This is a genomic window from Paraflavitalea sp. (assembly GCF_059502485.1).
The window spans coordinates 2710561-2768231 of record NZ_JCACET010000008.1 but is presented as its reverse complement, the minus strand read 5'-3'; the positions used below and the strand labels follow the sequence as shown (position 1 = coordinate 2768231).

The 57671-nt window shown below is 47.3% G+C and carries 49 protein-coding genes (2 of these 49 only partly in view); 15 read left to right on the top strand and 34 right to left on the bottom strand.

The window, feature by feature from the left end; translation table 11 throughout:
- From AC5JBY_RS13805 to AC5JBY_RS13785, 5 genes are all read right to left on the bottom strand, one after another.
- Positions 1-1324, bottom strand: the 5' portion of a protein-coding gene (locus tag AC5JBY_RS13805) for a RagB/SusD family nutrient uptake outer membrane protein (RefSeq protein ID WP_495905187.1). Its footprint begins 458 nt before the window's first position; only the first 1324 of its 1782 coding nucleotides appear in the window; its start codon is at positions 1322-1324; its stop codon lies beyond the left edge, outside the window.
- A 10-nt stretch (positions 1325-1334) separates the two neighbouring features.
- On the bottom strand, positions 1335-4478 hold the full coding sequence (locus AC5JBY_RS13800; RefSeq protein ID WP_495905186.1) for a SusC/RagA family TonB-linked outer membrane protein: 3144 nt from the start codon (positions 4476-4478) through the stop codon (positions 1335-1337).
- A gap of 29 nt (positions 4479-4507) precedes the next feature.
- A complete protein-coding gene (locus AC5JBY_RS13795; RefSeq protein WP_495905185.1) occupies positions 4508-6250 on the bottom strand; it encodes a RagB/SusD family nutrient uptake outer membrane protein in 1743 nt (580 codons plus the stop codon).
- Between the two features lie 6 nt (positions 6251-6256).
- Complete coding sequence (locus AC5JBY_RS13790; protein ID WP_495905184.1) at positions 6257-9040, bottom strand: SusC/RagA family TonB-linked outer membrane protein; 2784 nt, start codon at positions 9038-9040, stop codon at positions 6257-6259.
- A gap of 120 nt (positions 9041-9160) precedes the next feature.
- Positions 9161-11203 (bottom strand): beta-L-arabinofuranosidase domain-containing protein, encoded by a 2043-nt coding sequence (locus tag AC5JBY_RS13785; protein WP_495905183.1) that lies wholly within the window; start codon positions 11201-11203, stop codon positions 9161-9163.
- A 241-nt stretch (positions 11204-11444) separates the two neighbouring features.
- Between AC5JBY_RS13785 and AC5JBY_RS13780 the strand changes: the two genes are divergently transcribed.
- From AC5JBY_RS13780 to AC5JBY_RS13770, 3 genes are read left to right on the top strand one after another with little or no spacing between them, the layout of a single operon-like run.
- Positions 11445-14543: a ligand-binding sensor domain-containing protein gene (locus tag AC5JBY_RS13780; RefSeq protein WP_495905182.1), complete on the top strand. Its 3099-nt coding sequence runs from the start codon at positions 11445-11447 to the stop codon at positions 14541-14543.
- Entirely contained in the window at positions 14540-15319 is a 780-nt protein-coding gene (locus tag AC5JBY_RS13775; protein ID WP_495905181.1) for a response regulator transcription factor, read from the top strand. Before AC5JBY_RS13780 ends, AC5JBY_RS13775 begins: the two co-directional genes overlap by 4 nt.
- A gap of 56 nt (positions 15320-15375) precedes the next feature.
- Positions 15376-17511 carry a type IA DNA topoisomerase gene (locus AC5JBY_RS13770; RefSeq protein WP_495905180.1) on the top strand — a complete coding sequence of 712 codons (2136 nt, stop codon included), beginning with the start codon at positions 15376-15378 and terminating at the stop codon, positions 17509-17511.
- A gap of 98 nt (positions 17512-17609) precedes the next feature.
- Here the strand turns inward: AC5JBY_RS13770 and rseP are convergent, their stop codons facing one another.
- The 3 genes from rseP to AC5JBY_RS13755 all read right to left on the bottom strand — a co-directional run bounded on the left by rseP (position 17610) and on the right by AC5JBY_RS13755 (position 21912).
- Positions 17610-18968: an RIP metalloprotease RseP gene (gene rseP, locus AC5JBY_RS13765; protein ID WP_495905179.1), complete on the bottom strand. Its 1359-nt coding sequence runs from the start codon at positions 18966-18968 to the stop codon at positions 17610-17612.
- A 243-nt stretch (positions 18969-19211) separates the two neighbouring features.
- Positions 19212-20381 (bottom strand): 1-deoxy-D-xylulose-5-phosphate reductoisomerase, encoded by a 1170-nt coding sequence (locus AC5JBY_RS13760; RefSeq protein ID WP_495905178.1) that lies wholly within the window; start codon positions 20379-20381, stop codon positions 19212-19214.
- A gap of 34 nt (positions 20382-20415) precedes the next feature.
- Positions 20416-21912: a GH3 auxin-responsive promoter family protein gene (locus AC5JBY_RS13755; protein ID WP_495905177.1), complete on the bottom strand. Its 1497-nt coding sequence runs from the start codon at positions 21910-21912 to the stop codon at positions 20416-20418.
- Positions 21913-22520: 608 nt separating this feature from the next.
- Between AC5JBY_RS13755 and rplU the strand changes: the two genes are divergently transcribed.
- The 3 genes from rplU to AC5JBY_RS13740 all read left to right on the top strand — a co-directional run bounded on the left by rplU (position 22521) and on the right by AC5JBY_RS13740 (position 25318).
- Positions 22521-22823, top strand: a complete 303-nt coding sequence (gene rplU / locus AC5JBY_RS13750; RefSeq protein ID WP_495905176.1) for a 50S ribosomal protein L21 — start codon at positions 22521-22523, stop codon at positions 22821-22823.
- 89 nt (positions 22824-22912) lie between these two features.
- A complete protein-coding gene (rpmA, locus tag AC5JBY_RS13745; RefSeq protein WP_495905175.1) occupies positions 22913-23170 on the top strand; it encodes a 50S ribosomal protein L27 in 258 nt (85 codons plus the stop codon).
- 465 nt (positions 23171-23635) lie between these two features.
- The gene (locus AC5JBY_RS13740; RefSeq protein ID WP_495905174.1) at positions 23636-25318 is read left to right on the top strand and encodes a DNA polymerase/3'-5' exonuclease PolX; all 1683 of its coding nucleotides are present in this window, start codon (positions 23636-23638) and stop codon (positions 25316-25318) included.
- A 4-nt stretch (positions 25319-25322) separates the two neighbouring features.
- Here the strand turns inward: AC5JBY_RS13740 and AC5JBY_RS13735 are convergent, their stop codons facing one another.
- The 4 genes from AC5JBY_RS13735 to AC5JBY_RS13720 all read right to left on the bottom strand — a co-directional run bounded on the left by AC5JBY_RS13735 (position 25323) and on the right by AC5JBY_RS13720 (position 28535).
- Positions 25323-26867 (bottom strand): FAD-dependent oxidoreductase, encoded by a 1545-nt coding sequence (locus AC5JBY_RS13735; protein ID WP_495905173.1) that lies wholly within the window; start codon positions 26865-26867, stop codon positions 25323-25325.
- Between the two features lie 87 nt (positions 26868-26954).
- Positions 26955-27551: a DUF4142 domain-containing protein gene (locus AC5JBY_RS13730; protein ID WP_495905172.1), complete on the bottom strand. Its 597-nt coding sequence runs from the start codon at positions 27549-27551 to the stop codon at positions 26955-26957.
- 20 nt (positions 27552-27571) lie between these two features.
- Entirely contained in the window at positions 27572-28048 is a 477-nt protein-coding gene (locus AC5JBY_RS13725) for a hypothetical protein (protein WP_495905171.1), read from the bottom strand.
- Positions 28049-28076: 28 nt separating this feature from the next.
- Positions 28077-28535, bottom strand: a complete 459-nt coding sequence (locus AC5JBY_RS13720; RefSeq protein WP_495905170.1) for an Hsp20/alpha crystallin family protein — start codon at positions 28533-28535, stop codon at positions 28077-28079.
- 208 nt (positions 28536-28743) lie between these two features.
- On the opposite strand from AC5JBY_RS13720, the gene AC5JBY_RS13715 reads away from it, so the two are divergent.
- Complete coding sequence (locus AC5JBY_RS13715; protein WP_495905169.1) at positions 28744-29214, top strand: ferritin-like domain-containing protein; 471 nt, start codon at positions 28744-28746, stop codon at positions 29212-29214.
- A 231-nt stretch (positions 29215-29445) separates the two neighbouring features.
- Here AC5JBY_RS13715 and AC5JBY_RS13710 read toward each other — a convergent pair whose 3' ends face one another.
- Complete coding sequence (locus tag AC5JBY_RS13710; RefSeq protein WP_495905168.1) at positions 29446-29592, bottom strand: lmo0937 family membrane protein; 147 nt, start codon at positions 29590-29592, stop codon at positions 29446-29448.
- Between the two features lie 165 nt (positions 29593-29757).
- Between AC5JBY_RS13710 and AC5JBY_RS13705 the strand changes: the two genes are divergently transcribed.
- Together AC5JBY_RS13705 and AC5JBY_RS13700 are read left to right on the top strand one after the other, a co-directional pair.
- On the top strand, positions 29758-30681 hold the full coding sequence (locus tag AC5JBY_RS13705) for a YihY/virulence factor BrkB family protein (RefSeq protein WP_495905167.1): 924 nt from the start codon (positions 29758-29760) through the stop codon (positions 30679-30681).
- A 13-nt stretch (positions 30682-30694) separates the two neighbouring features.
- The gene (locus AC5JBY_RS13700; RefSeq protein ID WP_495905166.1) at positions 30695-31915 is read left to right on the top strand and encodes an NAD(P)/FAD-dependent oxidoreductase; all 1221 of its coding nucleotides are present in this window, start codon (positions 30695-30697) and stop codon (positions 31913-31915) included.
- Positions 31916-31944: 29 nt separating this feature from the next.
- On the opposite strand, the gene ligD is transcribed toward AC5JBY_RS13700, so the two are convergent.
- On the bottom strand, positions 31945-32883 hold the full coding sequence (ligD, locus tag AC5JBY_RS13695; protein ID WP_495905165.1) for a non-homologous end-joining DNA ligase: 939 nt from the start codon (positions 32881-32883) through the stop codon (positions 31945-31947).
- 22 nt (positions 32884-32905) lie between these two features.
- A complete protein-coding gene (gene ku / locus AC5JBY_RS13690) occupies positions 32906-33679 on the bottom strand; it encodes a non-homologous end joining protein Ku (protein WP_495905164.1) in 774 nt (257 codons plus the stop codon).
- A gap of 230 nt (positions 33680-33909) precedes the next feature.
- Here ku and AC5JBY_RS13685 point away from each other — a divergent pair, with 230 nt between their 5' ends.
- Positions 33910-34575 (top strand): porin family protein, encoded by a 666-nt coding sequence (locus tag AC5JBY_RS13685; protein ID WP_495905163.1) that lies wholly within the window; start codon positions 33910-33912, stop codon positions 34573-34575.
- A gap of 108 nt (positions 34576-34683) precedes the next feature.
- Here the strand turns inward: AC5JBY_RS13685 and AC5JBY_RS13680 are convergent, their stop codons facing one another.
- The 4 genes from AC5JBY_RS13680 to rpoN are packed head-to-tail and all read right to left on the bottom strand — an operon-like array spanning position 34684 to position 40679.
- Positions 34684-36129 (bottom strand): two-component system sensor histidine kinase NtrB, encoded by a 1446-nt coding sequence (locus AC5JBY_RS13680; RefSeq protein ID WP_495905162.1) that lies wholly within the window; start codon positions 36127-36129, stop codon positions 34684-34686.
- A gap of 9 nt (positions 36130-36138) precedes the next feature.
- On the bottom strand, positions 36139-37692 hold the full coding sequence (locus AC5JBY_RS13675) for a sensor histidine kinase (RefSeq protein ID WP_495905161.1): 1554 nt from the start codon (positions 37690-37692) through the stop codon (positions 36139-36141).
- A gap of 9 nt (positions 37693-37701) precedes the next feature.
- On the bottom strand, positions 37702-39207 hold the full coding sequence (locus tag AC5JBY_RS13670; RefSeq protein ID WP_495905160.1) for a sigma-54-dependent transcriptional regulator: 1506 nt from the start codon (positions 39205-39207) through the stop codon (positions 37702-37704).
- Positions 39208-39266: 59 nt separating this feature from the next.
- Complete coding sequence (gene rpoN / locus AC5JBY_RS13665) at positions 39267-40679, bottom strand: RNA polymerase factor sigma-54 (protein ID WP_495905159.1); 1413 nt, start codon at positions 40677-40679, stop codon at positions 39267-39269.
- A 173-nt stretch (positions 40680-40852) separates the two neighbouring features.
- On the opposite strand from rpoN, the gene AC5JBY_RS13660 reads away from it, so the two are divergent.
- Entirely contained in the window at positions 40853-42253 is a 1401-nt protein-coding gene (locus AC5JBY_RS13660) for a CHASE3 domain-containing protein (RefSeq protein ID WP_495905158.1), read from the top strand.
- On the opposite strand, the gene AC5JBY_RS13655 is transcribed toward AC5JBY_RS13660, so the two are convergent.
- A complete protein-coding gene (locus AC5JBY_RS13655) occupies positions 42250-43086 on the bottom strand; it encodes a glucose 1-dehydrogenase (RefSeq protein WP_495905157.1) in 837 nt (278 codons plus the stop codon). The genes AC5JBY_RS13660 and AC5JBY_RS13655 overlap by 4 nt on opposite strands.
- A 167-nt stretch (positions 43087-43253) precedes the next feature.
- On the opposite strand from AC5JBY_RS13655, the gene AC5JBY_RS13650 reads away from it, so the two are divergent.
- Positions 43254-44288 (top strand): Gfo/Idh/MocA family protein, encoded by a 1035-nt coding sequence (locus tag AC5JBY_RS13650; RefSeq protein WP_495905156.1) that lies wholly within the window; start codon positions 43254-43256, stop codon positions 44286-44288.
- A 521-nt stretch (positions 44289-44809) separates the two neighbouring features.
- Here the strand turns inward: AC5JBY_RS13650 and AC5JBY_RS13645 are convergent.
- The gene (locus AC5JBY_RS13645; protein WP_495905155.1) at positions 44810-45202 is read right to left on the bottom strand and encodes a hypothetical protein; all 393 of its coding nucleotides are present in this window, start codon (positions 45200-45202) and stop codon (positions 44810-44812) included.
- A gap of 320 nt (positions 45203-45522) precedes the next feature.
- Between AC5JBY_RS13645 and AC5JBY_RS13640 the strand changes: the two genes are divergently transcribed.
- Positions 45523-45954: a response regulator gene (locus AC5JBY_RS13640; RefSeq protein ID WP_495905154.1), complete on the top strand. Its 432-nt coding sequence runs from the start codon at positions 45523-45525 to the stop codon at positions 45952-45954.
- Here the strand turns inward: AC5JBY_RS13640 and AC5JBY_RS13635 are convergent.
- From AC5JBY_RS13635 to AC5JBY_RS13625, 3 genes are read right to left on the bottom strand one after another with little or no spacing between them, the layout of a single operon-like run.
- Positions 45941-46342, bottom strand: a complete 402-nt coding sequence (locus AC5JBY_RS13635; RefSeq protein ID WP_495905153.1) for a hypothetical protein — start codon at positions 46340-46342, stop codon at positions 45941-45943. The genes AC5JBY_RS13640 and AC5JBY_RS13635 overlap by 14 nt on opposite strands.
- The gene (locus tag AC5JBY_RS13630) at positions 46335-46709 is read right to left on the bottom strand and encodes a hypothetical protein (protein WP_495905152.1); all 375 of its coding nucleotides are present in this window, start codon (positions 46707-46709) and stop codon (positions 46335-46337) included. Before AC5JBY_RS13630 ends, AC5JBY_RS13635 begins: the two co-directional genes overlap by 8 nt.
- Positions 46710-46727: 18 nt before the next feature.
- The gene (locus AC5JBY_RS13625) at positions 46728-46964 is read right to left on the bottom strand and encodes a YtxH domain-containing protein (RefSeq protein WP_495905151.1); all 237 of its coding nucleotides are present in this window, start codon (positions 46962-46964) and stop codon (positions 46728-46730) included.
- Between the two features lie 151 nt (positions 46965-47115).
- On the opposite strand from AC5JBY_RS13625, the gene AC5JBY_RS13620 reads away from it, so the two are divergent.
- Positions 47116-47454 (top strand): response regulator, encoded by a 339-nt coding sequence (locus AC5JBY_RS13620; protein WP_495905150.1) that lies wholly within the window; start codon positions 47116-47118, stop codon positions 47452-47454.
- Between the two features lie 2 nt (positions 47455-47456).
- Here the strand turns inward: AC5JBY_RS13620 and AC5JBY_RS13615 are convergent, their stop codons facing one another.
- The 7 genes from AC5JBY_RS13615 to AC5JBY_RS13585 all read right to left on the bottom strand — a co-directional run bounded on the left by AC5JBY_RS13615 (position 47457) and on the right by AC5JBY_RS13585 (position 53428).
- On the bottom strand, positions 47457-49748 hold the full coding sequence (locus tag AC5JBY_RS13615; protein WP_495905149.1) for a TonB-dependent receptor: 2292 nt from the start codon (positions 49746-49748) through the stop codon (positions 47457-47459).
- A 278-nt stretch (positions 49749-50026) separates the two neighbouring features.
- The gene (locus tag AC5JBY_RS13610; protein ID WP_495905148.1) at positions 50027-50848 is read right to left on the bottom strand and encodes a hypothetical protein; all 822 of its coding nucleotides are present in this window, start codon (positions 50846-50848) and stop codon (positions 50027-50029) included.
- A gap of 11 nt (positions 50849-50859) precedes the next feature.
- Positions 50860-51342, bottom strand: a complete 483-nt coding sequence (locus AC5JBY_RS13605; RefSeq protein ID WP_495905147.1) for a TlpA family protein disulfide reductase — start codon at positions 51340-51342, stop codon at positions 50860-50862.
- A gap of 10 nt (positions 51343-51352) precedes the next feature.
- Complete coding sequence (locus AC5JBY_RS13600) at positions 51353-51904, bottom strand: heavy-metal-associated domain-containing protein (RefSeq protein ID WP_495905146.1); 552 nt, start codon at positions 51902-51904, stop codon at positions 51353-51355.
- Positions 51905-51924: 20 nt separating this feature from the next.
- A complete protein-coding gene (locus AC5JBY_RS13595; protein WP_495905145.1) occupies positions 51925-52320 on the bottom strand; it encodes a heavy-metal-associated domain-containing protein in 396 nt (131 codons plus the stop codon).
- Positions 52321-52406: 86 nt separating this feature from the next.
- Positions 52407-52793 carry an HYC_CC_PP family protein gene (locus AC5JBY_RS13590; RefSeq protein WP_495905144.1) on the bottom strand — a complete coding sequence of 129 codons (387 nt, stop codon included), beginning with the start codon at positions 52791-52793 and terminating at the stop codon, positions 52407-52409.
- Between the two features lie 140 nt (positions 52794-52933).
- Positions 52934-53428, bottom strand: coding sequence for a hypothetical protein (locus tag AC5JBY_RS13585; RefSeq protein WP_495905143.1), 495 nt, complete (start codon positions 53426-53428; stop codon positions 52934-52936).
- A 185-nt stretch (positions 53429-53613) separates the two neighbouring features.
- Between AC5JBY_RS13585 and AC5JBY_RS13580 the strand changes: the two genes are divergently transcribed.
- Positions 53614-54201 (top strand): cupin domain-containing protein, encoded by a 588-nt coding sequence (locus tag AC5JBY_RS13580; RefSeq protein WP_495905142.1) that lies wholly within the window; start codon positions 53614-53616, stop codon positions 54199-54201.
- A 1-nt stretch (position 54202) separates the two neighbouring features.
- Here the strand turns inward: AC5JBY_RS13580 and AC5JBY_RS13575 are convergent, their stop codons facing one another.
- From AC5JBY_RS13575 to AC5JBY_RS13565, 3 genes are all read right to left on the bottom strand, one after another.
- The gene (locus AC5JBY_RS13575) at positions 54203-56239 is read right to left on the bottom strand and encodes a putative porin (protein ID WP_495905141.1); all 2037 of its coding nucleotides are present in this window, start codon (positions 56237-56239) and stop codon (positions 54203-54205) included.
- 114 nt (positions 56240-56353) lie between these two features.
- Entirely contained in the window at positions 56354-57175 is an 822-nt protein-coding gene (locus AC5JBY_RS13570) for a purine-nucleoside phosphorylase (protein ID WP_495905140.1), read from the bottom strand.
- 27 nt (positions 57176-57202) lie between these two features.
- Positions 57203-57671, bottom strand: partial view of a hypothetical protein gene (locus AC5JBY_RS13565; RefSeq protein WP_495905139.1) — the 3' portion only. Its footprint extends 335 nt past the window's final position; the window shows 469 of its 804 coding nt (coding positions 336-804); its start codon lies beyond the right edge, outside the window; its stop codon occupies positions 57203-57205.

Genomic DNA, 57671 nt, shown 5'->3' with positions numbered 1-57671 from the left:
AGCTACTATTGGCTGAGATATTGTCGTCGCACATTTTTCGTATGAAATACCCTGTGAGGTTTCCGGGAAAACCGTCTTGTCCGGGCGCTCCCTGGTAGGTGTCTACGGGCGCTCTGTTGGACGTGGAGGTGCTGTAATACAATGCGCCATTGTGTATGATGGAATATCCAAAACGTGGATCGCGGTTGGCATAAGGATTGGCCGCATCATAGCCCGTTGGGTTTGCAGGAGATTTTATGTCTTCTGTGATAGGCTTACCATTAATGGTGGGAAAGGCATCGACAACGCTTTGGGTAGCGCGTGTGCTGTTGGAACTTCCTCCACGGCTTTGTGTGGTGAAGTAGGCTTCCATGTCTTTATTGTTGCCGCGGTAAAATGCAAAGATGTATTCGGGTGTGGGCAGCTGGTTTCTTGTGAGGAATACTCCCACAAATCCATATCCGGGCTCCGCAGGGCGGGTTGTTTTGTCGATGTACAAGGTATACTGGCCTGAGTTAATGACTTCGTTTGCTGCATCGGCTGCTGCCTGCCAACGTGCCGGTGAGGCTGAAGGATATCCTATCAGGGGCTTCACAGCTGCATCGGCTTCCATGCTGCCTCCATTAAAGAGTGGGCTGGCGGCAGTCAACAACATTTTTGATTTGAGGGCCAGGGCTGCGCCTTTGGTAGCACGACCATAATCGGGATCAGCATATCCGGTGACAGAAGGCAATATCTGCGCGCAGGCATTGGATTCGCTGACGACATAGTTCACACATTCTTCCCAGGTATTGCGCGGCAGGTTGATCAGATCGCTTATGCCAAATACTTTATCGCCTATGAGGGGCACGCCTCCAAATGAGATCATCAACTGGTAGTAGAACCAGGCCCGGAGAAAACGTGCTTCTCCAGCGATCCTTTGCTTCGTGCTTTCTGCCAAAGGGGTGTTGGGCAATTTGGACAGCAGGAGATTCACCCGGCGGATATTTGCGTAAGCAACATTGTAACAATCGCCCATCAATCCTCCACCTCCTGTGAGGGCATTGTAGGCTCCTGTAACCAACAGTACTTGCGGCGCGGCGGTATTGCCTGAAAGGGTTTCCTGATCGTCGGTCACCACATCGGTATTACCGGCGCCGCTAAAGCGGGCTGGATTGAACCAGAAACCTATGTCCTGGTAGATGCGACCAAGGAACTGCATAGTGCGTATGCTATCGGAAAATACCAGGTCTTCATTGAGGGCCGTAGAGGCCCTGTTATCCAAAAAATCGGTTGACTTTTTACAGCCTTGTATGAGCACGATGGCAATGACCAAGGCAATCGTATAGTTGAGTAATGTTTTCATTGTGCTGTTTTTAAAAGCTAAGGCTGAGGCCAAAGTTGAACATACGTTGTGGCGGATAGGGTACACGGTCGCTGCCGGAGCTTACTTCGGGATCGACCTGGTATAGGTTATCCAGCTTGCTCCACAGCAGCAGGTTGGTGCCGTTGGCATAGATGCGCAGTCCCTGCACCCTGAATCGCTTCAGCAAAGAGCCGGGTACATTGTAAGCGATCTCCGCATTGCGCAGGCGGATGTAATCTCCACGGCGGTACCAGAAATCGGCCGGGTAAGCGCGCGGATCGGAGATGCGACTTACGTAACTGAGTACCGGATACTTTGCCTGGTTGCCGCGTTCGGTTGTCCATGCCTGTAGATGGATCGGCTGCAGGTTGGTAGAGAATGCCTGTATCTGTTCGGCAATGCCTCTTACGTTGAACTGTGCTGCTCCCTGAAAAAGCAGATTGACCGAGAAATTGCGGTATTCGAAATTGAGTGGTATGCCGTATACGATACGTGGGAAGTTGGCATATTCGCTAACATACTGGTCGAATGCATCGATCTTGTTATCGCCGTTGAGGTCAGCAAATTTCAGGTCGCCGGGAATGACCGCCAGCGGTGTGGCCGGGCTGTTGGCGATGTCGGTCTTATCGTTGTAGAAGCCTTCATACTGGTATACACGGATGGCTCCGATAGACTTACCGGTAAAGGCCATCCAGGGATACATCTGTGGTGCTTCGTCCTGGTATACGATGGTATTTTTGACGTAGGAGAAATTACCTCCGATGCTGAAGCGGAAGTTATCGCCAATCACATCACGATAAGTGATCTGTGCTTCCATGCCGATGTTCTTTACTTTACCAATGTTGACTACCGGCAAGGTTTGCCCAAACAGGGATGATACGCTACCTCTTGTGAAGAGGATATCGTATCGGTCTTTACGAAACACATCGATGGAGGCTGTTATCTTGTTGAATAAACCCAGGTCGATACCCAGGTTATATTCTTTTTGTTTTTCCCAGGTTACCACGGGGTTGGCCATCTGCCCTTCGGAGATGCCTGTGAAGCCATTGTCGGTTGTACCGAATGATCCCGCGTAACCGTTCACCCCGTTGCCGGTGTTATAGGTTTGGAGGTAGTAATAGGTAAGGTTATTGTAATCAGCATTGCCGAATTTATCGTTGCCTACCATTCCGTAAGATCCGCGTATTTTGAACTGATCAACAAAAGGCAGTGCGCTTTTGAAGAAGTTCTCGCGACTAAGGTTCCATCCTACCGACACAGCGGGGAAGAATCCATACTGGTTGCCTTCGGCAAAGCGATCGCTACCATTGTAGGCGCTAACCAGGCTCAACAAATATTTCTGTTTGTAATCGTAGTTGATCCTGCCGGTGAGGCCCCGGAAGTTGGCGGGCACAAAGTTATAGATCACGTTTCCGCTTGCCGCCAGGCGGGTGTTCTGGTTGGCCAGTGCAAGAATGGTAAGATGATGGTGCCCGATACTGTGGTCATAATTCAATTGCAGCTGTGCGTTCAACACGCGCAGTGTACTGTTGGGTGAATAACCCAACCCGGGAGCAGGCACTCGCAGGACGGCCGGATCGCGGGGTATATAGGCTTTGGCAATGGTATCGTTTACAAAGGATGGGAAGTTGTCGCGTGTAAGGCTGCGTCCATAACCATAGGCGCTGGAATAGGCCAGCACTCCACGGGCCGAGAGGCCGGGTGTGATGAAGTCAAGTTTTTGGGTGAGCGTGGCATTGAGGGCCATGTTGTTCTCAAAGGAGCGGTTGTACCCAAAGTATTTAAGGCGACCAACGATGTTGTTCACCATGTTGTTGTTGTAATTGGCGCCGAAGCTTTGCTGGAAATAGCTGTAGCCAAAGCTGCCATCCTCATTGTAAATGGGATAGTTGAAGGGCGTAAGGCTACGCCACTGCCCTATTTCCCAAAACACATCGTTGGAATTGAAGGGTGATCCTACGCGGGGTGTATTGATCTCACTGACGTTGCCAGACAGATCAACACGGGCATTCAGATTATTGGTCACTGTAATATCCAGGTTGGAGCGGTAGTTGATCCGCTTGTTGAAGTAGTTGTTGTCGTATCCTTCGCCTTTGCTGAAATCTTTCAGTATGCCGCCCTGGTAGAGGTAGCCAGCTGATACAAAGTATTTCACTCTATCGGAGCCACCTGACACATCTACATTGACACGATTCTGGTTACTGAACTGTTTAAAGAGTATATCTCTCCAATTGTTATCGGGGTGGGTGTATGGGCTCGAGTGTGTACGGAATTTTTCTACATCGTCTTCTGAGAAATAGGGTTTGTAGTTGGGCGCCGGACTTGGCAGGTTGGCATTGTCATTGATCTGCGCTTCGCGAAATAACCTGGCGGCATCGTAGGCGTTCAGGTATTCGGGAAATTTGGTGGGCTGCATGAGGGAGAACTCATTGCGCACCGTGATCTGCGGACGGCCTACTGCACCGCGGCGCGTGTTGACCACCACTACTCCATTGGCACCCCGCACACCATAGATAGCGGTCGTAGAAGCATCTTTCAGGATGGTGAGGCTTTCTATTTCGTTGGGATCGATACGCTGAAACTGGTCATAGCTGAATTCGATATCATCTACTATGATGAGGGGAGCGTTGTTACCAGCGAAGGTGCTTTGTCCCCTGATAAAAAACTCAGCTCCATCTCCTCCGGGCCGCCCGGAACGTTGCTGGGAGGTGTAGCCCGGCAGTTTTCCCATCAGTGTGTTTTGCAAACTGGCAGAGGCATTCTGCCGGATGCTTTCGCCGGTCACGGAGCTGGCTGCTCCCGTGAGGGTGATCTTTTTTTGTTTTCCATATCCTACCACTACCACATCATCGAGGTTGGTGAGTTGCTCTTCGAGTTTGGTGGTGATGGTATTGGAAGCACTGACCGTTAGTTCGCGCGTAGCATAACCAACCGAGCCAACCAACAAAACTGCTTTGGGGCCTTTCAGGGTGATGGTGAAGCGGCCTTCATTGTCGGTGGCGGTTGCATTGGCAGGGAATGCTTTTTCGGTAACGGTAGCGCCGGCCAGCGGCCCTTCTTTACCGGATACGACACCTGTTATGACACGCCCCTGTGCATAGGCGAGCTGGGTGATCGTACTCATGATTATCAGCAATCGTATAAAGATTTTCATTGCTCCAGGGATTATGTCGTTGAATATGTTTACCAGCCCTCGTTCTGTACAAGGTTGGGGTTCTTTAATACTTCGTCGTATGGCAGTGGCATGTAGTACAGCCTATTGTTAAAGCTCATGGCCTCTACTGGCTTGTTGTAGGTATAGGTGAGTGTTCCGCCAACAGGATCTTTCGTGATGGTGACTCCTGTCATATTGCCCTGCAATACCTGTGGGGCAATCTTCCAGCGGCGTATATCGTAAAAGCGATGTTCCTCGAAAGCCAGTTCAATACGTCTTTCATTCTGTATCAATGTCCGCATCTCTTCCTGTGTAATGGATGTTTTGATGCCATAGCGTGCGGGAGAGCCAGCCGTGATGCCGGCACGCTTACGCAGTAATCCTATTTGTGTTACGGCATCTTCTGTGCGCCCCATTTCGTTGAGTGCTTCTGCGTAATTGAGAATGATCTCTGCGTAGCGGAAGAGGGGGAAGTTGTGGCTTTGGTTGGAATAGGCTGTAGCATTGCCGAAATCGCCCAGGAACTTACGCAGGTAGTAACCAGTTCTTGTTTGGGTCGTATTGATCGCGTTGGGCTTGTCTTTTCCTCCTTCAAATGTTTCCACTGGACGTCTTTGCCACATCGTGCCATTGAAGAAAACCGTCCAACCCAGGCGGGGGTCACGGTTTACGTACGGGCTTGCAGCATCGTAGCCTGTAGGGTTGCCGGCTGTTTTGATGTCTTCCGTGATCGTTCCTCCCTTGAGGGTTGGGAAGGCATTCACCAGCTCTTGTGTAGGACTCGTTTGACCCAGTGAGACGTTGGGTGCTGTAAAACCAACAGGAGATTGTGACAGTTCAAGATCAAAGTTATTGGGCGACTGCTTTGCCAGGATCACTTCTGTATTCTTCTTTGCATTGAATACATTGAAGAAGGTAGTATTGAGGTTGTAGTAGCCGAGCGAATTAAATTCATTGTAGGTATCTATTACTTTTTGCCAGCGACCGGGATCGGCTGTTGTGAACCCTGTCAATGCTTTCCGATTGGCATCTCCTGAAACGCCGCCACCATTGAACAAAGGCGAAGCAGCATAGAGCTGTACCCGCATTTTGAGTGCTACTGCACAGCTTTTGTGAATATTGCCCAGCTCAGCATCTGCAATGGCTCCTACCGCACGTAAATCTTCTTTGATGGCATCGCATTCGCTGACAATATAATTTACGCAAGCCTCAAATGTATTGCGCGGCAGTTGCAGGTTATCGGTATAGTTAAACACGTTATCGCCAATGAGGGGAACGCCGCCGTACCGTTTTACCAATTCCCAATAGTGTAAAGCGCGAATGAAACGCACTTCTGCTTTCCACGCCTTATTGCGGGTGGGTGCAGCAGCCCGTACAGGCACTTTGTCGATATTGGTAAGGAATATATTGGCAGATCGAATACCAGCGTAGCCTCTTGACCAGTAATTATCGGGATAGTTGTTGGCTGTGAGCGCGCCGTTGGTGAAGAAGGCTACAGTGGTGCCGGTTACAGTGTTACGAGAAGTAACTGCTTCGCCGGCAGCGTTGTCGAGAAAGTCACCGGCAATGCGGTTGAAACCTCCCGGCAATGTACCGTATACGCCACGCAGGTAGGCTTGTGCATTCACCGCATTGGAATCGGCAGGGTCCCACACCAGCTCCGGTGAATTGAAGTCGAGTGGTTCTGTTTCTTCCCGGCGACAGGCCACCAGCAAGGTCAACAGCAGCAGGAACCAACCGGTATTAACGGTAATGTATCTATGTTGCTTCATGATGGGTTAAAATTTTACGTTGATGCCGATGGTGTAAAGTCTTTGTACAGGATAGGCTCCCAGGTTGATCTCCGGGTCGATCCCTTTTTCGAGGGAAGAGAAGGTGAGCAGATTCGTGCCACCTATATATACCCGTACTCCCTGCAGCCATACTTTTTTCGCAAGATGATCGGGCAGGCTGTAACCCAGCTCCACCGTCTTTAGCCGCAGGTAATTGCCCGAGCGCATCCAATAGGATGAATAGCGATAATTGTTGTCATTGAATCCTATGGTCATGCGCGGATAAGTGGCTGTAGCGGCAGTGGCAGGGGTCCAACGGCCGAGGTTGTGTTCATAGGCTTGTCCAAATCCATTGGCCTGGAAGGCATAGTAGCTGCCGCCAGACAAGAAGAAGTCCCGGTTGGCTGTTCCCTGTGCGAGTGCAAAGAAGTCGAACCCTTTATAGGCTACGCTGACATTGAGTCCATAGGTGATCAATGGGCCATCGTTGCCAAAAGGCGCCTGGTCGAACTGGTTGATGATGCCATCGTTGTTGAGGTCTTTATAGCGTATATCGCCTGGCTTGGGTTTGTAGCTGAAGCCTTCGAGCTTGGGGCCGGATTCGATCTCTGTATCATTCTGGAATAATCCGTCAGCTATAAATCCGAAGGGCCTGCCAACTCTCTCACCGGTGCGTTGCATCCAGGGATAAGGCTGTGGTATTTCATCTATGTACAATACTTTGGAGCCCTGCAATCCCAGTACTCCTCTTACCACATAAGTAAATGCTGCTGCTTCGCGGCTTTGCCAACTCAACTGGAGGTCTACACCCGAAAAGCGCTGACGGCCTGCGTTGACGTCGGGATAGCTATTGCCGAGTAAACCCGTGTTACTGCCACGTTGTATTAACAGATCATAATATCTATCGGTGTAAAATTCTGCTGTAATGCCCAGGCGTTTTTGAAAGAAGCTTCCATCAAGACCAATGGTGAGTTTGGCTGCTTTTTCGTATCCGCGTCCGATATTGGGTAACTGTGGTTCTACCAATGTTCCCTGTGAACCTGCTGCTGTGCCGAAGATGACGCCATTGCCTGATATATAGCGGCGCTGGTATTGGAAATATCCGGGGTTATCGTTACCAGTGATACCGTAAGACCCATAGAGTTTAAGGGTCGACAACCAACTGATGCCTTGTGCAAATTTTTCCTGATCGATATTCCAGGCCAGACCAGCCGCCGGAAACAAAGCATATTTTGTATTGCCGTTATCGGGGTAGCGGTTGGAGCCGTTGTACCCGGTAGCAATCTCCAGCACATATCGTTGATCGAAGCTGTATGCCAACCGACCAGCCAATCCCTGCACGGTGTAGGGCAACTCGTTTCCATTGACAGAATTATCGCGATTGGCCAATACTACTGCATTCAGGTGATGCCTGCCCCATTGTTTCTGGTAACCGGCTGTAAACTCGAGGTAATCGTAACGACGCTGGAAGTTGATGCTGTTGCCATTGGCCTGCAATCCATCGTTGCCATATTTAAGGTAAGAGACCTGTCCTGTTGGTGATACCTGTCGCTGGTATACAGCAAAGCTTTTAGCGCGGTTGATGTCTTCTCGCAGTGTAGAATAATAGGATGCTACTGCATTTACATAGAGGCCGGGCAGCAGGTCGTCCAACTCGCGGCGTAGTGAGAAGTTGGCGCTCACTGTACGGAAGTAGTTCTCACCATATCCGGATGAGAAGATTCCTGCTTTGAGGTTATTCTGGTATTGCTGGTTGCCTCCATAGCTGCCGTCTTCATTGTAAACGGGATAGGCATTGTTGGGCGTAGTGAAGAGGGCTCCCAACAACTGTGAGGGCAGGGCGCCGGTATAGTTCACATTATAATTGCTACCAAACAGGTTTACGCCCAGCTTCAATCGTTTGGTGATGTTGACATCAACCGTCGAGCGGATGACGTAGCGTTTAAAGTCGTTGTCTGTATTATAGGTATTGGCCGGTGTGGTCTTGAAGATACCTGTCTGCCGTGTGTGTTCGAGGGATACGAAATAACGTGCTGCGCGTCCTCCCCCACTGGCGTTGAGTACATACTGGTTGAACATGGGTGTTTTTTCCAGTATCTCACGTCGCCAGTCTACATTGGGATGGCCGAATGGATCGGTTCCTGTGCGGTATGCTTCCAGGTCGGCTGCACTGTAAGCTGCCGGCAAACCATCGTTTGCCAATCCTTCATTATACAGCTGTGCGTATTGGTATGCATCCAGCACGCGCGGCTCATTGATAGATTGCTGGAAGGAAGTGTTCACATTGAGCGTGATGGCAGGTTTGGATATACTTCCTTTGCGGGTGGTGATGAGGATAGCGCCGTTGGCTCCCCGCACACCGAGTGTAGATAAGGACAATGCATCTTTCAACACGGTAATGGAAGCAATCTGGCCGGGATCAAAACCAACCAAATCGGGCCGCAGGATACCATCCACATAAATGGCAGGATTCCTGCCTCTTAAGGAAAGGCTAACCTGGTCAGAGGTGAGCGATCCACTGTTCTGGTTGGTGTACAATCCTGCTACCTGCCCCACCATTGCATTCAATACATTCGTAACCGGCATACGGGTAAGCTTAGACGGGTACAATGTCTGGGTGGATGTGGCTGTGAAATGGGGAGATGTTTTACTATAGAGCAAATTGATGGTCCCGGTATCGGTCATCTTCGGCTCTATGGTATCTTTCGGCGCCTGCGCTGCCGAAGTGATACTTAACAGGAGCGACAGTGTTCCTGTCGCCAGGTGAATGGGGTGTAATTGTATTTTCATAAGCAGCAAATCCGTTGATAAATCGTTTGGAAAATTAGAATACGCTTACTGAAGTGACTCAGAATAGCGTATCATTGTTTCTCACTCCTGTATCAATCGGTTGCTGCTTTTTGCGTGTTGTTATTTTACTACGGGGAATGCCACCACACGTAGTTTGGTGCATCCATAAGGGATCAATACTATACGGTGTTCCTGCTCTTCTACCCTACCCTGGTAAACATTTGCACGGGTTGTGATGGGCTGATCGGCCACGGCATTACCGTTGAGCACCCAATCGGTAACTTTCTTAGCTACAGTGGTAATCTCAATTGGTGCGTTGGCTTCGTTCCAGATGAAATCATCGCCTACAGCTTTCGTTTGTATGGTTGTATGGCGGGCAGGATCGTCCACTACTTTTTTCAATAGCCCATAATTCCAATCGCTTTGTGGTATGATCTCATCGTAGGGGCCTTCTGTAAATTCTTTCTCGCCCCGCAGGCTATCACGTTTCCATTCTGCTTTCACTTTCAATGCGTAGACCAAAGGACCGCGTTCGATGTTACGCGAATTACGTCCGCCGTTGGTGGTAGTGATCTGCATAGGAAAATCAAGTATCACTTCATCGCCTGTTTGCCAGGTACGATCAAGTGTGATGATCCCATTAACAGGCTTTATATTCTGTAGGGTTCCATTCAGCTTTACTGTCGCTGCTTTGCACCAGGAGGGCACCCGCCATTGCATCGGAAACTTCACCGGTGCTGCCGCATCGATGATAAACTTCACTTCACTATTGAATGGATAGGTGGTCACTTCTTTCACCTTTATTTTCTTTCCTTTAATGATTGTATTGAGTGTGTTCGGACTATAGAGCATAGCCATCAGTCCGCCTGCAGGCGTGCCATACCACAGGTGGCTGGCAAACTTTGCCCAGCCCTGGTGCATGTTGGCTGTGCAACATGTATATCCTGCGTAAGGACCAAACACATTGTTCATGCCGCGGTCGAACGGCAATGAGAAGTTTGACACACCGCGTTTCACTGCCACCTGGTTGGCTACCTGGAAGTATTGCCGCTCCGTATAGTTGTCATTTGTTTGTGTAGGCAGTGCATTGAAGGTCATCTTTTCCAATGCATCGGCATAGCTGTGGTTGCCGGTAATGGGAATGATCTCTTCCAATGAATACATGGTTTCCACAATAGCGCAAAGCTCCGTGCCTTGCATGGGCAGGTTTCCGTGGAGGTCTTCATCTGCGCTAAACATTCCATAAGGAAGGCCATGTAGTGTCATCAGATCACGGAAGCCAGTATCGAGGCTATCGATCTGTTTTTTATTGCGTGTAGCCTGGTATTGTACAGCAGGCAGTTTCAGCGCCATACCTACATTCACGCCGTGCCGGTCCATCCAGTGGTCACCATTTTGTTGGGCTGCTGCTTCCATCACCCAGTTGCGTGCACCGAAGAGTTGTGTCCAGGGAGTTGTTTGCTGATAGATCAGGTCACCGAGCTGTAACAGAAACGCATCGCCTGTCTGGCGATAAAGCCAGTAGATCAACAGAAGGTTATCGCCACCACGGGCGGTAGACCATTCACTCCACTTTCCAAGCGGGCAGGTTTTCAGTGCTGTGAGCTGGTACCTGAAGTATTTCGTCATGAAGGGCAGTACGCGGGGATCTTTGGTAGCTGAATAATATTGCTGGATCACTTTCAGCATGACCATGCGTGGCCACCAGTCGGCTCCATTGTCGGGTGATGTTTCTGTTGTTTTACCTTCCCGCTCTGCTTTAGACAGCGGGCCGAAGAAACCAGAAGGGCGTTGGTTCTCGATGTTCCAGTTTACGAACCGCAGCACTTTTGCTTTCAAGGCTTCATCGTTGAGTATATAGGCCAGTGGCAGTGCTCCATCCAGCCAATAGGGTGTCTCCTCCCAGTCATCACCTTTTCCGCCAAGCCATCCGTTGTCGTTCTTTATTTTCCAGTAATATTCGTCGAGGTGCCCGGTAGCGCCATTTTTCATGATGTGGAGCTGGTTCTTTAACCAGCCTTCGGGCTGTATGCTACCAAGGGGTAATTCTGTATAGTGCAGCGAGGATAAAGGTTTTGCCTGTGGCTGTTTTTCTTTCTGCTGTTGTGCCATTCCTGTCCATCCCGCCAATACGAGGCCTGCTATGCAAACAATCTTTTTCATTTTTTCTTCTGTACGTGGGCGTCAAAGAAACTTGTAAAATCTGTAGCGGGTTCCATATTCTGTCTCAAGTTTTCTCAAATGCGTATCAATTGTCTGTATCGTTCAAAAATGGGTTGTGGGTACCGGAAGGTGGATTGTAAAATGGGTTACCTTTAAACCGAAGGCCTGTGATGCCACGTGTATTATGTATTTTATCAGACTATTGCTTTGCCTATTGTGTTGCGGATTGGTATCCGATGGTATGTCCCAACCCTATTATTTCAGGCGTTACCAGGTGGAAAACGGCCTTTCGTACAACTCGGTTTTCTGCAGCCTGCAGGACCGGCAGGGTTTTATGTGGTTTGGCACACGCGACGGGCTGAACCGTTTTGATGGTTATCGCTTCAAAGTATTCCGGCAAACACGCAGTGACAGCAACAGCATCGGCAACAATTTTATCTTCAGCCTGCATCAAAACAGTGATAGTGTCTTATGGGTGGGTACCGCCCAGGGGCTTTATCGTTATTATCCCGCTTCTGAAAAATTTGCACGTTTTATGCCCATTCCTGCCCGGGGTATCCGTGATATCAACAGTGATGCATCGGGCAACCTCTGGGTGATCAATGGCAACCGGCTGTTGCGTTATCAGCAACGCGACGGCCATCTCACCGAATATCCTCTTGCAGTGGTACCTGATCTTACTTCTATTTGCGTGGCCCGCAATCAACAGGTATGGGCACCCTCCAACAATGGGTTCATCTATCACTATAATGCACAGCAGGATAGTTTTGAACGTTTCGATGTCTTCGATCATTCTCCCCCGGCCACTTCACGGCGTATCGAAAAGGTGATGGAAACGGATGACGGACACCTGCTGGTAGCGACTACCAACCAGGGTGTCAAGTTGTTCGATACAAAAAGCAGGACTTATGAAGACCTGCTTACTTATAATGCCGACAAGACCGAGATATATGCCCGTGACTTTTTGAAGGGAGACGGCAATGAGTATTGGATTGCCACCGAGTCGGGCATTTACATTTACAATCTTACTTCGCATACATATACGCATCTCACCAAAAATTTCACGGACAGTTATTCTATTTCGGACAATGCCGTGTATTCGCTTTGCAAGGACCGCGAAGGTGGCATCTGGGCAGGTACTTACTTTGGTGGCGTCAATTATTATGCAAAGCAATCTATTGTATTCGAGAAATATGCCCCTGAAGGCACACCGCATTCGCTGGTGGGTAATGTAGTAAGGGAGATCACCGGTGATCATGATGGTAATCTCTGGATCGGGACGGAAGATGGCGGACTTAATAAACTAAATACAACCAGCGGACAGTTTACGCATTTCCAGCCAACCGGGCAACCGGGCAGTATTGTATATAACAATATTCATGGCTTGCTGGTAAACGGTGATCGTTTGTGGATCGGCACGTATGAGCATGGACTGGATGTACTGGATATCCGGACCGGTAAAGTGGTGCGGCATTACAAGGCCGGTAATGGGCCTATGGACCTGAAAAGTAATTTCATTGTTAGTTTTTGCAAGAGCCGCAACGGTACGATTTACGTAGCCACCCGTCAAGGTCTTTACCAGTACTATCCGGCCAATGATGGGTTTGACAAGGTGAAGGCAATACCTCCCAATGCTTTTGTGTATAGTGTTGTGGAAGCGAAAGACGGTACCCTGTGGGCAGGCACGCTTGGGGAAGGTGTATTTTATTTCAACCCATTCACCGGCGCCAATGGCAACATCCGCTCAACCGGAGACAATGGCATGGTCAGCAATAGCATCAACTCCGTATATGAAGACAGCCGTGGCCTGTTGTGGTTTGCGACAGAAGATGCCGGCCTTATGCTGTACAATCCCAGGCAGCAGACCTTTCGCTATTTCACTACCGACAATGGCCTGCCTTCCAATTTTGTGTTCAAGGTCATTGAAGATGACCAGCATCATATCTGGATCAGCACCACGAAAGGGCTTGTGCTGTATCAACCTCAGCAAGAGGCTTTTCATGTATTTACGCGCGCCAATGGTTTGCTGAGTGATCAGTTTAATTACAATTCAGCGTATAAAGACCGGGAGGGTCGTCTTTGTTTCGGCAGTGTGAAAGGCATGGTACGGTTCCCGCCTTCTGTGACAAGACAGACTGTTTATCACCCGGCTGTTTTTATTACTAACCTGCAGTTGAGTACGGATAGCGGCACCAATGTACCTGTGCTGCCTTCAGTGATTACACATCAATGGACGCTACCGCACGACAACAACTCTTTCAGCATCGACTTTGCGGCGCTGAGTTTTGCTTCGCCCGAGATGACCGTGTATCAATATCAACTGGAAGGGCTAGATAAAGGCTGGAACCTGCTGCCCGTGAACCGCAGGGTATATTTTACACGTCTGTCGCCGGGCCACTATACATTCCGTGTAAAGGCTTCTATCGATGGTGTTCATTGGAGTGAGCAGGAGGCCACATTGCGGCTGTACATACGTCCTCCTTTCTGGGCAACCGGCTGGGCTTATGCCTTGTATGCCTTGCTGGCCATTGGGCTGGTGTTCTTCATAGTACGCAGCTATCACCGCAGGACTGCCGAAAAAACGAAGCGTGCCCTGGAGTTGCTGGAACATGAGAAGGAGAAGGAGCATTATCAATCCAAGATCGATTTCTTTACCAATGTAGCGCACGAGATCCGCACACCGCTTACCCTGATCAGGGCTCCTATGGAAAGGTTGCTGGAAAAGAACGATCACCCAACAGATGTCTCAGCTCATCTTAGATTGATGGACCGGAACACCAAGCGTCTGTTGGAGTTGACAACACAGCTACTTGACTTCCGGAAGGTAGAGGCCAATACTTATACGCTTCGATTCACCCCTACTGATGTGCGCCAGCTTATTACCGATAGCTTTCAGTCGTTCAGTTTCCTCGCTGGTCAGTCGGGTATGCAGATTGACTTAGCGATGCCTTCTCAGCCAGTAGTGGCGCAGGTGGATGTGGATGCCTTCCAGAAGATCGTGAACAATCTTTTTGACAATGCTATCAAATACGGGGCAGACAAGGTAGCGGTCCAGTTGACGGCCGATACAGAAACGCTGACCTTACAGGTAATGAATGATGGATTGCTGATCGATCCGGCCTTACAGGAGAAGATATTCGAACCTTTCTTCCGGACAAAAGAAGCTGCCAACAGTGCCGGCAGTGGTATTGGCCTTGCGCTGGCCCGGTCACTGGCTATACTTCATAAGGGTCAGCTAAAGGCAGTTGTTGACGAAGCTGCGGGCATGAATGTATTCGTGTTGTCGTTGCCTTTGCAACAAGCATCCGTATTGGAAACATCTATAACCGTACCTCAATGAAACCTATTGTATTACTCGTAGACGACAACAAAGATATCATCGACTTCCTGGTGGCTGACCTGAGTGGGCATTATGAAATAAAGATCGCTTTCAACGGAAAGGCTGCGCTGAACATGCTGGAGGCTGAAGCGGTGGACCTTATCATCAGCGATGTGATGATGCCGGTGATGGATGGGTTCGAACTTTGCCGGCAGGTGAAATCGGGTTTTATGCTGAGTCATATTCCCGTGATCTTATTAACCGCTAAAGACACCCTTCAATCAAAAATACAGGGGCTGGAGCATGGGGCTGATGCTTATATAGAAAAGCCATTCTCACCCGAGTATTTGCATGTTCAGATCAGGAACCTCCTGAGCAACCGAAGTAAGGTGCGGGATTATTTCGCTACCTCACATCTTGCTCATATCAAAAGCATCGCTTTTACACGTGCCGATGAGCAGTTCCTTGAAAAGATGAATTCCATTATCCTTGAAAAGATGCATCACGAACATTTCGATGTAGACGACCTGGCACGGGAGCTGAATATGAGCCGGCCAACGCTTTACCGGAAAGTGAAAGAGATATCTTCGCTTACTCCCAATGAGCTGATCAACGTAACAAGGTTAAAACGGGCTGCCACTTTACTGGCCGAAGGCAGTTATAAAGTGTATGAGGTGGCCGATATGGTAGGTTATAGCTCCCAGACCTATTTTGGCAAGAGTTTTCAAAAGCAATTCGGTCTTTCTCCAACAGAATTTATCCACTCGCTCGATAAGGGCAAAGAGACTAAGGAATAAGGCGCCTATCCCGGCTTTGCTCCTAAAAAAATGCGACATTTGCCCCTTTACTCACTATGAAGGTTTGTATTGCAGAAAAGCCAAGTGTGGCCAGGGACATTGCAGCGATCATTGGCGCCAGGGATCGTAAGGATGGTTACCTGGAAGGTAACGGTTACCAGGTGACCTGGACCTTCGGGCATTTCTGTACGCTGAAGGAACCGCATGACTATACAGACCAATGGAAATTCTGGCGGCTGGAAGACCTTCCCATGATCCCTCCCAGTTTTGGCATCAAGCTGATCGACAATGATGGCGTACAAAAGCAGTTTAAAGTAATAGAGCAGTTGGTGAAGCAATGTGATGAAGTGATCAACTGCGGGGATGCCGGCCAGGAGGGTGAACTTATTCAACGATGGGTATTGCTGAAAGCACAATGTACGGCCCCCGTTAAAAGGCTATGGATATCCTCTCTTACAGAAGAAGCCATCCGGGAAGGTTTTCAGAAACTTAGAGAGGCTAATCAATATGATAACTTGTATGCTGCAGGCAGTGCACGGGCTATTGGTGATTGGCTGCTGGGCATGAATGCCACCCGGCTGTTTACCAAAAAGTTTGCACAAGGAAAAACAGTGCTCTCCATTGGCCGGGTGCAAACTCCTACGCTGGCGATGATCGTAGCCCGGCAGAAAGAGATCAATGCTTTCGTGTCGGAAGAATACTGGGAACTTAAAACGGTGTACCGGGATACTGAGTTTACCGCCACCATCGACCGCATCAAAGTACTCGACAGAGCGGAAAAAGGTTTAGCCTATCTGAAGGAGCATCCTTTCGAGATCACTTCGTTTGAGAAGAAAGAAGGTAAAGAAGGTAATCCCCGCTTGTTTGACCTTACGGCATTGCAGGTAGAGGCCAATAAAAAGTATGCGTACTCGGCCGATGATACGCTGAAGTATATTCAGAACCTGTATGAGAAAAAGCTGGTGACGTATCCAAGGGTTGACACCACTTATCTATCGGAAGACCTGCATCCGAAGATTGCGGGCATTATGCAGGACATGACGCCTTATGCGGTGCTGACTGCTCCTATTCTTGCCCAGCCTATTCCCAAGCTGAAGTCCGTGTTCGATGACAAGAAGGTTTCTGATCACCACGCCATTATTCCTACCGGCGTTTATCCATCTAATCTGGCTCAGGAAGAGAAACGTATTTATGATCTCGTGGCCCGGCGTTTCATTGCGGCTTTCTATCCTGAGTGTAAAATCTCCAATACTACTGTTCTGGGCAAAGTAGGCCAGGTGCCGTTTAAGGTAACGGGTAAACAGATACTGGAGCCCGGCTGGAAGGAAGTATATGCCAATGATGTGGCTCCTAAAAAGGAGGGCGAGGAAGAGGAAAAGATATTGCCTGTATTTGTGGCCGGAGAAAGCGGTCCACATACGCCCAGAGTGCACCAGGGAAAAACATCTCCTCCCAAGGCTTTCACTGAAGCTACCTTGCTGCGGGCCATGGAAACTGCGGGCAAGCAGGTGGATGATGAGGAGATGCGTGAGTTGCTAAAGGATAACGGCATTGGCCGTCCTTCTACCCGCGCTAATATTATAGAGACGCTATTCCGTCGCAAGTATATCGAAAAGCGTAAGAAGAATATTTACGCTACGCAAACCGGCATCGATCTTATAGATACCATTCAGACTGAGTTGTTGAAAAGCCCTGAGCTGACCGGCATCTGGGAACGTAAGCTGCGCCTCATCGAGAAAGGTGAATATGCCATGGATACGTTCAAACAGGAACTGATCCAGATGGTCATAGATCTTACCCAGGAAGTGAAGACGGCTACTTATAAAGTGATCACGGTGGCGCCTGATGAGCCCATGAAGAAGGAGAAAGAGAAAGCGGAAAAGCCGGCTAAAGAGTCAAAGCCCAAGGAGCCAAAGAAGGCCGTCGTAATCGAAGAGCAGCAATGTCCGAAATGTAAATCGCATCCGTTAAAGAAAGGCAACACTGCTTATGGATGCGCCAACTTCAAGGTGTGTGGCTTCAAATTACCTTTTGAGGCATTTGGCAAGAAACTATCGGACAAACAAATAACAGACCTGCTCACCAAAGGCAAGACTGGCAAAATAAAAGGATTGAAACTGCCCAATGCTGAAGCTGAGTTAGAAGGCAAGCTGGTCTTGAACGCTGCTTTTGAACTAACGGTAGAGCAGTAAGAAGTCAAGCGTTTTGAATAGAGACTATTACTTCCCAAAAATAAAACGAGCTGTCAGCCCAAAGGTTGACAGCTCGTCTGTTTTAAAGCTATTGGTACTTATGATTTATTGAACAGGAATCGCCAGAAGTCCAGACCGATCGCATAGGCCATCAACGCCAGCAGCAATACCATGCCCACCATTTGTGCATATTCCATGAACTTATCGCCCGGCTTGCGCCCTGTAATGATCTCATACAGGGTAAACAGTACGTGGCCACCATCAAGGGCCGGAATTGGCAGCATGTTCATGAATGCCAGTACCACGCTCAACAAGGCCGTCATACTCCAGAACAGTTCCCAATCCCACTTTGCACCAAACATGTTACCGATACTGAGGAAGCTACCCACTGACTCGCTGGGCTTTACTTCATCAGAAGTGAACAGCAGTTTAAAGTTCTTAATGTTCATCACCATGTTTTCCCATCCTTTGCTTACGCCAGCAGGGAAAGCGGGGAAAAAGTCGAACTTATGTTTATAGGAACCTGACCGTTCTTCTGCGAAGGTGGCATATCCTATTCTGCCTAATGTGTCTGTGATTGCTTTTACGATAACGGTATCTTTATTCCTCAACACCGTCAATGTGATCTCCTCCTTCTTGTGCTTTGCGGTCTCCTTGCGGTACTCATCATAAAAGGTAACCGGTGTATTGTTCAATGCCAGGATGTGATCGTTCTTTATCAGTGAATCCTGGGTAAACTTACCATATCCCGGGCGCAATGTATCTACTATAGGGTATACGCGGGGCTCAATGAATGGCGCCTTACTTTTGATCAGGCTACGGATCGTTCCTTTGGGCAGTGGCACATCTACCATCTTGCCATCACGCTGTACCTGTATCACTTTCGCTTCATCAAGGATGATATTGCGGGTAAGGTCGTAATAATCCAGTACCGGCACGCCGTCGAGGCTCACGATCTTATCGCCATTCTTAATGCCTGCGCTTTCACTGATCGAGTTTACAGCTACGCCATGTTGCAATTTGTCCATGGGCAAACGGTTCTCGCCCCATACCCACAGGATCATGGCAAACAGGAAGAAACCGAGCAACAGGTTTACCGTTACCCCGCCGATCATGATAATGAGGCGCTGCCAGGCTGGTTTGCTGCGAAACTCCCAGGGCTGGGCAGCTTGTTTCATCTGCTCTTTATCCATGCTTTCATCGATCATACCGCTGATCTTAACGTAACCTCCCAGTGGTAACCAACCGATACCGTACACGGTTTCTCCAATCTTCTTTTTGAACAGGGAAAACCAGGGATCGAAGAACAGGTAGAATTTCTCAACACGGCACTTAAACCATTTGGCGGGCAGGAAGTGGCCCATCTCGTGTAATACTACCAATATGGATAAGGAAAGAATTAATTGTAATGCTTTGATTCCTACAACAGCCCAGTCGATGGCTAAGAATGTCATCATAATCGTGAGTGGTGAGTAGTGAGTAGTAAGTGGTGCTCTGAGCGGAAGCACCTCGCCGACTACCGACTTCTTGCTTTAATAATATTTTAGTTTAAATACAATTGTGCGCCCGGTTTGTTACAGCCGGGAGTCGATATTCCCCAAATATCCAATAATAAATGAGATATCCATACCGCTCACAGAAATTCGTTAATAATTAACGGGAAATAGGGCGCCGGAGTATAATGCGAATGGTATTGGTAATCAGAGCTTAATTACAGAAGCCGCAAAATTACGGGCCTCGGCGTCGCTCTCAAAATATTCCTCCATGGTGGGCTTCTCGATCCAGGGGACCTGGTGCATGGTGCGCTCGATGAGATCGGTCATATCCAGGAACCCTATGCGGTTGCGCAGGAAGGCGTATACGGCGATCTCATTGGCAGCATTCAGCACGCAGGGCAGGTTGCCTCCTTTGTGGAGTGCATCGGTAGCCAATACCAGGTTGCGGAAGGTCTTGGTGTCCGGCTCTTCAAATGTGAGCTGGGCCGGCTTCCGGAAATTGTAACGGGGAAAGTTGTTGGGTAACCGATGTGGGAACGTCAGGGCGTATTGAATAGGCAGTTTCATATCGGGCAGTCCCATCTGGGCCTTGATACTGCCGTCCTCAAACTGTACCATACTGTGAATGATGCTTTGCGGGTGTACCTGTACGGATACCTGATCGGGCTGCAGGTTGAACAACCAGCGGGCTTCGATCATCTCCAATCCCTTGTTCATGAGCGTGGCCGAATCGATCGTGATCTTGGCGCCCATATTCCAGTTGGGATGTTGCAGGGCGTGATCGCGCTTCACGTTTACCAGGTAATTGGGCTTTTTGCCCAGGAATGGACCGCCTGAAGCGGTGAGGATCACTTTTTCAATGCGGTTACGTGTTTCTCCTACCAGGCATTGGAATATAGCCGAATGTTCTGAATCTACGGGGATGATGGGGGCTCTGTGCTCCACTGCTTTCTGCATCACGATATCTCCCGCCACTACCAATGTTTCTTTATTGGCCAATGCGATTGCTTTCCCCTGCTCTACTGCGCGCAAGGTGGGTTTCAAACCAGCAAACCCTACTATGGCCGCCAGCATCACGTCATAGCAATCCATTGCTGCCACTTCCTCCAACGCCTGATCGCCGGCAAATACCTTTGTATCGGTTTTGGCCAGCGCCGCTTTTACGTGGGGATATTTGCGTTCGTCGCCTATCACCACAATATTCGGACGGAACCGCAGTGCCTGCTCCACCAACAGCTCATCATTGCTGTGGGCAGTGAGCACCTCTGCAGTAAACCTGTCGGGGTTTGCAGCGATAACATCCAACGTTTGGGTACCAATTGAACCCGTGGACCCAAATAAAGCGATACGTTTTTGAGGGAAACTGTTTGACATTTTACGAAAATACAGAATGGACGAACAATAATTGTCAGCTCTCCACGAATTGCTCTAAAGCTACCGCAATCTTACGGTCATTGCTTAAGCGGGGAACTTTATTTTGTCCGCCCAACTTGCCAATGGACTTCATGTAATCGATAAACCCATTTTTCTTGACTGTGCGGATATGTAGTGGCAATAATATATTACCGGTTATAAGGTCGTCGTAATAAATATTCTTACCTCTCAGGTGCTGGTCTACTTTATGGGCAAACCGGTTCATATCTGCCGGCTTGTTCTCAAACTCGATAAACCACTCGTGATATGACTTGCCTTCGCCCTGCGTGATCATGGGCGCTACCGTAAACTCCGTGATGTGCACACCTTCTTCTTCAGCAGCCTTGATAAGGCTGTATTCTACCTCCTCACCGATCACGTGCTCGCCAAAGGCAGAAATAAAGTGCTTGATACGGCCCGTAACCACCAACCGGTAAGGATTGGTTGAAACAAATTTCACGGTGTCCCCGATATTGTATCCCCACAGTCCCGCATTATTATTAATAATAAGGGCATAGTTCTCGCCCACCTTCACGTCTTTCAGGCTAAGGCGGGTTGGATTGCTGGAGAACACTTCTCCGGCCGGGATAAATTCAAAGAAAATACCGCTATTGGTATTGAGCAACAAGCCCTCTCCTTTTTGAGAATCCTGGAAAGCCATGAAGCCTTCCGAGGCAGGGAATGTTTCTATAGCTGCTACCTGTCCGCCAATGCTCTCGAACAGTTTGTTGCGGTAAGGTTCAAAGTTCACGCCGCCATGTACCAGTACCGAGAAATTAGGGAATATGTCTTTGATCTTTTTGCCGGTACGCTGGTGCAGGCGGTCGAAATACATTTGCATCCATGGTGGTATGCCACTGATGAGTGACATATCCTGCTGGATGGTCTCTGCTACTATTTTATCGAGCTTCGTTTCCCAATCTTCGATACAGTTGGTCTCATACGATGGCAGCTGGTTCCTACGCAGATACTGGGGTATGTGGTGGTTTACGATGCCGCTCAAACGTCCTGTGGGAATACCTCCCACTCTATCCAGCTCAGGCGAACCAGACAGGAAGATCATCTTCCCATTGGTAAATTGGCTGTTGCCGCTTTCCGCGATGTAGCACAGCAAGGCATTGCGCGCCGTATTGATATGGTTGGAGATAGACTCTTTTGAAATGGGGATGTACTTTACACCGCTGGTGGTGCCGGAAGTCTTGGCGAGGTAAATGGGCTTACCCTTCCATAATATATTATGTCGCCCTTCCTTGATCTTCTCGATGTAAGGTTTGAACTGCTCGTAATCGCGAACAGGAACAGCCTGGATATATTCTTCGTATAAAGAAACGTTCTGAAACTGGTGCTCTTTTCCAAACTCCGTCGTTTTTCCCGTCTTCAGTAGTTCTTTTAGAATATTTTCCTGGTCTTCGATGGCGGTTGCCATCCCTTTCCTGACGCTCTTGTATACATAGTTGGCAAATGGTTTTGCCAGTAAAGATTTGATCTGCATAAGTTTAACTATGGCGCAATCCTACGAAATTAGTGTTAATTCAATTACTACAAAAGTTAATCTCCCCTTCGGAATTCTATTACAGCAGATTGAAAAAAAAGATGTTAGAAAACAATTAGAATGGGGTACTATCTATAAAGTAAAAGTACAGTTGCCTCCTTACTCTTTATTTAAAAATGTGATGACTTCCTCCGGGAGCTGCCACGGACGTAGGCAAGACCTGTGATGGTTGGAACATTCTTCCCGGATTCTCCTCATTGCTTCCTCTTTGCCTCCTCGGGTTCTCCTCTTTGCTTCCCCGGAATCCGGGAAGGCAATGAGGACCTACTGAGGAAGAATAGGGGGAACAGCGGCCGACGGGATTTATTACGCTCTACAATAACCAGTTGATTATCATTAACTACGCTTGTTTTTAAGGCTGCGCGGGAAGATCAAACAGGTGTGTAAAGGGCAGGAAAAGTGTATTTTTGCAGGCTCCTGAGGGCAGATTGGCGGGGCGGAGAACAATAGATTGCATCAAATACGAGGAATGTTGAAAAAAAATGCCTGAAAGCCCGTGCAATCTGCTATAAACCTATTACCTTTGCACTCCTAATTTTTGGAAAGTTATGTTAGCAATAGTTAAAATAGCCGGTCAGCAATTCAAGGTTCAGAAGGACCAAACTTTATATGTTCCCCATGTAGACGGCACAGCCGGAGACAAAGTGGAGTTTGCAGAAGTATTGCTGGTAAGCGCCGACGGTAATTTGTCCGTAGGCAGCAGTGTAAAGGCAACCGTAAAGGCCGAGATCGTTGACCAGGTACAAGGTGATAAGGTTATTGCCTTCAAAATGAAAAGAAGAAAAGGTTTCCGTAAGAAACATGGTCACCGTACTCATTACACAAAAATTAAAGTAACCGACATCGCATAAGATTAAGTCGGAGGTTTGAGGTAAGAGGCTTAAAACTTTTTGCTTCGACTCTTTAGATACTAATTTTAAAATTCTCAAATCAGTTCATCATGGCACATAAAAAAGGGGAAGGTAGCGTAAAGAACGGCCGCGACTCTCAAAGCAAACGCCTTGGAGTAAAGATCTATGGTGGTCAACCTGCTATTTCCGGCAACATTATCGTTCGTCAACGTGGTACTACTTACCATCCTGGTAAGAACGTTGGAGTAGGAAGAGATTTCACACTGTTTGCGTTAAACGACGGTTTAGTGGAATTCAGGAAGACGAAAGATGATAAAACTGTTGTAAGCGTAATACCAGTAGCGTAAGAAATTTTTTTTACAAATTGTAAAAAAATTTTGGCGGTTTCAAATTAGTTTCTATTTTTATGGTTGTAAATTTATTTACTAACCATTTTAAATTCACAAACAATGGCAACTAAGAAAAAAGCCGCTAAGAAAGCTGCAAAAAAAGCCGCTCCTAAGAAGAAAGCTGCTAAGAAAGCTGCAAAAAAGAAATAACTTCTTTGGAACGCAGAAAATATCAAAGTCCCGGACATTGTCCGGGACTTTTTTTGTTTATGAAGTATTAGCAGCGAGCACGCTGAAATCCGCCACCAGCCTGTATTTCAGCTTATATTACCACTTCAGATAACGATCAATTTATCGCTTCCATATCGCTTAAAGCAAGCCATCACTATTACATGCTCACCTATTCCTGATCACTACATTTTGTCTTTTTATTCAGCATGCTGAATTCTATATCCTGTATTTGCTTTTCTATATTTTTGCTTCATGACCATCGACAATACCTATATCGCCGACCAATTCGACCTGCTGTCCAAACTCATGGATATCCACGGAGAGAACAGTTTTAAGTCCAAAACCTACTCCGTTGCCGCCTTCAACATAGAAAAAATGCCACAAGACCTGGCCAAGGTACCAGCTGCTGAGCTATTCTCTATTAAAGGTATTGGAGACTCAGTAGGTAAAAAGATCCTGGAGATGGTTCAGCAGGATGGCAGGCTACCCGTATTGGAAGAATACATCGAGAAAACACCACCGGGTGTCATTGAGATGTTGCAGATAAAAGGCATTGGTCCCAAGAAGATCGCTACCATCTGGAAAGAGATGGGTGTTGAAACCATTGGCGAATTACTATATGCCTGCAATGAGAACCGGCTCATGCTATACAAAGGCTTCGGTGAGAAAACACAGAAGAATGTACAGGACAGCATCGAGTTCTTCATGCGCAGCCAGGGCAGCCACCTTTATGCAGATGCAGAAGCTTATGCACTGGCCATCGACAAAACAATGCAGGAACAGTTCCCCGGCAATCGCTTTGCGTTCACTGGTGAATTCCGCCGTCAGCAGGAGATCATCGATCAGTTAGCCTGGGTTACTACCGCTACCGTACAGGACCTCCGTTCGTTTCTCGAAGCCAATAACTTCAACACAATAGAAAGTACCGACGATATTATTACTGTAAAGGGACAGGAAAATATACCGCTTAAGTTTTATCATGCCCCGGATAGTATTTTCTATAAGGTGCTGTTCACTACCAGTTGCAGTGAAGAGTTTGCTCAGGCCTGGCAGGCATTGCCAGGATGGGATACCAACGCTACTTATACTTCCGAGGAATCCATCTTTACCAGCACCAGCATTCCTTACCTCTCCCCTGCTATGCGGGAAAAAGGTTCTGTGTTGACGGCCAAAGCAAGTTCCGATAAACTCATCCAGCCGGCAGACATCAAAGCTATCATCCACAGTCACAGTGACTGGAGCGACGGAGCCAACACCATCGAAGAAATGGCCAAAGCCGCGATCGAGAAGGGTTACGAATATTTAGTGATCAGCGATCACAGTAAGAGCGCATTTTATGCGAAAGGACTTTCCGAAGAACGTATCAGGGAGCAACATTATTATATCGACGAGCTGAATAAAAAGCTGGCGCCGTTTAAGATCTTCAAGAGTATCGAGTGTGATATCCTGAATGATGGCGCGTTGGATTACTCCAACGCCGTGCTTGGCACTTTTGACCTCGTGATCGCTTCTGTGCACTCCAACCTGAAAATGACGGAAGAGAAGGCCATGATGCGGGTGATGAATGCCATCCAGAATCCTTACACTACCATTCTCGGCCATATGACGGGCCGTTTGTTATTGAGCCGTCCTGGCTATCCGCTCGATCATAAGGTCATCATAGATACCTGTGTAGCTAATGACGTTGTAGTAGAGTTGAATGCACACCCCCGTCGTCTCGATATCGACTGGCGGTGGATCGACTATGCGATGGAGAAAAATGTATTGTTGTCTATCGACCCCGATGCCCACTCAATCGAGGGTTACAATGATTGCCGGTATGGCGTGCTGGCTGCTCAGAAAGGTGGCCTTACGGCCAATCGCAACCTCAGCAGCTTTACGCTGGCTGAATTTGAAGCGTTCCTTGCCAAAAGGAAAGCAGCAAAGGGATTGTGAGTTGTCAATGATGATGGGGTATGAGCTGCGCGACTTTTATATCATATACTGCGAGGTTCTTGCGTGCCGGGCCAGTTAATACCTGTCCGGTATAGGAGAAACGTGAACCATGGCAGGGGCAATCCCAGGTTCTTTCTGCGCCGTTCCATTGTACGGTGCATTTGATGTGGGTGCAGCCGGGATCGATGGCGTAGACCACTCCCCTTTCATCTTTGTATATGCCCATCTTCTTGCCTTCGAATTCGACGATGCGCGCTTCTCCGTGTGCTATATCCGCGAGTACATGCATCTTCTCTTCGGGGAATAAGCCCCCCACCAGCTTACCTACAACATCGGCTGCCTCTTTCACAAAATTGGCAAACCCTGCCACCGGCTTAATGCGGTTGGGATCCAGCAGCTCTTCCCACACACTTGTTCCCGTTACCAGCATATCGCGCAGGATGATCGCCGACAGTGTACCATGTATCATACCATTGCCGCTAAAGCCTGTTGCCACATAAATATTCCCGGGATGGCCGGGCAGGTGACCGATATAGGGTAATCCATCTGTAGGTTCATAATACTGAGAGGACCATTTATAGCTCACCTCTTCTACGTCGAAGTAATTCCTTACATGGCTCTCCAACCTGCGAAAACAGGCTTCTGTATTGTCCTCATGGCCGGTTTTATGGTCTTCTCCGCCCACGATGAGGTATGGCTGGCCATGGACCTCCTGTGTGCGGTAATAGTGGTAAGGATTGTTCATATCGTAGGCCACTGCTTCGGGATACTCACCACTCTTCAGCCGCACGGCGATGGCATAGCTACGATAAGGAGCGCAACGGAAATGCAGCAGGTTAATGCCCGGAGGAATATGGGTTGCGTAAATGAGCTGCCGGCATTTGATATTGCCTTTGGTGGTGATCACCTCTACGATCTCATTATCTTCAGCATGGAGCATGCGACAGTTTTGCAACAACACGCCCCCGGCGTCCTCAAATGCTTTTGCAATGCCATACAGGTATTGTATAGGATGGAATTGGGCCTGGTTCTCAAACACAGCGATCTTCTGATAAGGGATGGGCAACACGGATGTATTAGTAAGATCAGCCAGCACTCCCGCTTTTTTGGAAGCGTCCACGATCTCTTCCAATTCTTTGCTTTGCTGCTCATCTACCGAGAACAGGTATCCCGGCAGCTCCTTGAACATACAAGGTATGTTGTATCGCCCGATGTGTTGTTTGATCAGATCGATGGACTGCCTGGCGCCATCCGCCATTAACCGGGCGTCTTCGGCAGAGAAGTTCTTCGTTATTTGTGCATACGAGGAATCCAGGAAGGTATTGAGATGGGCCGTGGTGCCTCCCGTGGCGCCAAAGCCAATATTGTTGGCTTCTACCAGTACGCATCGCTTGCCGGCCTGCTGCAACAACAGGGCTGTAGTTATTCCTGTGATGCCGCCACCCACAATCACCACATCCTGTACTCCCATGGGAATATAGGCGGCCCGCGCCTTATAATCGGGCAAAGAAGATTGCCATACGCTTTGACAGGCTCCATCTCGTTGCATATATATTCATTTTACCATAGTGGTTATAAACTTAATGCCACAAAAAAGGGACAGCCTCCCGACCGTCCCTTACTCAAACTTCACTTGTTATTGAAGTTTAGCTCTACAAGTTTCCAGCTGTTGCTGGTGATCTTTTAATTTTGGCAGGGCATCATCTACCAGTTTCTTGACGCTCTTGTCTTTGGCTGCGCCGGATTCTACCTCATACCGGCTAATCCCGGCCGCATTCGAGGTCACCATTTTCTCCACCCACTGCCGGTCAAACGCAGTACCAGCAAGTTTTTCCAACTCTGCCCGTCTGCCATCCGTGAATCTCTTACTGGTATCTTCCGCTTCCTTTGGCTTTTGCTGTTTCCGCAAATCGCTCAACAGTTGCTGCTGGTCGCGGGCTATGTTTTGTGCTATCTTTTTTACATTGTCGTGACTGGCTTTTTTAACGGCCAGGTCGGCCAGCCCGACTGTTTCCTCAGCCGATTGGATAGCATTGTCTACAAAGTTGGCATCTGCCTGTAATGTATCTGTGGCTATAACCTGTTGTGGAAACTTAGTGCTGGGGTCAACGTGCTCGGCTATCATTTGAGAATCGGTTGGCGTTGCATCTGCCTTACCAGCGCTTCCATCACCACCGCAGGATATCATAGCTAACGTTGCAGCGATCATTATTATCGAAAGAAGGACTTTCATACAATTCGTTTAATGAGGGTTTACGTGACGATCTCGTCCAGAATAAAGGGGATCTTTTGTACATACGCCTCGTTGTACTCCCACCCACTGCCTGGTATTTTGAACAGTTGCCACACGTGGCTTTGGAGCTTTACAAGGGTGAACATGTACCGCCGGTTGGGCGCAAAGATCTCATACACCCGGTAGCCGGCCGTATTATCGGCATGGTAACCAAAATGGATATGCTTTCCATTGTCTTCCTCATCGAACCAGGTGATATCTTTCTTTACCCAATCGACATAGTAGAGGTTCTCTACCTTTTTTCCGATCATTGTGGCCAGTAAGGTGAATCCTACGTCCTGCTCTACCCATTCGCCACTTTCCACATCTACAAAGAAGATATTCTCATACCCGTCTTCGAATATTGCATGAAACATACAATGAATAGGGTGCACCATTTCACTCAGGATTATCGATTCGGTTTTGCCGTCAACATGTAGTTGGATGGTATGCTCCATATTAAAAACGTGTTCATAGTGATTAATATCAACTGATAGGTACTATTACCGTATTACAGGGACCATTTACCGGCCACACGTGGGCGGCCCCTTTGGTTAAGTGAATAAAAAGTATACCTTCCTTTAAAGTGGCGGACGCAGCATCTACATCTTCGGGCAGCAAGAAAGTGCGCGTAAACGTTTCGACACAGAACTCTTTCTTATAGAAGCGCTGCACTTCTTCGTAATGCTCAGGAACACAGGATGCTGTGCCCCGGATGATCAGTACATCATCCTCGATCATCAAATGCAAATCCTCTTTCTTGTATCCTGGCAAAGCCAGTTCCAACATATAGGTTGCATTTGTTTCCGCAATGTTAATGGCTGGTTTTGTGTGGGGTGTTTCAGCATGCAGCTCTTCCCGCAGGTGGTCCATATCTGAAAAGCTTCCGCAGAAAGTGCGTACAACTGCATGATCTCCTGTGTGATATATAGTTGTTGTTTTCATACCGGCAAATCGTATTTAGTATTATGTAATCCACTAAATTCTTATGCCATGTGTGGAAACGATTGTGTTGCATTATTGCCCTCATCCACAATATTCAACAGGCGTATCGAGTAAGTCCCTCTACAAAACAAGGTTCTCAGTATCCGTTAGTTGCATGGTACCGTTTTTTAACTCTACTGCGCATCTGTAAACCATTAAAATGATTGTTATGCAAAATAATGAAGAGTTGATCGAGGTACTGAATGATCTAATCCGCATCAACAACGACCGCATAGAGGGTTATGAAAAAGCAATAGAAGAAACTAAAGATATAGACGCTGACCTGAAAACGCTGTTTCGCCGCATGGCCGACCAAAGCAGGCAGGCTAAAGCGGAGTTGATCCAGGAAGTACAGAAAAGAGGTGGAGGCGCCGATGTAAACAGCACTACCAATTCCGGTAAAATATACCGTGCATGGATGAGTGTAAAGGCTACTTTTTCTGGTAAAGACCGGAAATCTATCCTGGCAGCCTGCGAGTTTGGAGAAGATGCTGCTCAGAAGGCTTACAAGGAAGCATTGGAGTCTGAAGAGACGATGGATATCGATATCCGCCAGGTTATTACCAAGCAAAAGAGCTCACTTAAAGAATCACACGACCTCATTAAGCGTCATCGCGATATGCAGGTTGCCAATAAATAATTCTAACATAGTTTTTCATAAGGCACATTGGACTTTACAGGGCTGGTTTCTACCAGCCTTTCTTTATTTATTACAGGCAAGGCTGCAAGTTAGGTTGTGGGGTTACAGGTTGCAAGTCGCAGGAAAGTTCAGCTTCTTGATTTAGTGTAAAAAGTACTGACATAAAAAAAGAGGTTGGCTTTATCGACCAACCTCTTGTAAATGATATTCATGGTGTTACCTGCTATCTGCTTAGGTTCTTCTGATCAAACCAAGCAGCAGGGAAACAACGGCCAGGACGATCAATACGTGTATCAGGCCCGAAGCGCTGTACACAAAGAATCCTAATAACCATCCGATAACCAGGATCACAGCGATAAGATATAATATGCTTCTCATGTTTTATATTTTGTCTACAGTAATAAAAATCTCACGCCGCCTGCCGTCAACTGTAATATGGCCTGAATTTGTAGATGCTTTTCCCCACGTAGTGGCCCCGTACGGCTATTTTGGCCTGCATATCTGTATCCTTTCATAGGGCATGCTTATTTCTCCCACCCCTATATGTCTTCAATTCGTTCATTTTTCAGGATACTTAAGAAAGCAGTGCTGGCCTTTATAGAGGACAATGCGCTTAAATTAAGCGCGTCTCTATCTTATTACACTGTTTTCTCTATTGGTCCCATCATCATCATAGTCATATCCTTAGTAGGTATTTTTTATGGCCGGGAGGCTGTGCAGGGCAAAGTCTATGGTCAGGTAAAAGGATTTATCGGCAGTGATGCCGCGGCTCAATTGCAGGAGATCATCAAGAACATTGAATACTCGCAATTTAAAACCACCGGCTTTATCATTGGGGTGGTGATGCTACTATTTGGAGCCAGCGGTGTATTTACCGAGATACAAGACTCGGTGAACAGGATATGGTCTGTAAAGGCCAAGCCTAAGAAAGGATGGCTAAAGTTCATTACCAACCGGTTATTGTCTTTTTCACTCGTCGTGGGCCTTGGGTTTATCATGCTTGTCTCCCTGCTTGTGAGCACCGCGCTGGATGCGCTCAACAGTCAATTGGCCAGGTTATTTTCTGAAGATGTCGTTATCCTTTTTTATATACTCAATATTCTTATTGTGCTGGCCGTGATCACCCTCCTCTTTGCCATCATTTTCAAGGTATTGCCTGATGCCATTATCCGCTGGCGGGATGTGATCAAAGGGTCGCTCTTTACTGCCCTGCTTTTCATGGGTGGTAAATTTTTGATCAGTTTTTACATCAGTAAATCCAATGTAGGTATCACCTATGGCGCAGCGGCTACCATTGTCATCATCCTGTTATGGGTATTTTACTCGTCGGTGATCCTGTATTTTGGAGCGGAGTTCACCAAATGTTATGCGGTTGAAGCCGGCAGTGGAATCCGCCCGAAGGATACTGCCGTATTTGTAGTAAGGCACGAGGCTAAAGAGATCCCCCCTTCATACCTCGATACGTAAAACATAAGATATTATGCATCTCCGGTCAGACAAACCATACTCTTTGTTGCGGCATGGGCTTGGCCATGTATATCCGTCCCTGCGAAAAGACCTCAAGGCCGACGTAGCCATCATCGGTGCAGGCATTACCGGCGCCCTCGTTGGCTGGCACCTGCTGCAGAAAGGTATTCAGGCGGTAGTGATCGACCGACGCCATGCGGGTATGGGCAGCACTGCTGCCAGTACTTCGCTGTTGCAATATGAGATCGATACGCCGCTCAATGAACTTATTAAGCTGGTAGGGGAAAAGAATGCCGTGCTCAGTTACCTGCTTTGTCGCCAGGCAATCTATGACCTGCATGAGATATGTAAGAAAATACCTTCCAGGCCATTTTTCAACTTACACCCCAGTTTCCAGTTTGCTTCTTATAACAATGATGTGCGTAAGATGGAACGGGAATACCTGTTGCGCAAAAGGGCAGGTATTAACCTGCAGTTGTTGTCGGTTGATGATATTACCCGGTTGTTTGGCTTTAAAAAGCCAGCCGGCCTTCTCTCTGCTGACGGTGGCCTTGTGGATGCTTACCAACTTACGCATGCATTGTTGAAACATGGACAGGACAAGGGCATGCTGGTCTATGACAATACGCAGGTGACCAGCATCGATTATGATACTAAGGGTGTGACGCTGCAAACGGACTGGGGATACAAGATCGAGGCAAAGGAGCTCGTGATTGCCTGTGGCTATGAATCTCAAACTTACCTGCCTAAAAAAATAGAGAAGCTACATTCTACTTATTCTATCATCAGCGAGCCGCTGTTCATTAATGAGTTCTGGCACAAGAATGCCCTGATATGGGAAACTGCCAATCCTTATTTGTACATGCGTGCTTCTGCCGATCACCGTATTGTTGTAGGGGGTAAAGATGATCCTTTTTACAATCCTGCCCGGCGCGATGCCAACCTGCCCAAGAAGATGAAACTGCTGGAACAGTCTTTCAGCAGGCTGTTTCCCCATATTCCTTTCCGCACCGACTTTGCCTGGGCGGGCACTTTTGCCAGCACACGTGATGGATTGCCTTATATCGGCACCATTCCCGAACGGCCTCATACCTGGTTTGCGCTGGGATTTGGCGGTAATGGGATCACGTTCAGCCTTATTGCTGCACAGATCATCAGCGATGTATTATCAGGAAGAAAGAATGCCAATAGCAGGCTGTTTGACTTTAGCAGAACAGTGGGGACAAAAGTATAACAGGATGACAGCGACGAGCGCATCTTTTTTTAATAACCGAGGTTCTTCAGGCAGCCTTTCAGGTTATTGCCTTCTTTAAGTACCATGTAAAAGATATCTCCCAGTTTCTTAACGCGCTTTTCAATATTGTAGATCGTGAATTGGGAAGGATGCAGGCCGCTCTTTACTTCTTTCCACAATAATGGCGTGGACACAGAAGCACCCGGCACCGGGCGGAGGCTATAGGCCGAGGCCAGTGTTTGCCCTTTGGAGTTTTGCAAGTAATCAACATATATCTTATTGCCTCTTTTCTTCAATGATCTTTCGAGTGATGTGATGCCCGGTAATTGTTCCTGCACCAACGTGGCAACAATATGGGCAAACTCTCGCGCTACTTCGTAAGTATACTTTGCATTCAAGGGCACATACACATGCAGCCCTGTAGCACCTGAAGTTTTACAATAGCTGACAGCTCCTGCCCTATTGAGTACTTCCTGTACTGCCTGTGCCACTGATATTACCTGATCGAAGGTATTTTTATCAGAGGGGTCGATATCGATCATCAGGTAAGTGGGTTTATCCGGCGTGCGGGTGGTAGAGTTCCAGGGATTCATTTCGATGCAACCCAGGTTGGCCAGGTAGATCAAAGTGGCTTTATCGTTACACACAATGTAGTTAACCACCTTCTGTGAAGATTCTGCAAATTCGTCGAACGACTTTATCCAGGAGGGGCCGTCTTCTGCTGCGTCTTTATGATAGAAGCCTTTATCCTTAATCCCGTTAGGATTTCGCTTCAAGGATAAGGGGCGATTTTTAAGGTATGGCAGTACATGATCGGCCATAGCATTGTAATAGGCGATGACATCGCCCTTGGATATTCCTTCATCAGGGAAATATATCTTGGAAAGGTTGGTGAGCTTCAACGATCGGCGGTTGATCGTGACCATGCTCTCTTTACTTTCTTTAGTTGCCTTTTCTTTTACAGCCATAACCGTTTCTTTATTGAATAATTTATGAGGCTTTCTTTTTCTTGGTATCCAGGCTGGCTTTCAACTGCGACATCAGGTCCTTGCCTCTCGAATGTACCACCTTCATGTGAGGTACTGCCACTTTCTTACCTTTCGCTTTCGCCTTGATGAGTTTCATTAACTTATCTGCGTAGGTGTCTTTATAGGCTGATATATCAAAGGTCTCGGTCAATTGTTCGATCAGGGAAAGCGCCATTTTCAATTCATTGGGCTTGCTGGTGAGCTTAGGGATATTCAATTCAGTGGCAACCCTCACCTCTTCGTCGAAGCGGATCTTTTGTAACACCAAGGCATCATCTGCTGCCCTGATCAGACAGAGACTTTCTTTGCTACGCAGCACAAAACTGCCCAAGCCAGCTTTACCAGTTTTATTGAGGGCGCTCCACAGCAGCGCATAAGCGCGCGCGCCTGACTTATCCGGCTCTATATAATATGGTGTATCGTATAGCATGGCGTCGATCTCTGCTTCTTCTACAAAGGCCATGATATCGATGCTCTTGGTTTTCTCAGGCATTGCCTTTTGAAAGTCTTCGTCGGACAGCACTACATAGCTACCGTCCAGGTTATACGCTTTTACAATATTAGCCCAGGCAACTACTTTACCAGTACGCTCGTTGATACGCTGAAATTTAATGTTTGCATGGTCTTTCTTATCCAGCATATCGAGGTCGAGATCGCTTTCCTGAATAGCACTGTATAGTTTAACGGGTATGTTCACCAGCCCGAAGCCGATGGAACCGCTCCAGATTGCACGCATAGTAAATGTTTTAATAAAGATTGTATAAATATGTTGCCTCGCTTCTGTAGATAAGGCTACACAGCGCAACATTTTAACTACCCAGAATCCACAAGACGGGCCTGGGATTCCACAATCTGCCTTAAGGGAACGTTAATTGATTGTTACCTGGTATCATGCAGGCTCTGAAAGGACGCATGTATATCTTGAAACCATGATTTGAAATCACTGTACTAAAAAATTGAAACAAAATGAAAAATGCAACCTGTAGCTTAAAACGAGTACTCCTGGTAGCAGCGTTTACAGGCTGCTTATCCGCAGCCATGGCCCAGGAACAACAAACTACCACAGAAAGTTCCCTCAAGCCCAAATTCGGGATCAAAGGGGGTGTTAACCTTACCAACTTATATGTTGATGATGTAGAGGATGAAAACATGAAAGTGGGTGTAAACGTAGGTGTATTTGCCAAACTTCCTGTTGCCAAAGGTTTCTCTATCCAGCCGGAGTTATTGTATACCAGCAAGGGCTCCAAGCTCAGGTACAATAATATCTTCGGTGATGGTGAATACCGCTTCAATCTCAACTACGTAGAATTGCCGGTATTGGCCGTATTCAACCTGGGTAAGAACTTCAACATCCATGCTGGTCCTTATGCAGCCCTCCTCACTTCAGCCAACATTAAGAGATTGGACAATGAAAGTGGCGAGATCGATGACATTGCAGATCTGGACACTGACAATTTCAAACGCTTCGACTATGGTCTGGTAGGTGGTGTTGGATTCGATATCCAAAACTTCACTATCGGAGCCCGTTACAACTATGGCCTGAATGAAATAGGCGATGGTGGTGTTGCCGGCGAAGCGACAAAGAATTCAAAGAACAGCGCCTTCACTTTCTACATTGGCATAGGATTCTAACGGACCAAGAGAATCCCAAAAAATAAAAATGGCCCCGGTTTAAAACCGGGGCCATTTTTATTGTAATTATAAATCAGAAGCGGGATCGCATTGGTTGTGTTGCCAGCCTTAGTTGGCGCATTCGTTGAAAGTGATCACGAAGGTAGTCCCCTCTCCCATCTCGGATTGCACGTCGACTTCTGCGTGGTGGGCTTGCAGTATGTTGAGGGTAGCGGCGAGTCCAAGTCCCAGGCCATTGCGCTTGGAAGTGAAATAAGGTTCAAAAAGCCGTTGCAGGTTATCTTCCGATATGCCCGAGCCATTGTCTGTAATGTGGACCTGGCAACCGTTGGGATGACCTCCCATTGTGACTTCGAGTTTGCCAACTTCTTCTTCCATCGCCTCCACTGCATTGATGATAATGTTGAGGAAGGCGATCTTGAGCTTTTCTTTATCAGCCGGAATGTATAGAATATCGTCGGGATAGCGTATCTGTAGTTTGATATTCTTCAAGGTGATCCTGTCCATCGCGGCCGTAATGCTTTCATCCAGTATATCCTGCAAGGAAGTTTTCTGTAGCATCATTTCGGAAGGCCGGGCAGTGTCGAGCAATTCGGAAATGATAGCGCCTATGCGTTTTGCATTGCGGTGTATAATGCCGTAATAGTTTACCTGGGTCTCTGTGATATCATTAGCTTGGAGGTGATCGAGTGAAAGATGAATATTGGTAAGCGGATTTCTGATCTCGTGGGCCAGTGTACGCGCCAGGCGACCGGTGGCTGCCAGCTTCTCCGCCATCAGCACAGACTTCTCTGCCTTGCGCAGGCCGGTAATATCGTGTAGAATTCCTTGTATGTATTTGCTGCCATCGGGTCTTTCAATAATAGTGGCAGAGAAGATACAAATGCGCTCTTCCCGGTCTTTATTGAACAGATCGACCTCTACGTCATCTACTTCACCGGTTTGCAACAACAGTCGTAAGGCCTCGGCGTCCTTGTCTTCGAGCATCAGGTCGTAGAAGCTCATATCGGTAAGCTCGCTTACTGAATACCCCAACAGGTTGCAGGTAGCCATGTTTACCGTAAAGAAACGAAGGTCCGCATCGGCGAGGAAGATCGCGTCTTTTGAACGTTCAAAGATATTGCGGTACTTGAGCTCGTTATCGCGCAGGGCTTTTAAAGAACGGGCTTTCTCTACTGAGTACCGGATGCATCGCTCCATCTTCTCGATGGTAAGTTCTGATTTAACGAGGTAATCAGCCGCTCCCACACGCATGGCTTCTATATCCACAGCATGGTTGCCTTTACCGGTAAGCAGGATCATCGGCGCTTCACAGTCTTTCTCTACGGCTTCGCGTAACAGATCGAGACCGGTTTTGGCACCGAGGAAATAATCTATGAAGTAAATGTCATAGCGTTGGTGGCAGATATGATCGAGGGCTTCGTGGTAATTGTAACACCAGTCCACACTAAAATTACCACCTTCAATGTCCTTGATCAGGCTGTTTGTGATAAAATAATCGTCTTCGTCATCGTCTATTACCAGGATACGCAATGGTTGAGCAGAGATAAACATAATAATATTTTATAGCGCTTGTGTTTCAGGCAATATGATAGAGAAAGTAGATCCTTGTCCGGGTGTGCTATCTGCCATGATCAATCCTTTGTGGTTGTCGGTGATCTTGCGGCAAATAGCCAACCCCATTCCTGATCCGGGATATTCTGCTTTTCCGTGGAGACGCTGGAAAAGCTGGAATATCTTTTCACTATAGGTTTCTTCAAACCCAATCCCATTATCGGTTACCATGATCCTGTAGTACAGGTTACCATTACGTAGCTTGAGTCTCTCTTTTTCTATTTTACTAAGCTTTTCGCTTTTGATCGTGATCTTAGGTAATATTCCTTTGCGACGGAACTTAATAGCGTTGCTCAACAGGTTGTTGAACAGTTGCCGTATTTGTGGTGTTACCATCTCTACCGACGGCATGTCATACACCTGTACATCGGCCTTCCCTTCCTCCACTTCGAGGTACTGATCATTCAATACCTCTTTTATGATATCATCAAGGCTTTTGCGCTCGAAAGGATTCTGGGAACGGGTAACGCGTGAAAATTCCAACAGATTATCGATGAGTATCCGCATATTTTCCGCAGATGCCATCATACGGTTCACGTACAGGTTGCCTTCTTCCGATAGCTGGTCGGCACATTTGTTTTTTAACCTTTCCCCGAAAGTGGTCAGCTTGCGCAGTGGCTCCTGTAAGTCATGGGAGGCTACATAAGCAAACTCTTCGAGCTCGTGGTTGGAGCGGTTCAGCTCCTGTACTTTTACTTCCAGTTCCTGCTCATATTGTTTCAAACGCGTGACGTCGCGCACCGTACCCAATACTTTGGCAGCAGTTCCCTGCTGATCTTTCAACACTTTGCCAAATACCTCTACGGGCTTTGCAGCACCATCGCGGGTAATGAGTATGGATTGCTGTACGTATGTTTCGCCATTGGCGAGGATGTCCTGTATTGCCTTATTTGCTTTTTTTACCTCTTCCGGTTGTAAGTGCAGGCGGTAAAACTCAAGCAGGTCTATTTCTTCTTTCTTCTCATGTGGTGCATAGCCTAATAACTGGTACATACCATCTGACCAGGTCATTTTGTTTGTGCTCAGTTCCAACTCCCAGTTGCCCACATTCAGGAACTCTTCTTTCTGGCCTACGATGCGTTTGTAGTGCATCAGGTCATGGAGCATCTGTGTTTTTTCTGTCACGTCGCGGTTGATGGCCACTCCTTTGATCACCTCTCCCTTACTGTTCAGCACAAACTTCATTTTGATGTTGATGATGCGCTGCTCGTTCTGGTGAGTGGTAATTCGATAGGTATATTCAAAGGGTGTTTTGGTAGCAATGGCATTGCTACGGATATGCCTCAATTCTTCGGCATCCGTGGGATGTATATGAGAAAGGTAAAAATCATCAGACAATTGGGGTGGCAAATCGGGTGAATATCCCATGATCCGGTACATACCTTCGGACCATGCTATATTGTCGGTAGCCACATCCCATTGCCAGGTACCAAATTGTAATAATTCTTCGGCATCATTGAACAGTTCTTTGAGCTTTATATGGGTCGTTTCTTCAACGGTCATGATATCGGTTTAGCGATTATTCAACTCCTGATAGAGCTTGATCTTATTGTACAGGGTCTTCCTGTCGATGTTCAGCAATCGTGCTGCCTTGCTTTTGTTGAAGTTTGTTTCTTTAAGCGCTTTCAGGATCATTTCGTATTCAAGATCGATGGATGCCTCTTTCAGGCTGTTCTCACCGAATGGTTTTCTTACAGGGGCTGTTGCGATGGTTTCATGGATAGGCACTACTGCTGTTGGAGCTGCGGCTTCCATAGCGCCGTCGCCGTTGTGCTCAAACAGCAGCTTGCGGTAGTTGCTGATCTCAAATGGCAGGCTTCGGTCTTCTACAAAATCACCATCAGTAAGCAGGGCGGCCCGCTTTACCACGTTCTTCAGCTCGCGCAGGTTGCCATGCCATACATAGTTTTTGAATATCTCTTCCACTTCGGGCGAGAAGCCTCTTATGCGCTTGTTGAGGCCTTCATTGGCTTTCTGCAGGAAGTGACGGGCAAATACCATGATGTCTTCTTTACGCTGGCGTAAAGGCGGTACTTCAATGGTAAATTCATTGAAGCGGTGGAAAAGGTCTTCACGGAATTTACCTTTTTGTGCAGCATCCCACAGCCGCTCGTTGCTGGCAATGATGATACGTACGTCGAGTGAAATATCTTTTGTTCCTCCTACACGGCGCATCTTCCTTTCCTGGATCACGCGTAGCAGGGATACCTGAATTTCGTAAGAGAGGTTGGCGATCTCATCAAGGAAGATCGTGCCGCCATTGGCCATTTCAAAACTGCCCACCTTTTGGTTGACCGCACCGGTGAAGGCTCCTTTTTCGTGGCCAAACAGTTCACTGCCGGCCAGCTCTTTACTGAGAGCGCCGCAGTCGATGGCCACAAATGGATAGCTGGCGCGTTTGCTGCGTTTATGGATCTCCTGTGCAATGGCTTCTTTACCGCTACCGCTTTCACCATAGATGATCACACTGTAGTCCGTAGGGCCTACCAGCACGATCTGGTCCATGATCTGCTGAAATACGGCACTTGTGCCGAATATGTAATCGACATTGCCGGTGAAACCTCTTTTCTTATCACTCTGCACTTCCGCATGCGCAGTGGCCGAACCATTACTATTACCATTGAGATGGGGCGCTGGTTTGGCAGCTGCTGCCGGTGTTGAATTCAAGGCTCCTTGTATGGTATTCAATATTTCTTCCGGAAACAATGGCTTGGTCACGTAATCGTAAGCACCCATTTTCATAACATCTACAGCTGTCTTGAGGTCGTTGTAACCCGTAATGATGATGACCGGCAATGCAGGATATTTTTCCTTGATCTTCAGCAGCATGGTTTTTCCATCTACTCCTTCAAGTCTGTAGTCGCACAGCACCAGGTCAAAATCCGTTACTTCGTCTAATAGTTCCAATGCTTTTTTAGCGGTGTATGATTCATGCGTTTCAAATCCATGCTTGGTGAGAAACTTGTTCATCAGGAAGCATATATCGCGGTCATCATCAATCACTAATATTTTAGGCATATAAATGGGTTTACTTTGGTGGTATTAAAAGCGTTTTTTTTGAATGATTAAATAGGGTACTATCTCCATAATGCCCGCATTTGTGCGGTAGGGATACGTAAAAGTTCTCTATACTTCGCCACTGTGCGGCGGGCTATCTTATATCCTTTGCGTGCCAACACCACTACCAACTGGTGATCGGTGAAGGGTGATTTCTTATCTTCTGCAGCGATGGCTTCTTCCAGGGCAAACTGGATGATCCGGTTGCTGATCACTTCTCCTTCTACGTTTGGCATACCTTCCGAGAACAGGTCTTTCAGGAGGATGTTGCCAAATGGTGTAGCTGCATATTTGTTGCTCGTAATGCGCGACACCGTAGAAATATCCACGCCTATTTCCTGGGCAATGTTCTTCAGGATCATTGGTTTGAGCAATAGCTGATCGCCTTCTTTGAAATACTCATATTGCCATTTTACGATCGTCTTCATGATCCTGAGCATCGTGCTTTCGCGTTGCTGAATGGCTGATACAAACCACTCGGCTGCCTGCAGCTTGCTCTTCATGTATTGTTCTGCCGCCTTATCTTTTTTACCGCACTGACTTTTCACTGTTTCCATCCAGGAATGGTTGATATGCAGGGAAGCGGAACGTTGGCGCGCCAGTGATACTTCGATATTCTCTCCTTCAACAGTGATGATGAAATCGGGAATAATATAGTTTTTGGCTGCAGGCTCTTCTACCCGCACGTTGATCGGCTGCAGCTGGAGTGATGCTATCAGTTCCAGGATGATCCTGAACTCATCTTCATCCAGGCGGAGGCTTTCACGCACTTTTTCCAGTTGACGGTTCTTCAGATCGGTATAATGGTCGCGAATCAACTTCAATGCAGCTGCCACATCAGGCTGTGCGGTATTCATCCGCTCCAGTTGTAACAATAAGCATTCCCGGATGTCGCGGGCGCCTACGCCGGGCGGGTCGAGGCTCTGGATCGTCTTTAACACGCCCTCCAAATCCGAAGCTTCTAACCACTCGCCATATTTGAATGACATATCTTCTGCCAGGGTAGAAAGGGTTTGCTCCAGCATACCGCTTTCGTTCAAAGAATCAATAATGTAGCAGGCTTTCGTGAAGTCCGGCTCGCTTAATAAAAGCAGCCGGCATTGCTCCTTGAGTTGCTGCCTGAAATCGGTGGCCTGTACCAGGGGCCGCTCAGGAACATCTTCGCCGGAGAAATAGTTGGCGTATTCCGTCTTGTAATCAGGAATATCGTCATAACCAAACTCTTCCCAGTCAGCAAAATCCTGCACAGCCTCTTTCTCATCTTTCAAAGTGGCGTCATCGTTCTTGGTTTCCTCCAATAATGGATTCTCTTCTATTTCCTGCTCAATACGATGTTCCAGTTCCAGTGTATTCAGGTGAAACAAATTCAACAGTTGGATCTGTTGAGGAAGTATTCGTACCTGCTGCTTCTGTGTAAGGTGTTGGTGGATCATGTGAAAAGATTGTGGGGTGTATACTACAATCGGCACTCCAAAAAATAATTTTTGCCCAAAAACTGCGTAAATGCCGTATTTTACTGCTTCCTGGCCGCTTTATCCCACATTTGACCCCCAAAACCACCTTTCAGAACTGTAGAACAAATTACACAATTTGGGTAAATTCGTCTATGAAATTCAGGTTTCAATACATTTACGCTTTGTTCGTTTTATCCTTCGGAATCCTGACAGCCCTGTCGGTTGTCTTCTATAAGCGGCTCATGGAATCGACCGAAGCTTCCAACCAGGTAGAGCAGAATTATGCTACCATGTATGCTTTGAGCGAGGTGGATTCTTATCTCAAGGATGCCATTGTAAGTGAGCAGGCTTTTGTGCTTACCCGGGACAGTTCCGTTTTGCAGCCGGCCATGAATAATGCGGACAAGATACCGGGACTTCTTCAGCAGATCGCTAATTATCCCTACACGACCAATAGTCAGCAAACCAACCTGAATAAACTGAAAGGGTTGGTAACTGAGCGGCTACGACAGGTGCGCACCAATATATCGAGGGCATCGCTGAATATCGATGAAGGGAATATCAGACGGCGGCTACTGGAGGGCAAGGTCATTATGGCTGACTACCGGCAGCTGTATGAAAGAATGCAAGGAATAGAGCTACAAACCAAAAAGGTACGGGATTCTCAAAAGGAAGTGAGTCAGCGCAGTACGCCTAACTTCATCTACGCTACTTTCTTTTTTGCAGCAGCCAGTCTCATTGTATCATTTTTCTTCATTATCCGGGAGTTGACGAAGCGGCTGGAATTCCAGCAGCAGTTGCAGCAGCAAGTGGGCAGTCTAAACAGGGCCAACCAGGAGCTGGAGCAGCTTACCAATATCGCTTCGCATCATTTGCAGGAGCCTTTGCGGAAGATCCAGACTTTCTCGAATCAGGTTACCAGCCGATATAAAGACCTGCCGGAAGAAGTATCCATGTTGCTGGGCAAGATGGACATGTCGGCAAAACATATGCATGGTCTTACCAGGGATATGGTCAAGTACTCCAGTCTTATCAATACGCAGGAAACGCTGATGCAGGTGGACCTCAATTATGTGCTCATGAAGGTGGCGGAGCACATGGATGAAAGGCTTACGCTCACGCAAGCCAAACTCATTATTACCAATACGCTACCTGTTATTAAAGGCATTCCTTCGCAACTGGCCATCTTGTTTGAGCAACTGATCGATAACTCGATCAAGTTTTCGCGTAAGGATGTTCCGCCTGTCATTACGATTACCAATGAAGCGATTACCGGCAATAAGATCAGTAAGAAAATCAATACCATTTTCGGAGGCACTATGTATTATAAGGTAAGTGTGGCCGATAATGGGATGGGCTTCGATAATAAGTTTGTAGATAAAATGTTTTACCTCTTCCAGAAGCTGGAGTCTCAACAAGGCTTCTATCAAAGTAAAGGCATTGGCCTGCCGATGGTGCAGCGCATCATGATCAACCATGGCGGTAATGTAGTGGCTACTGGTACTGCCGGTGAAGGGGCCGTTTTCAATTTGTATTTTCCTATTCCTGGTTAACCTCCCACTACTTCTCCTCCATTCACATGGATCACCTGGCCCGTGATGTAGGAAGCATCGGCAGAGGCTAGGAATACATATGCGGGCGCTACTTCATAAGGATAGCCAGCGCGCTTCATGGGTGTCTTCTTGCCAAATTGTTCTATGTGTTTCTTATCAAATGATTCGAAGATCAAGGGTGTCCAAATAGGGCCGGGCGCTACAGCATTTACGCGAATGCCTTCAGGCGCCAGGTTCTTGGCCAATGAGCGGGTGAATGATACAACAGCTCCTTTGGTGGCAGAATAATCAATGAGGTGCTCGCTGCCCCGGTAGGCCACTACCGAAGCTGTATTGATGATGCAACCGTCTTTATCGAGGTACTTCAAGGCTTCCTGGGTGAAGTAGTAGAAGGAAAACATGTTTACCTCGAATGTGTCGTGAAACTGGCGGCTGCTCACTTTCATGAAGTCCTTATCCGGCTCATGGGTACCTGCATTGTTGACCATGATCGATAGCTTGCCAAACTTATCATATACTTCATTGACTACTTTACGGCAGAAAAACTCACGGGCAATATCTCCTTTGTATAAGCGGCAGGTCCTGCCCTCCTTTTCTACCAATGTTTTTGTTTCCCGGGCATCGCCATCGCTTTCGTGGTACACGATAGCCACATCGGCCCCTTCTTTGGCATACAGCACAGCGATCGAACGACCGATACCGCTGTCGCCCCCAGTGATGATGGCCACTTTGTCTTTTAGTTTATTGGATGGTTGATAACCTGGCCGCACAATGATCTCGTGTTTGTCGAGGCTTTCTTTCTTTTTGGGTTTTGCTGCTGTGGCTATTGGCATAAACGCTTTTTGCAGCAGGCTGAAAATCTTATACCTCGATAATTGGGTAACCATCTGTCTGGCCGCCTGGAGCGGCCTGACTGGTTGTGGATGTAGACCGAAATCCACAGGCTCCAATGGTACAAGTGTTGTCCATTATATAATACAACCAATTAACCTTGTTTCGCATGGACACTTTTACCTGGGGTATTATCGGGCCTGGTAATATTGCTACTGAATTCGCCGAAGACCTTCATCTCATTAAGAGTACTCAGCATCGCGTAGGTGCCGTACTATCGCATAATCTTGAAAAGGCAGCTGCTTTTGCTGAAAAGGAAAATGCTCCTCAATATTTTGATGATCTCAATAGCTTCGTTGAAAATGCCCGGGTAGATGCCGTGTACATTGCCACGCCGCATCCTTTGCATCATGAAGAAACCCTGCGTTGTCTTCAACACAAGATCCCCGTGTTGTGTGAAAAGCCGCTGGCAATGAACAGCCGGGAAGTGCAGGAGATGGTGGATGCTTCCATCGGGCACAATACCTTTTTAATGGAAGGGATGTGGATACGTTTTCTGCCGAGTATCGGGAAAGTATTATCGCTGGTAGAAAGCAATGCGATCGGGAAGATCATTTCCATCAAGGCTGATATGAGTTATAAAGCGCCTGATGATCCGGAGGGGCGTTATTTCAATCCCGAACTGGGTGGGGGTTCCCTACTCGATCTCGGTATTTATCCTGTTTTTCTTACGCATCTTTTATTGGGCAAGCCTGCTACTATTAAAGCCACTGCACGCCTATCGAAGAAGCAGATCGACGAAGCGTGCGCAGCAATATTCAATTATGGTAATGACAGTTATGCTTTCGTTGAGTCTTCACTGGTCACTGAAACTGCTTTAAGGGCAGCCATCTATGGTGAAACGGGCAGCATCCACATTGGCAATCCCTGGAATGAGAAGCCTTTGGAAATCATTGTGCGGCCGTATGATGGCGAGGAGCAACGTCATCCCTGTGCCTGGGAGGGTCGCGGTTTGCAGTATGAAGCGGAAGAGGTCGAGCGGTGTGTTCGGCAGGGCAAATTATACAGTGATCAACTCTGTCACCAGTTCAGCCTCGATCTGATGGCCACGCTGGATGCAATACGGCAGCAAACTAATATCAGGTATCCGGCGGATGAGATGCAGCGGCAGTTAGTGCCGACAAAAGCCGGGAGCAACCGATAATAGTAGTTGGGGTACTAAGGTCGCTACTAACCAATGATTAACAACGACTTTTCCCCATTTCATCACTTTTTGTGGAATGGGGTACACAGGAAAGGGTTATTGCAAAGCCAATATGAATGGGCATTAGTTTTTTGATAAATGACAACCTCAACACTATTCTCATGAGGACACAGTATGTTGCAAGGACCCGGCCCAGTCATCGTATCAAACAATTTATTAAGACCAGCTTTGAACCAGCTACTAAACAGCAGGAAATACCAAAGCCAGTTTTTCAACCGGTCTCTCAAGCTAAGCCGGTAGCGAAAGAACCCGCGAGGAATTTGCCGTTGTTTATGGAGCCAGTGTTTAAAGCCAAAGATTTCGATCCGTTATAACTATGGAATGAATGATTAATGGGCAGCGCAGTAATTATACTGCGCTTTTTTTATTGCATAGAAAAACCCGGCAGCTATACTGCCGGGTTAAAACAACCAAATCAACGTCCGCCGCGAAAAATCGTTATACCAAGGGCGGTTTCTTTATTAGCCTTGTGGTATTTTCTTTTCTGTTCTTTCCGTGTCCGGAATTGGCGAATCGATCTCCGGATCGGTACGCTCTGTTGAATTCCCATTGGAATTGTCTCCACCGGAGTATACGCCACCTGAGCGTTCTTCCACCGGCTCTTCTGCCCACTTATTCTGTTCTTCACTGTTCGTGATATCATTCTCCTGGTTGGTTACTTTTGGCTGTTGCTGTTGTTTACCTCCAGGATGTTTTGGATTCTTTTCATCGTATCCACTATGGGCTGTTCCGGTTTGTGTGTTGGAATTGTTTGGCAAACCCTGATCAAACGCCTGCTTCTTCTTATCGATCTGCTCGGATTGCTTGCCGGCTTTGTCTTGTTTGGTTTTTGTTTTGGGATCTTGTATGCTCATAAAAAGAAATTTAATGATTAAACATTTGTGTTCCCATCGTCTCTGTAAAGGCTTAAAAAAACCATACCGCTTGCCCTATGCCGGGCACCGGGAAAACATTCCCCATGGTGGCCGGTGCTGCGGGTATTTGTTCCCCTTTTACCGTTTAGCCTGGCCTATAATGGTACTTTTTGGGACAGATTAAGAACTGGTTAAAGGGCAATGACCGTATTTTCCGAAAAGGGCCTTCCCATCTATAAAAAATTGATCAGGAATTTATTGATTTTTAGAGGGTTTAAGGCGCAGTTCTCTACATTTGCGTAAAATGTGTCACCACCGCTATGCAGAAACTCTTTATCCTCATCGCAGAAGATGATGCAGATGATCGTTTTTTATTACAAACGGCATTCGAGGAAAACGGCTTTACGGATACGCTTGAGTTTGTAGAGAATGGAATTGAGCTGATCGAGTACCTGTCTGGTATTATGAATAAGAAAACCCTGGATATCCAATTCCCCGGGTTTATCCTGCTCGACCTAAATATGCCCAAGAAGGACGGGCGTGAAGTGTTGAAGGAAATTAAACAGCATCCTGAGTTGAAGAAGATACCTGTTATTATTTTTACTACTACCAAGAATGAGCATGAAATAAAGCGATGTTATGAGCTGGGCGCTAACACTTACGTGGTGAAACCGGTAAGTTTTGATGCATTGGTGCGGGTAATACAGGAGATCAGGAGTTATTGGTTCAATACTGCTTCTATCCCTGCGTAGCTGTTTGTGGCTTAGACTCCTTGCGTGTCATCAGTTTTTTCGCGAGTTTACCCAGTAGCGCACCTGCTGTTCCTGCCACTACTTTAGTAGCCACATTACGTACAAGGAAACTTCCTACCAATCCTGTTATCAGACCACTGTTTTTGAACAGCTTCTTCTTGAGGAACATATCTACAGCAATACCAACACCTGTTTTGAGCATGGGATTAGCAGCTCCCATGGCCGTGATGCCGCCTACAGCGGATAGGATGGTTCCTACAGGGGCCAGTTTTTCTTTTACATTCCTGACTCTTTCATTGAGCTCGTTTTTTTGCACATTGAGTTGTGCCTGCAAACGGGCTTTTTCCAGGAGGAGGTCTTCGTACGATTTAATGATGGGTTTACTCATACACTTTGCGAATAATAAAGTTTCTGAATCCTGACATTAGTTTTTTACGGAATGCCCAGATCATCAACATAATCAATAAAAAAAGACCAGCTACCAGGAAATAGCCTGCAATGGTGTTGTTGAGCAATTGTCCCAACCACGTACCTAATGCAAGGCCAGTAAACAATAGCACGAAGATGCCGATGATAAATACTGCCATAAAGGTTACTACCGATGAGGCCACGCCAGATGCTTTGTCTGTAATGTTTACAAGCGTCAACTTATAATAGGTCTCTACAAAATCCATTACATTATCAGCGAGGTTGTCACTGGTAGTAGCATCTTTCTTTACTTCAGCATATTCTATATCTTCTGTTTTTTGCCGCATAGCTGGTCTTTTTTATTCTTAACCAAGGTTTTCTTTTACCCTGTTGTATTTGTTGCCGGCTTCTGATGCCAGGTCTTCTGCTTTGTCCTTTCCTTGCTGGAACAGGTCAGACAGTTGGTTTGCCCAATCATTTGCATTGGTTTTGATCTTCTTTCTGAGGTCACTTCCTTTCTCGGGTGCAACTAACATTCCGATCACTACGCCGGCGGCGGCGGCGCCAACGATTCCTAATAATACTTTTGTTGTTGTAGTCATTTTAAATAGTTTTAAATGATTGAATGATATTTGTATTAGTAAAAAGGATGCCGCCCGCTGGCCATGGGGCAACCGGGGAGAATACTCCACACAAGATTGCGGCACTTTTTTCGTTATAAGAGGTTAGTAATTAAACCAATAATCACCTGGCTTGACGTACAAGAAAAAGATATTGATCGTAGATGATGAACCGGACCTATGTTTATTGCTGAAGTCGTATTTCCTTAAAAAGAACTACGATGTAGTCAGCGCTTCCACCTTACAGGAGGGAATCGCTCAAATGAAGACATTTACAGCAGACATTCTGTTCCTGGACAATAATCTTCCTGACGGCCTTGGCTGGAACAAAGTAGAAAGCTTTCTACAGGTAAATCCTGCGCTTCGTTTATTCCTGATGAGTGGCTACCCGCCTACTTTCCCCAATATTCCCGGCTTTTCGTATGAGGTATTGACGAAGCCGATTTCGTTTGCGGATCTGGAGGTACTTTGATGTTATCTTCCAGCCATCGTCCAGCGGACGCCAAGGAAGCCGCGCATGCCCTGGTTGGCGGCGTATACGTAGTTGGGATCGAATGTAAGCCTGTAAGGGTTATCCGGTGTTTGCAGCACCTGTCCGTTGTTGTCATAGGCCACCTGCTTATCGAAGGGGTCGTTGGCGCGGGCAATGAGAAAGGGTGCATTTTTGGCTGGTGTCCAGTTGAGCAGGTTCTTGATACCGCCGTATATTTCTATCCCTCCATTTAGCTTTTTGGTAAGTTGTAAGTTCTGAATACTCCATATCGGCGACTTTTCACTGCGTGGGTCGAGGTCGGATAGCAGGGGTAACAGCATAGAACCGTAGATATTTCCTGTGTAATCTATTACCCATCCTCCTTTGGGAAAGGTATATGACAATGACCAGTTACCGCTCCATTTTTCTGTAAGTAATTGTTGCTTGCGCGTTTTATTGCCAACAGTATTTTTCTCTACAATGGTTACATCCTGCCGGGTAGCGCCTATGTGTCCCTTTAATGAGGAAGTGAATCCAAATTCTACATTGGCACTTGCCCCTTGTGAAATGGAATAGCCTGTGAGGTTGCTATAGCGTATTTCATTGGGGTTACTAGTATAATCGGGCAATATGCGGTTGGTGAAATGTGTATACCAAACAGATGCGTCGATATTTACCCAAAATGCGGCGGAGTAAATCTTCTTTACATAGTTGAGGTTCACATTATAGCTGCGCTCCGGTTTTAATGTTCCATTAATCACCACTGTGCGTGCGCCTGTGAGTGCCGCATGATCTTCCGTGAAGAGGTTCACTACCCGGAAACCAGTACCGGCATTAAGGCGGATGACATCGTTGGGTGTCAATGAGTATTTCCAGGCAATGCGTGGTGTAAAGATATGTCCGTGTGTTGGGTGATGATCCCACCGTGCGCCCAGCAGTAATTTGTGTTTGCTTTGGAGTGCAATCTCATCCTGCAACAGGAAACCGGGTAAAGGTGTATGCTCCGGCTTGCTCTTATTGATAATGGAATCATTGGTGGCCGGTGTGTTATCATCATAATGGGTGTAGCGGAATACAACGCCTGCCAGCAGATCGTGCGCTCCTATGGTCTTGTCCCAGGTCAGCTGTCCGAAGCCAACCTGCTGAGAAGCATTGTAGCGGGTGGTGCCGTATACCGAGCGCTGGATGTGGGAATTGAATGACCAGGAAAACAAGAGTTTTTCTTTCATGGGCAACTGGTAGTTGCCAATTGTTTCCAGGCGGGAGGTATAAATGCTTTCGGCGTAAAGGCTGTCGCCACCCCGGAATGCTTTCGTCCAGCGCATATCGCCGCCCCAGCGATCTTCGTATACATAGCGTACTGCTATGTTTGCCGACCGGTTGTCTTTGCGTTGAAAGCTGTATTTATTAAAGAGAGATATCCTGTTTTGCAAGGTTACATCTGTGAAGTTGTCATCGTTCTTATCATAGCGGCTGGTGAAGTTGAAATAGTTGACCCCCAGCAAGGCGCTGACTTTCTTAGAAGGCCGGAACTTAATGGCTGCGTCGATGTTGTGCTCATTCCAGGTGGTGGACGATACATCTACTGAAACCAGTGGTGCTTTGGCCGGGTTCTTTGTGATCACGTTGATCAATCCGCCAATGGCTTCCGAGCCATAGAGGGAAGAAGCCGGGCCTTTCACTACTTCTATTCTTTCTACCAGGGAATTCGGTATGCCTGCCAGGCCATATACGGATGAAAGACTGCTCACGATAGGCATGCCATCGATCAATACCATTGTATAAGGTCCTTCCAGTCCATTGATGTGTATATCGCCTGTGTTGCAGATGTTGCAATTCAATTGTGGGCGTACGCCATTGACTTGCTGCAGGGCATCGAAGATAGATGGGGTAGGATTGCGCCGGAAGAAGGCTGGTGTGTATACTTCCACCGGTACCGGGCTCGACAGTTTCTGTACTGCTTTCATGGTACCCGTAATCACTACATCCGACATGACGCCTGCAGATGACTCCATCAATATTATTACCGGCTTATTGGGTTCGATCGTCCTGATCGTGTCTGCCTTATATCCTATCATGGTTACGATGAGGGAAACCGGCTCTGCGCCGTTCCAGGTGATCCTGAAACGTCCTTCTCTATCTGTTACTGCTTTCTGTGTGGCCGCCTGTATTGTAACTCCGGCCAACACCTCACTATTGCCCTTATCGCGCACGACGCCACTGATCATCGTTTGCTGTGCAAATACTCCCGAAACCAGTAAACATCCTGCTATTGTGTAGAACCATTTTTTCATGCTTATACTCACTTATTTTTAGTCTTGTCTAAATTTATGTTTAGTCAAATGTAATATTATTATTAGAATAAACAAAATTGAGAAATAGCTGCGAGCGACGAACTATGAGCTGCGAGCAGGAAAACCCAGAGAAACAGCCACTTAGCTTTACTGAAATAAAAAAGCCTCCGGCTTTGCTTGGCGCAATAGCCGGAGGCTATGGAATACCCTCACTCGCCGGAGGCGAGCGAGGGAAGAAACTCATTCCGCCTTGCGGCGGGAAAGCGAGTGCATGATTGTTATTTCTTTTTCTTCAAGGCGTTGAGGAACACGTATTCAAAGCTAACCTGCCAGCTTTTTTCGGCCATGCGGTGCATATCGCTGTTGAGCTGGAAGCGGTGGCTCATATTCAATTTGGCATTGCTGTTGAAAATGAGCTGTACTGAGGGGGCCAGATCGAGGTAATGTTGTTTACGATCGAGTGTTTGCTGGCCCAACAGTTCCAGGTACACGTTGAGGTTGGTTTGCTTGTAACTGGTGTACTCAACCGGCAGCACCAGATAACCCGCCGACAATGAATAGTTGAATGCCTGCCAGGGGTAGGCGTCCTCTATGTACTTCGGTCGTTTGGTGGTCACCTGCGCCAGGCTGGCCGTACCAGACACTGCCAGCTTATCCCACAACTGTGTGGCGATCAGTCCAGCCATTACTCCGCTAAGGTCACCATCGAGCGACACTTCTTCGTAGTAAGCAGGGTTCACGCTGTGTGTGGCCTCGCCAAAAACTGCCATCCTGAAATGCTGGTGCACCTCATCGTTTGACAGGAATCTGTATTTGGCATACAGACGTATGCTTTCGTACCGGATGTTGGATGAATACATATCGGAGAATGTTCCTGCTACGTGTACCATCCAATTCTTGTTCAGCCCAAACATCAGCTCAGGTGTGTGGCGCTGTTCAACGCGATCATTGTGTATGCTCTTCAATAGCTTGGTATTCCACTTGGCGCTGATGGACTTAGCCGGCATATTTGATGCGGGTTCTGTATATACGTACAGCTCCTGTGTGTAGCCGGCAACTGATGCCAGCAACACTGCTACCATGGTTAGTATTTGTTTCATGGCGGCCGGTTTTATGGTAACTGTGTTTGCAACAGGGCCGTCAGTTCTTTTTCTGTTGGATCAATGGCAATTACTTTTCCTTCCTTGTCGATCAAAAAGGAGGATGGTAACTGTTCTATGTTCCATGCTTTGGCTGTGCGGCTCTCCCACCCTCCCGGCTCGTTCACCTGTATCCAGGTGATCTTATCGGCTGTAATGGCTTTGTGCCAGTCGGGTTTGCGCTCATCGAGGCTAATGCCATAGATCTCAAAGCCTTTGCTTTTATAAGCAGCGTAGGCATTGCGCAATCCGGGCATGGCTTTGCGGCAGGGACCGCACCAGGATGCCCAGAAATCGATGAGTACTACTTTGCCTTTCAGGCTGGACAGTTTTACTGTTTTGCCTTCGACATTCGAGATAGCAATGTCTGGTACTTTTTCTCCTTTTTTAGGTTGTGCATGGAGGGTTGCACTTATGCATATTAACAGCAGGCTGCTGATTATAATTTGTTTCATCAGGTTTTAGTTAGATCGTTACATGATAAATGCGGGCATCGGCGGCGATCCCTTCCTTGGTGCAGCAGGATTGTGCCTTGCCGGTTTTTACACAGGCTTTGCTGGAAGCAGTGCTGTACTTCTTGTACTCTTTTGCGCTTACGAAATCCTTGTCCACCAGCGTGATCGCTTTCTCTCCTTCGAGGGTTTGCTTGTTGATATTGAGGAAATGGAAGGTCTTGCCATCTATCTGCACATGGGCATCATTCTGAACATCTACTTTATTGAAGTCGCCTGTTACTTTCAATTTGGCTACTGAAAAGCCGGCATCTTCCACTGCTTTCTTCATTGCATCAAAGTCAACGGCTTGTCCTTCTTTAAAGTTGACCAGGAAGGAAGAGGTCTTGATGTCCACTTTTACATCCTGCACAAAGGGAACCTGTTCCAATGCTTTATTGATCGCCTTGGTACACATAGCGCAGGTAAGTCCCGCAGCCTGTAGGCTGGCTTTTTTAAATTGTGCATCGGTAGTGAGGGTCAATCCCACCAGCATCACCACCAACATGGTTATGATCTTTCTCATTGTTGTATGTTTTGTGATGATTAATGGTGTCCGGAATGTTCCTGATTTTCTTCTTTCTTGGCTGCAGCGGCTTTTCGGTCGTATTTGCAGCACTCATGGAGCTTGTCGTAAGCGGTATTGTCGGCAGTAAGATCGCGGGTATCGTAACCAGCGGCAGCGATGGCCTGTTGTATCTTCTGGTTGCTTGTCTTAGCAGAGCTGTACGTAATTGTCAGCTGTTTGCTGTCGGTATCCCAGTTGGCGGTAGTGGCGCCGGAGTCTTTGGCAGCTTTTTCGATCGTCTTTTTGCACATGCCGCATTCGCCCCATACTTTAAAGGTTTCCTTTTTTGCTGTGGGATCTTTCTTTTGGGCAGATGCTGTTAATGCTGATGCGATTACGAATATGAATGAGAGAACGATATGTTGTGTTTTCATGATAGTTAATTTGATAGTTTATGTAATTAAAATAATCCTCGCGCGGGTGCGCAGAAGCAGGCAATCATTAACTGATTGTTGTTCTATCAAATCCTGAAAACGCAATTACGTAGATAAACTGTATTGGAGCGGGTGTCGGGTGGAGAATGGTACTTGAGGGAAAGGTATTTATCCACCCCGGAAAGCGGCAGCTGAATGAGGGATTGTTGTACGGGTACTTCGGCAGGGATAGCCAGGAAAGGCACTTGTATCTGTGCCAGCTGGTGTTCATCCTGCACTTTTACCAGTTTGTATTCAGTATGACAGCAACTTTGTTTTTTGTTGCTCATGCCACACTTGCCGCAGACATCATGGTCATCGTAGCCCACTTCTACCGAGGCAATGCGCCCCATGCAGTAGTGTACGTTCACCACTACCCCACTGGCAACGGTGACATACAAAATGGCTAATATGGCGATGATGGCCTTTTTCATTCCGTAGACAAATGTAGAATGTATTTTTTGAAAGCGGAAGTAGAAAGTGTTAAACATTGAGAATGAACAGTTCTAAAAGCAAACCGGTGTCACCTTTTAGAAAGATGACACCGGTTTGGTATGTGGATCTCTATATTTTATTACCGTGTAAAGTGGTAATTGATGTAGATGGTTTTGCCTTCGAAATAGATATCGTCCTGGAGTACCAGCGAGTTGGCATTCACGGATTTAACGGTGAGTTTGAAGCCATCGGTGATCTTCGAAGGTTTTGATCCTGGAGGCAGTTTCTTAAATAAGAATGTTGGCACTCCATTCTCGGTTTGCTGGCCCCAGAAGATCGTTCTTTCGCCTGAAGCGCAGTCGCCGCTGGCTGGGATGGTGTATGAACCGTTGCCACTACCTGTCAGCTTCCATTCGCTGCCAACGAAACAGCTATAGGGTGCATCATCAAATACGGTGACCTTGAAGCCGGTTTTGGATATGCCTTCAAAATCAATATTCGATACTGTCCAGGTTCCTGCGAGGTTTACTTTGCCACTGCCATCGGGCGCAGCCACCTTGCTGGAGGAACAGGCTGTAATCAATAGAATTCCTAACATGAGGGCTGTAACGGGTAGAATCTGTCTGTTCTTCATATTTATTATTTTTCGTACATGAAATTATATATCTATAAGCAAATAGTGCACCTAAAACCAGCATTCAACGGTAATGTGTTTAAATATAATGCTTCACAATTCATCACCTTTTTCCGGCATACGGTACAGCATTGGCTTTATAGGGCCTGGCATGGCCTGTACTTTTATATTCCAATTTATATGCCATGGAAAAAAGAGTATTTGAAAACCCCGACATCAAGGACAAAGTAACGCTGCTCGAAAGCAGCCTCGACACCAATGGAGCTTATACACTGCTACAGGTTGAACTGGAAGCAGGCGGTGGCAACAGTCTTCATTATCATACTTCTTTTAGTGAAGAGTTTACTGCTGTCGACGGAGTATTGAGTATTGGCCTTCAGAAAAGACAATTGCATTTGAAGCCAGGCCAACATACTACAGCAGCCGTTAATCAACTGCATCGCTTTTACAATGCCAGTGATAGGACGATTACATTCAACGTGAAGCTGGTGCCTGGCTCTGTTGAGTTTGAAAAGTGTATCGCCATTGGTTATGGCCTTGCCAGTGATGGCCATACGAAGAAGGGTATTCCGAGGAAGCTGGACCATCTGGCGCTGTTACTCGATCTTTCGAATACCCGGCTTACTGGTTTCTTCTCGCTCATTCTCCCTTACTTATTGTTCCGTGCCAGGAAGGCAAGGCACAATGGCACTTTAACTGCATTGGAGAATAAATACTGGTATCGTCCTTTTGAAGTGCATAGACCTCCGGTGAAGAAGATGGCACAACATTAGTTTAGTTGATGAACGCCCAGAAGACACCTACGCGTATCTGTAATCCCGGATAAGGATAGTCGATGGTGGGTATATTGTTTTTGGTGAAGCCTCCTTGTCCAGGGTTGAAGCTATTGATGTTTTCGCCACGCACATACGCGTTGAAGGTCTTGATGCGGAAGTGCATATACAGACTAAGATCGGGCATGCGCAACTTCACGGTGGTGGTATCCTGGAAATAATATTGTCCCAGCAATGGTGAATATGCCGGTGCTTTGTAGGATGTGAAGTAACGTCCTTCCAACCCGAAGCTGATGTTGAGGTTCTTAAATCCGAGGTTACCATCATACCCGATCGTGTTGCGGGTTGTGATCAACGGTACGTTTACCGGTCCATCGCCGGCACGCTGTTGCAGGATGATCCATGTTTTCCAGTTCCAGCCACGTTTTCCGAAGGGGAAATGTTTTTCGGCTGTTATACGCAGGAGGTTGAATACTCCTGAAGCCTGTTGAGGTTGTATGCGTGAGCTGAAATAAGTAAGATTCGTCACCAGGTAGTAGCTACCCGACAGTTTCAACTTGTACCAGGGTTGATCGAGAGTGGCAAATATATTGGTGATGTTCTCTTTGCTGAAAGTGAGTGGTGTGGCACTGGGCAGGTAAAAAGCACTGCCCTGGTCGAATATGTAGGAGGGTGTGCGGTTCACGTTCTGGAAACCTGCCTGCAGGTAACCGATCTTGCGGCTGATGTATCGTTGCAGGCTGATATAGGCATTGTAATCTCCCGCGTTGAGGCCATTCACATAAAAGCGGCCGTTGGCTTCGATATCCCATTTCTTGTTGCGTGTTCTGTTGCGGTACTCGCCATGCAGGTAAAAGTTGTGTTCTTTGGGTGTAACGCGGCCTGAATCGAGTGTGCCTGTCAGCATCTGAAATGCTGCTCCTACTTTCACGAATTGTTGTGAATTTTTTGCATCGGGAAATTGGTAGATAGAGAAGTCGTTGGTCAGGTCTCTCCAAAGGTCCTGCATGAAGAAAGTGTCGCGTGGCGTTCGCACATCGATGCCGTAATTGTTTTTGTACCACGCACTGTCTACTACATGATCATCTTTGAAGCGATATTTGTATGTGCTGTAGCTTATGGTGTGTTCCAACCGTAAGCGCGGGTAAAATAACGGGATCACCGTGCTATCGGTAACAATGGAATCTTTCTGTCCTATATCATACTGTTGCCGCATGAGGTAGGTGGCATTTGTAAAGAAAGTACCCGTACCAATGTTCGTAGTAAAGAAGTTGCGGCTGTTGACCTGTGTTTCTCCCAATTGCGTTGGAATACTAAATCTTTCATCGTAGCCTGTACTATCCAGGAAACCATAATTCCTGATTCCTCCGTTTTCTCCTGATTGCAGCTTATTGCCGATCAACACCACGAAATTCTGGTAGCGTTTGTTGGGTGACTGGTACCAACTGGTGAAGCGGTAATTATTGTGGTTGACGTTGGCGTTCTGGAAGGTGCCCGGTGAATTGATGAGCCGGTATTGCAGGCCCATGTTCCAATTGGGCCGTACGTTCTGTGTATGTACAATATTGATCAACTGCTCGGACCGCGATCCCAGCAGGTAGTTCATTTCTGTATAGGGTCGTGTGGTGTTATAGAAGCGTGATTCGGCTACCGTGAAGTTGTAGTTGTCGTAGGCATGGAACCCATGATCCCAACCTGCCTGCATGAGGGGTGTAAATAACAGGCTGCGTGATGCATTGCCCAGGTTGCCCAAATTTACATGGAACCAGGGTAAGGGAACTTTTTTAGTGAAGTCGTAAATGGTGGAATCAAATCCACGCAGACGGCTCGAATCGAGGAAACGGAAATTGATGGTAATGGAATCTTCCAATCCCGTACGGTGGGCTATGCTGTCGCCTCCTCCTCCCCTGCCGGCTCCGCCGAGGTTGCCGCCCATGCCCCGGAGACGGTCAATGGCTCCACGCTGGGCGTATGCCGTTGTTATTAAACCTGCCGATAATACTGCCGTTACAATAAGTATATTAATGATCCTCAACACGTATCCTGAAAATTTGGGGAACAAATTACTGATTAATACCGGCCTGCCGGTTTATACAAAAGTTAATCTTAGCTGTTAGCGGTTAGCTTTTTAGCTATTAGCCGCCCATTTCGATTACAGCTCCGCTACCAGTTGTTTGAATATGGCTGACAGCTTGGGTTCGGCGGCAGCAGCGGCTTCCAATACTTCCTGGTGGGTGATGACGTTGTCTTCTTCCCTGATCCCGAGGTCGGTAATGATGCTGATGGCCACTACCGGCAATCCCATGTGCACTGCCACGATCACTTCCTGCACCGTGCTCATGCCTACAGCATCGCCTCCCAATATGTGTATCATTTTGTATTCGGCCCTCGTCTCGAAAGTGGGGCCGGTTACGCCAAAGTAAACGCCTTCCTGTAAAGGTATTTGTAGGGAAGCGGCAATGTTCTTTACTTTCTTTTGCAGCTCCTTGCTATAGGGCTCGCTCATATCCGGAAAGCGGGGTCCCAACTCAGTATTGTTCTTGCCCAACAGGGGGTTCACGATAGCGAGGCTGATATGATCGTTGATCAGCATCAGGTCGCCTACTTTAAAGGCTGTGTTCACGCCACCGGCTGCGTTGGAAAGTATCAGGGTTTGGATGCCCAGGTATTTCATGAGCCGGATGGGGAATGTAACCTGCTCGGGGGTATAGCCTTCATAAAAATGGAAACGGCCTGCCATGGCTACGATCTTGCGGCCAGACAGCTCTCCAAAGATGAGCTTGCCTGAATGGCCTTCCACTGTAGATACCGGGAAATTCGGGATATCGGTATAGGGTATTTCTTTTTCTACTTTGATCTCTCCGGCAAAGTTGCCCAAACCACTGCCCAGCACTACACCAACGAAGGGGGTATGGGGGTACTGCTTTTTGATCCAGGCGGTTGTTTCCTCTAACTGTTGAATGATATCAGCCATAATGTGCGCGAAGATAGACGGAATTGTCTAATACTCGTATTTGTAAAAGTCGCAATATTCTTCATCGCAGAGGAGGCCTTTGAGGAGGGAGCTTTTGAGGACTTCTTCGTAATCCATCCAGCGGCCATCGACTTTGATCTTGCGGTATACCAGCCGGATGCCGTGGCTGTAATCTACATACCAATCGACATGTCCGGTATAGAGGGGTTGTATAGGCTGTCGGTCCGGTTTATGCCAGCCATAGATGGCTACACGGTGGGGCTTCGGATCGCGGGACACTTTACCGGAGATCACTACATCTTTTTTGATACCAGCGATCAGTCCAGCCCTTTTCTGGCGTTGTCCTTCTATCATAAGGTGGTGGTGCCAGAAGATGAGGGCGCTGTCGCGGTACTGGTACAGGGGTATGGGCTCCAGTTTCAATTTCGATTGCAGGTATATATCGTTGACCATTTTACGGGTGGGCAGGAAGCAGTTGAGCCCATCGGCAATCTTC

Bases quoted from the DNA above. Each gene is read 5' to 3' on its own strand.
- AC5JBY_RS13800 (WP_495905186.1), bottom strand. From the start codon at position 4,478: ATGAAAATCTTTATACGATTGCTGATAATCATGAGTACGATCACCCAG.
- AC5JBY_RS13795 (WP_495905185.1), bottom strand. From the start codon at position 6,250: ATGAAGCAACATAGATACATTACCGTTAATACCGGTTGGTTCCTGCTG.
- AC5JBY_RS13790 (WP_495905184.1), bottom strand. From the start codon at position 9,040: ATGAAAATACAATTACACCCCATTCACCTGGCGACAGGAACACTGTCG.
- AC5JBY_RS13785 (WP_495905183.1), bottom strand. From the start codon at position 11,203: ATGAAAAAGATTGTTTGCATAGCAGGCCTCGTATTGGCGGGATGGACA.
- AC5JBY_RS13780 (WP_495905182.1), top strand. From the start codon at position 11,445: ATGTCCCAACCCTATTATTTCAGGCGTTACCAGGTGGAAAACGGCCTT.
- AC5JBY_RS13775 (WP_495905181.1), top strand. From the start codon at position 14,540: ATGAAACCTATTGTATTACTCGTAGACGACAACAAAGATATCATCGAC.
- AC5JBY_RS13770 (WP_495905180.1), top strand. From the start codon at position 15,376: ATGAAGGTTTGTATTGCAGAAAAGCCAAGTGTGGCCAGGGACATTGCA.
- rseP (WP_495905179.1), bottom strand. From the start codon at position 18,968: ATGATGACATTCTTAGCCATCGACTGGGCTGTTGTAGGAATCAAAGCA.
- AC5JBY_RS13760 (WP_495905178.1), bottom strand. From the start codon at position 20,381: ATGTCAAACAGTTTCCCTCAAAAACGTATCGCTTTATTTGGGTCCACG.
- AC5JBY_RS13755 (WP_495905177.1), bottom strand. From the start codon at position 21,912: ATGCAGATCAAATCTTTACTGGCAAAACCATTTGCCAACTATGTATAC.
- rplU (WP_495905176.1), top strand. From the start codon at position 22,521: ATGTTAGCAATAGTTAAAATAGCCGGTCAGCAATTCAAGGTTCAGAAG.
- rpmA (WP_495905175.1), top strand. From the start codon at position 22,913: ATGGCACATAAAAAAGGGGAAGGTAGCGTAAAGAACGGCCGCGACTCT.
- AC5JBY_RS13740 (WP_495905174.1), top strand. From the start codon at position 23,636: ATGACCATCGACAATACCTATATCGCCGACCAATTCGACCTGCTGTCC.
- AC5JBY_RS13735 (WP_495905173.1), bottom strand. From the start codon at position 26,867: ATGCAACGAGATGGAGCCTGTCAAAGCGTATGGCAATCTTCTTTGCCC.
- AC5JBY_RS13730 (WP_495905172.1), bottom strand. From the start codon at position 27,551: ATGAAAGTCCTTCTTTCGATAATAATGATCGCTGCAACGTTAGCTATG.
- AC5JBY_RS13725 (WP_495905171.1), bottom strand. From the start codon at position 28,048: ATGGAGCATACCATCCAACTACATGTTGACGGCAAAACCGAATCGATA.
- AC5JBY_RS13720 (WP_495905170.1), bottom strand. From the start codon at position 28,535: ATGAAAACAACAACTATATATCACACAGGAGATCATGCAGTTGTACGC.
- AC5JBY_RS13715 (WP_495905169.1), top strand. From the start codon at position 28,744: ATGCAAAATAATGAAGAGTTGATCGAGGTACTGAATGATCTAATCCGC.
- AC5JBY_RS13710 (WP_495905168.1), bottom strand. From the start codon at position 29,592: ATGAGAAGCATATTATATCTTATCGCTGTGATCCTGGTTATCGGATGG.
- AC5JBY_RS13705 (WP_495905167.1), top strand. From the start codon at position 29,758: ATGTCTTCAATTCGTTCATTTTTCAGGATACTTAAGAAAGCAGTGCTG.
- AC5JBY_RS13700 (WP_495905166.1), top strand. From the start codon at position 30,695: ATGCATCTCCGGTCAGACAAACCATACTCTTTGTTGCGGCATGGGCTT.
- ligD (WP_495905165.1), bottom strand. From the start codon at position 32,883: ATGGCTGTAAAAGAAAAGGCAACTAAAGAAAGTAAAGAGAGCATGGTC.
- ku (WP_495905164.1), bottom strand. From the start codon at position 33,679: ATGCGTGCAATCTGGAGCGGTTCCATCGGCTTCGGGCTGGTGAACATA.
- AC5JBY_RS13685 (WP_495905163.1), top strand. From the start codon at position 33,910: ATGAAAAATGCAACCTGTAGCTTAAAACGAGTACTCCTGGTAGCAGCG.
- AC5JBY_RS13680 (WP_495905162.1), bottom strand. From the start codon at position 36,129: ATGTTTATCTCTGCTCAACCATTGCGTATCCTGGTAATAGACGATGAC.
- AC5JBY_RS13675 (WP_495905161.1), bottom strand. From the start codon at position 37,692: ATGACCGTTGAAGAAACGACCCATATAAAGCTCAAAGAACTGTTCAAT.
- AC5JBY_RS13670 (WP_495905160.1), bottom strand. From the start codon at position 39,207: ATGCCTAAAATATTAGTGATTGATGATGACCGCGATATATGCTTCCTG.
- rpoN (WP_495905159.1), bottom strand. From the start codon at position 40,679: ATGATCCACCAACACCTTACACAGAAGCAGCAGGTACGAATACTTCCT.
- AC5JBY_RS13660 (WP_495905158.1), top strand. From the start codon at position 40,853: ATGAAATTCAGGTTTCAATACATTTACGCTTTGTTCGTTTTATCCTTC.
- AC5JBY_RS13655 (WP_495905157.1), bottom strand. From the start codon at position 43,086: ATGCCAATAGCCACAGCAGCAAAACCCAAAAAGAAAGAAAGCCTCGAC.
- AC5JBY_RS13650 (WP_495905156.1), top strand. From the start codon at position 43,254: ATGGACACTTTTACCTGGGGTATTATCGGGCCTGGTAATATTGCTACT.
- AC5JBY_RS13645 (WP_495905155.1), bottom strand. From the start codon at position 45,202: ATGAGCATACAAGATCCCAAAACAAAAACCAAACAAGACAAAGCCGGC.
- AC5JBY_RS13640 (WP_495905154.1), top strand. From the start codon at position 45,523: ATGCAGAAACTCTTTATCCTCATCGCAGAAGATGATGCAGATGATCGT.
- AC5JBY_RS13635 (WP_495905153.1), bottom strand. From the start codon at position 46,342: ATGAGTAAACCCATCATTAAATCGTACGAAGACCTCCTCCTGGAAAAA.
- AC5JBY_RS13630 (WP_495905152.1), bottom strand. From the start codon at position 46,709: ATGCGGCAAAAAACAGAAGATATAGAATATGCTGAAGTAAAGAAAGAT.
- AC5JBY_RS13625 (WP_495905151.1), bottom strand. From the start codon at position 46,964: ATGACTACAACAACAAAAGTATTATTAGGAATCGTTGGCGCCGCCGCC.
- AC5JBY_RS13615 (WP_495905149.1), bottom strand. From the start codon at position 49,748: ATGAAAAAATGGTTCTACACAATAGCAGGATGTTTACTGGTTTCGGGA.
- AC5JBY_RS13610 (WP_495905148.1), bottom strand. From the start codon at position 50,848: ATGAAACAAATACTAACCATGGTAGCAGTGTTGCTGGCATCAGTTGCC.
- AC5JBY_RS13605 (WP_495905147.1), bottom strand. From the start codon at position 51,342: ATGAAACAAATTATAATCAGCAGCCTGCTGTTAATATGCATAAGTGCA.
- AC5JBY_RS13600 (WP_495905146.1), bottom strand. From the start codon at position 51,904: ATGAGAAAGATCATAACCATGTTGGTGGTGATGCTGGTGGGATTGACC.
- AC5JBY_RS13595 (WP_495905145.1), bottom strand. From the start codon at position 52,320: ATGAAAACACAACATATCGTTCTCTCATTCATATTCGTAATCGCATCA.
- AC5JBY_RS13590 (WP_495905144.1), bottom strand. From the start codon at position 52,793: ATGAAAAAGGCCATCATCGCCATATTAGCCATTTTGTATGTCACCGTT.
- AC5JBY_RS13585 (WP_495905143.1), bottom strand. From the start codon at position 53,428: ATGAAGAACAGACAGATTCTACCCGTTACAGCCCTCATGTTAGGAATT.
- AC5JBY_RS13580 (WP_495905142.1), top strand. From the start codon at position 53,614: ATGGAAAAAAGAGTATTTGAAAACCCCGACATCAAGGACAAAGTAACG.
- AC5JBY_RS13570 (WP_495905140.1), bottom strand. From the start codon at position 57,175: ATGGCTGATATCATTCAACAGTTAGAGGAAACAACCGCCTGGATCAAA.